This window comes from Amycolatopsis sp. CA-211722, assembly GCF_056828465.1.
This window is the reverse complement of record NZ_CP184752.1, coordinates 3423042-3479286: the sequence shown is the minus strand read 5'-3', so window position 1 is coordinate 3479286 and position 56245 is coordinate 3423042. Positions and strand designations below refer to the sequence as shown.

Sequence of the window (56245 nt, the reverse complement as noted above, 5' to 3'; positions counted from 1 at the left end):
CGCTCGACCAGCACGGCCTGGTCGAGATCCTTGGCGCCGGGCGGATCGATGGTGACGAAGGGCAGACCGGTGGCGTCCTCACGTTCGCCCGCCGACTCGAGCGGGTCGACGACCGCCGCCTCCGCCTCGGCGAGTACGTCGGGCCCGAACGACTCCGGCAGCGAGAACTCGGCCCGAAGGTGACCGAAGTCCCCTCCCGCCGCGTGTGTCCTGATCACGAGTGGAGGCACCACCCAACCCTATCCCGATCCGGCCCCGTTGATCGCCCGTTCGGGTGCGGGCCGGTCGGGTGTACGTTACGGGCCGAAATGAAAACCGATACCCTTTTCACAACGACAGGAAGGGCCGTGGCGTGAAGATCGCGTTCGTCGGGAAGGGCGGCAGCGGCAAGACCACGCTGGCGTCGCTGTTCACCGCGTACCTGGCCGGCGGCGGGAAACCGGTTCTGGCGATCGACGCGGACATCAACCAGCACCTCGCCGTCGCGCTCGGCGCGAGCGAGGAAGAGGCCATCGCGTGGCCGACGCTGGGCGACAACATGGGCCTGATCAAGGAATACCTGCGCGGTGACAACCCGCGGATCGCGGACGCCGCGTCGATGATCAAGACGACGCCGCCGGGGCGCGGCTCGCGGCTGGTCCGGCCGTTCGAGGACAACCCGATCTTCCAGGCCTGTTTCCGCGAGTTCGGCGGGGTGCGGCTCGGCGTCACCGGGCAGTTCGACGAGGACGATCTGGGCGTCGCCTGCTACCACTCGAAGGTCGGAGCGGCGGAGCTGCTGCTGAACCACATGATCGACGACGCGGGCGAGTACGTGGTCATGGACATGACCGCCGGTGCCGACGCGTTCGCGTCCGGGCTGTTCACGCGGTTCGACGTGACGTTCCTGGTCTGTGAGCCCACGGTGCGCAGCGTCGGCGTGTACCGGCAGTACGCCGACTACGCGCGGGACTTCGGTGTGCGGCTGGTCGTCGTGGGGAACAAGGTGACCGAGGACGAGGACATCGAGTTCCTGCGCGAAGAGGTCGGCGACGCCCTGCTGGGCTGGATGGAGAACTCGCGGCACGTCCGCGCCGCCGAACGCGGCCGCGCGCGCCCGATCGGCGAACTCGAGGCGCACAACCTCGCGACGCTGGGCTCGATGCTCGCGACCGTCGACGGCGAACGGCGCGACTGGGCGCGCTACCAGCGTCAGGGCGTCGAGTTCCACCTGCGCAACGCGCGGGCGTGGGGCAGCGGGCGGGCCGGGGAGGACCTCACCGCGCAGGTGGACCCGGAGTTCGTGCTGGGGCCGGCGCTCGCCCGTCAGGACGCCTGAGCCGCGGTGCGGCATGTTGCGAAAGCCACTTTCGCAACGTTGAAGGTTGGGAAAGTGGCTTTCGCAACGTGCGCGAAGGTGGGGCGAGCGGCCGGCACAGGTGCTCGTGAGTGGTGAGGACGGTTCTAACCGTCCTCACCACTCACGAGTGGGTCAGTCGCCGTTCCACTTGGCGTCTTCGGCGTCGGCCTGCCTGGTGCGTTCCTTGGCGATCTCCAGGGCGCGCCTGGCCGTCGCCTCGTCCGGATACGGGCCGAGGAGGTCGACGCCCCGGCCTCGTTCCAGGTGCTCGACCTGGTTCGTCTTGGTGTTGAAGTACCAGCCCTGATCAGGGTTCGGGTCGCTCGACATACGCCAAGCCTGACATCACCGGGACGTCCTGTCATCACTTGCGATAGCGGTAGGGGATCTCCGTGGGATCGCCGGTCGGGCCGAACTCGCCGCCCTCGGGCGGATCGACCTTCGAGCTTTCCGGCACGTTCTCGCCGAGTTCGTCGAACCAGCCCCGGTGCATCGGGACGCCGCGCGGCGGGGTCGCCGGTTCGGGCGCCATGGGGATTCCCGGCGGAGGCGACACCGGCTGCGTCGAAGGCGGACCCGGGGGCATCGCGGACGACGGCGGCGCCACGGGCGGCTCCGGTTCGGCCTGCGACGGCGCGGCGGCGGCCGGGGCTTCCGGGGTGGAAGGCGGCGCGCTCACCGGCGGCGGGGGCGTCTGGTTCACCGGCTGCGTCCGCGTTGGCTGGGGCAGCGGAGGCGGCGCCTGAGGCGTGGACGTCTGCGGAGCGGCGGCCTGAGGCGCAGGTGCTTGAGGCGCAGGTGGCTGGGGCGCGGCGGTTTGCGGCCCGGGCGCGTGAGCCGCGGAAGCCTGCGAAGCCGGTGCTTGAGGCGCGGCGGTTTGCGGGCCAGTCGCCTGCACCGAGGAAGCCTGCGAAGCCGGTGCTTGAGGCGCGGAAGCCTGAGACGCGGGTGGCTGAGGCGCAGGAGCCCCCTGAGTGCCCGGCAACGGCGGCGCGGGCGGCCCCGGAGGCGGCGCGACCGTCCGCCACACCGGCGCGGGACCGATGTTCATCGGCGCAGGGGCGCGCGGCGGCTGCCCGGTCGCGGGCGGCGCGGCCTGCGAAGGCGGCGGAGGCGCCTGACGCTGCGAAGGCTTCGGGATCGGGTCCAGGCACGAGACGAGCACCGTGGTGTTCGCCGGATCCTCGACCTTCCGGCCGCTGCGCTCGCGATAGACCATCTCGCCTTCGGTGTCCATCTCGACCAGGTAGCCGGCCTCCGCCAGCTGTTCCTCGTCGAGATCGACGAGCTTTTCGTAGCGCGACGGGACGACCCGGTAGATCGGCCAGGCGAGCCGGGCGTTCTCCTGGTGGAACTGGGCCAGCAGGGCCGCCATCTGCTGCTGCCAGGGCAGCGACATCCCCTCGGCCAGCGAACGCGGCAGCACGACGTAACCGGGATCGACACCCGGCCAGCCCTGGTTCAGCTGGTCGGCCAGCGGGGTGCTCGACGCCGGCCGCGCCGCCTGCCGCGCCGGCTGGGCGGTGCCGAAGAGATCGCGGGGATCGACCTCCGGGCCGTTCCCCGCCGCGGGCTTGCCTCGCCTTCCGAATTTCCGTGCCACGTTCTTATCCTCTGCCAGTGTGCGGCCGCGTGCCGGTGGACAGGCCGCCACTTCGGGTGAATCCGATGGTCCCGCGATCGCGATACCACGCGCTCACCATGCTAAACGCCAGGACGGACCGCCTGCGCGACCACTTCGGCCTCGTCGAAGGAGAAGTCGCGGATGTGCACCGGCACCCCGGTCTGCTGCGCTTCGACGATCTTGCCGTCGCCCAGGTACATCATCACGTGGTGGATGGTCGCCGGGTTCGACGGCACGGTGGCGAGGAACAGCAGGTCACCCGGCTGCGCCTGCCGCACCGGCAGCATCGCGCCGCCCTTGTACTGGTCACGCGAAACCCGCGGGATGACGATCCCCGCCGACTCGTAGGCCCGCAGCATCAGCCCCGAACAGTCGTAGCTGTTCGGTCCGGTGGCGCCCCAGACGTACGGCTTTCCCTGCTCGGCGAGGGCGAACTTGATGGCCTGCGCGGCCGCCTGGCTCGGCGGCACCACGCTGCCGACGCTCGTGCCGCAGCCGACGACGTCGACGATCTGGCCCTCGTTCTGCACGAGGAGGGCGGCCATCGGTTCCCAGTTGTGGTACCGGTCGGGGAAACCGGAGCGCTCGACCCGCTGCGCGGCGTCGCCGGGCCGCATGTTCTCCCAGTTCGGCACCGCGAGCAGGACGTCGTAGAACTTGTTGACCTGGTACGGCGGGTCGGTGACCTGGGCGACGGTGCCCCAGCCCATCGACGGGCGCATCTGGAAGATGCCGAGCGAATCGCGGTCGCCGTAGGTCAGGTTCCGCAGCTTGGACTCGGTCATCCCGGCCTGGATCGCCACCTGCCACGCGCGCGGGGACAGCGTGCGCTGCTTGCCGATCGAGATGATCAGCGCGACGATGCCCTTCTGTTCCTCGTCCAGCTTGTTGATGTCCGAGGAACCGCGATCGGTCTGCCCCGGCAGGGTCGGCCCGATCGACGCGTCGCAGGAGGTCTTGACGACCCCGCCCGACTGGGCCTCCACATGATCGGTCACCACCTTGGTGACCGTGCTCGTGGTGACCACCGCGGCGAAGACCGCGGCGATCAGCACGCCGACGATGAGCCCGATCTTCATCGGGTCAGCCCGCTTGGGTGAACTTGGTGACCCGCCATCCCGGGTTCGTCTTGACGACGGTGACCCGGACCTTGGGCCCGTCCGTCGGGACGTCGACCTCCATCGACCCGACCACCGAGGACGCGACCTGCGGCTCCCCGGAAACCCTGGTCGCGGTGATGTTGGCGGGATCCACCGTCCGCAGATCCGTGGACCAGAACTCGTCGGTGGTGTACGGCTTCAGGCCGCTCAGCCACTGATCGGTCGTCGTGCCGTCGGGATGGTTCGCCCATGCCGTCACCCACTCCTTGGCGACCCGGACACCGTCCTGGTCAGGTGGCGCGGAAGACGGCGGAGGCTGAGTGGTGAGCCTCGGCGGCAAGGTCGACGTCACGGTCACCGGCGCCGCGACGCCGGAGCGTGAGGTGGCCGTCGCCGACGAACCCGGCCCGCTGGCCGTCTGTCCCGGTTTTCCGATGGCCTTGGGCAGCAGGATGCCCAGGGCGGTGAGCACGACCGCGAGGATCACCAGCGTGCCGACGAGGTGGCGGGGCGAGCGCAACGGCCAGCCCCACAGTCTGCGGTAGACCGCGGTGCGCCCGCGGTTGGTCCGGATCGGCATGGGTCACCGGCCCACTGCGTGGTCTGTGTCCCGGACTTCCTCACGGACCTCCAGCCCGCGCGACGGCCGGTACAGCACGAAGACCGGCTTGCCCGCGACGACCTCGGGGTCGACGCGGCGCGGACGCGGCGTCGATGGCCCCGCCTGCACCGGAACTGCGCCCGAATAGTCCGGGGTGGTGTAGCCGCCGCCGGTGGAGTTCATCCTCGACGGCACCACGACCGGCTCCGGTTCGTCGCTCCAGCGCCGGTCGGCGACCGGCGAGGTGTCGACCCGGCGGCTCGGGACCTGGATCGGGCTCCGGCCGCCGGAGGTGAACATGGAGTCGCCCGGATTGCCCGCGGACGGGTTGTACTGGCCGAACACGGGAACGCTTCCGCCACCACCGGACGGCAGCGCGGGCAGCCCGCCGCCACCGCCGACGGCACCCGGCCACGGCGCTCCCGACCACGCCGCCGCGGGGCGGATCGCGCCGGAACCGTTGTCGAGCCGCTGCGAGCTGGCGAAGATCGTCGCCTCCGGCCGGAACCGCCCGCCGCCGACCGTCGCGCCCACAGGACCGCGGAGGTCGCCGTCGACGACGTCGTCGGTGTCGCGGACGTTCTGCCAGAAGGCGTCTTGCGGGGTCGGCTCGTTGTTCTTCTTGCGGAAGCGGGAGAAGAGCCCGCCGCGCGGCGACGGCATCGCGCCGCCGACCATGCCGACGGACATCTCTACCATCTGCCACAGCCGCCGCACGGGACGGCCGACCATGAACAGCAGGACGGTGATGATGGCGGCCAGCACCATCTTCGTCAGCAGGGACAACGAGTTCCCGGCCGTGAAGATGGCCTCCAGCAGGAGGGTGTGCACGCCGGCCAGCACCGAAAGCACCATCAGGTTGAAGGCGACCGCGCCGACGACCTTCAGGATGCGCTGCATGATCTGCGGCTGGAGCAGCGCGATCAGGCCGATCAGCGGAGCCGTCAGGACGAAGATCCTGATCAGGACCTGCGCGAGCAGCACCGTGGCCTTGGCCAGCAACTGGAACAGCGAGTAGAAGATCCCCTGGCCCAGCGAAAGGAAACCGGCGCCGACGCGGCTGCCGTCCTCACCGGTGAAGTACCCGGTGGCCGGGCCGAGTTTGGTGGAGATGTCCTTGAACGCCGCCTTCTTGGAGTCGACCAGCGCGGTGTCGGCGTCCCCGCCCTGCTGGATCTGGCCCCAGGTGAACGCCCGCGCGTCCAGCAGGGCCGGGCCGTACTGGATCGCCTGCGGCGAGTCCGGGCTGCCGAATTCGCCGCGGAGCCAGTTGTCGTAGACGACCCGGCAATGCAGCTCGGTCGGCACCCGGTCCCACGGCTGGCGCGCGGCCACGGCCTCCGGGGTCGCCTGACACGGCTGCGCGTTGGGCGGCTGAGGCTGGGACGGCGGCGGGGTCTTGGCCTCGTCGATGAACCCGGCCTGGATGTTGGTCGTGGTCTGCACGATCGCGTTGTCGATCGGATCGAGGAATCTCAGCAGCGCCAAGGAGGACGCGGCCAGCCAGACCGCGGCGAGCCCGTAGAGCGCCCGTTTGCTGACCGCGGCGAGATCGCCGCGCCAGATGTTGCGGAACAACATGATCGACATGATCAGCGCGGCCAGGCCGAACAACTGGGCGTAGATGTTGTTGTAGACCTTCTCGGCCCCGGCCTTGACGGCGTTGTACAGCGGGCTGAGCAGGCTGCCCTGCAACACCGTGTAGTGCAGCGAGTTCGTGGCACCGACGATGTTCTTGCCGATGTTGAACAGCTGGTTGCCCGCCCAGGTGTCGATCGTCGAGTTGGGCGAGGTGATGCCCGCGAGCGGGCCGCAGTCGGTTTCGAAGGTGTCCCAGACGTGTCCGGCGTACCCGTAGACGTTGTACGGGCTGCCGCCTTCACCGCGAGCGGTGGCGGGTGGGTCGAGCGCGCCGACCATGCCCGCGCCCGGCCGTTCCGGGTTCGGGGCCTCGCCACAGGCGGCCGCCGAGGCCGCCGGAGCGGTCGCCACGGCCTGCAGGCCCAGGATCACCATGACGACGAACATCGTCGCGCGGCGGCTGGGTCTGGTCTTGCCGGGCCGCGGCCCCTCTTTGAGCCGGCGGCGCAGCGCGTGCCAGCCGGCGGCGAACGCGAGCACGAACGCCAGGGTGATCACCGTGTTCATGCGGCATCCCTGCCGGTGCCACCCTTGCCGGCGCGCGCGTGCTCGCCTTGACCCCCGTTACCGTTGGCACCACTGTGTCCATTTTGGACGGCGCCCTGGACCTCACCCGTCTCCGCGGCGAGCGGATCCGGGGAGCCCAGCATCTGCTCGTCGGTGAGACCGACCTCGAGTTCGGCCGCGAGCTCCAAGTCCTCTTCGAGCTCGAAGTCGTCTTCCGGCGGCGAAGCCACGAACGGCTTCTCCGCCGGGACCGCCAGCTCGTTGCCCGGCCTGGACGGTTTGGCGTCGGGCGAACCCGGCGTGGTGTCCATGACCCGGCGCAGGTGCTCCAGATGCGGGCCGGAGAAGTCGACGCGGATCCGCTCCACGCCGCCGGCGCCGTCACCGAAGATGAACTGCCGCGGCTCGACGTCGCGCTGGAGATCGCGTTGCGAACCGGGACGGCGGCCCAGCGCCGCGACGACCTGCTCGTAGCCCACACCGACCGGGACCTTCAGCAGGCGCAGCGCGTCGGCCTGGGCGTCGTCGTCGTCGAGACGGCCGACGAACACCGAGTCCAGCAGCGCCACGAAACCCTGGATCTTCAGGAAGTCCGCGGGGATCTGCGAGGACAGCAGGACCCGGACGTTCCACTTCCGCGAGTCACGCGCGAAGCGGTTCATCAGCACGCGGCCGGTCGGGACCTCGGAGAGGAAGAACGCCTCGTCGATCCAGACGCCCTTGCGCAGTTCCTTCGGCTTCTCGTACACCGACCGCTGCGTCAGCCACGCGGCGAGGTTCAGCATCTCGACGCCGAGGGATTCCGCGTCCGTCCAGTACTCGCGCGGGACGCCGTCCTTGGGCAGGGTCAGCCCCGCCATGGTCAGCACGGTCATCCGGTCGTCGCGGGTCTCGGAGTACGGGTCCGCGTCGCTCTCCGGGATGAGCAGCGCCATCCGCTCGCGCATCTCGTCGAGGAAGTCCGCGACGACGACGGCGTGCTCGTGGTGCTCGCTGGAGTCCCGGCGCAGTGCGTCGATGACCTGGCCCGGGTCGGCGTCGAACCGGCCGCCGACCGCGCGGACGGCGCGCAGCAGCACGATCCGGGTCTGCGCCATCCGCGAGACCTCGTACGGCAGGACACCGGTGAGGACGTCGAGCACGAGACGTCGGCGGGTCGCGCCGGCGAGGGCCTTCTCCCGCCGCCAGGAGCGCTCGGGGTCGTCCTCGTCCATGAAGTGCTCGATCTGCGGCTCGGCGACCACCCGGTACGGGTTGAGGATGCCGGGCTGCGCGTTGAGCAGGTTGATCGGCCGCGCGTACGGCCGCAGCTCGGGCAGGTCGCACAGCCGCGACAGCGGGCCCGAGGGGTCGAGGATCGTCCAGTGCGCGCCCGCGCGAAGCGTCTTGTAGACGATGCCGCCGCCGAGGAAGGACTTACCACCACCGAGGCCCGCGACCATCGCGGTCAGGCCGGAACCGTCGCGGATCTCCTGCGCCATCCACGGGTCCCACGCCACCGGGCGCCGGGTCGCGGTCACCGTCTCGCCGAGCAGGATGCCGCGGCGGTCGCCCACCTCGGCCGTCGCCGTCGGCACGGACGACGCCGCCCACACGACCGAACCGCGGCGCATGTACGCGGCCGAAGCCAGCGGCTCACCGGGGATGAACTCCCTGGCCAGCGCGTACTGCGCCTCGGGATGCTCTACGGCGATCTTCGGCTTGTAGAGGTCGAGAAGCTGCTGGGCCAGGCGCAGCGCGTCGCGCTCCGTCGGCCCGGACACCGCCAGCCGCCACCACGAACGCACCCGGGTGGCCAGCGCGGTGAAGCCCGACGTCATCTCGTCGTCGATCTCCAGCACCCGGCCCGCCTGGCGCGCCAGCGACTGCGGCGGCTCCAGCTCGTGCTCGTCGGTGTAGTGCTTGACCTGCGAGCGCACCTTGTTCATCTGGCGCTGCAGCTCACCGGCGACCTCTTCGGGGCGCCGGACGTAGATCCGCGCGGACACCTCGACCGCGGCGGGCAGCCGGTCCGCGTGCTGGATCCACGGGTCGTCGACCTCGGGGATCTGGAGGCCGTGCATCTGGCCGACGGTGAGGACCGCGAGATGCCGGGAGACCCCGGCGTTCGACCCCGTGCGGCCGCGGACGGTGACCGTGGGCGCGTACGGCTCGGCGTGGAAATCCGCCGCGTCGGTGAAGCTGGCGAGGTCCTCGGGCTCCCAGGCGGCGCCCGGGACCGCGGGCATGTTGCGCGGCGCGGGCAGGCCCAGCGAGCACGAGCGGTGCATCAGCCAGGACATCTCCTCGGCGTGCACCGGACGGCCTTCGAGCCCGGCGGAGCCGATCACCTGGTCGAGGTGTTCGACCTCGGAGTCGAGCGCGGCCAGCTCGGCGTCGACGGCCTCCGGCAGGATCTTGCGCAGCACCGGGGCGGCGCTCTCGACCGCGCGGTCGATCATCCGCCTGGTCTGCACCTGGACGCCGAGGTAGACCTCTTTCTCGGCCATCGAACGGCCCATCAGCTGCTGCTGCTCGCCGATGAGGTAGTCGTCGAAGGACAGCGCGCCCTGGACGTCCTGAGGACGGCCGACGGCGTTGTGCACGTGGGCCTCGGCCCACATGCGGATCGGGTACGGCCGGTTGGTCACGCGCAGGTGCAGCCAGCGGCCCTGGAGTTCCGCGTACTGGCCCGCGATGGCCGCGATCAGGTCGCGGCGCTGCGAATCCGACCGGAACGACCAGCGCTGCGGCGCGAGCCGGTACCAGGCGTAGACCTCATAACCGGTGCGCAACAGGTGCCCGTCGATGCTTCGCGCCGCGATCGACGGGGTATACGAGGGTATGGCCGCCTCGCCGGGCAGCCGCCTCCCCTTGCCGGCCTTCTTGGGCTGCGCGGAGCGGACCTGCTGGGGCGGGTGCCAGGCCCCTTGCTGCAGATCTCGATCACGTTTTCCTCGGCTTCCGCCGCGACCGAACAACGACTACCTCCCGGCCCGAGCCGCGGGGCGGCTCCGACGCGCTCGTGGTGTTCCCTGAGCTCCGGCGCCGCCGCCGTAGCCGTGGTGCTGGTACTGCCGTCTCCTGCGGTGCTTCGGTAGCGGGCGGTTCGCCCGTACCCGGACGCGGGATGCGCTGGCGGCGCCACCCGTGCCCGTGGTCCGTTCTCTTGGTGTGTTGAGCTCTTTCGCCGCCATCGCGGCCACGGCGCCCAGCGGACGCTCGTGGCTGATCTTGGCCGTGATCAATCTGGTGATCACAATTGTGGCGACGAAGGCCCAGGCGGTCGAGAAGAACCCGAAGCTCCAGCCCGCCCACCGTTCGACGGTGAGCACGAGCAGGAAGACCGGGATACCGACGAGCCACGCGACGTAGCGGGCTCTCCAGGGAAAAGTCGCTTTCGGCGGGCCGAGCCACACGGCGTCGACCCGGTAAACCTCGTCATCGGTCCGGATACGCAACGCGAGCCCTCAGCCTGTGAAGAGGCCGGCGATCCACTGGCCCACGTTGACTCCGGCGCCGCTCACCGCGAGGCCGATGATCGCCAGCGCGATCACGACACCGGCGAGTCGGCGCATGACACCCGCGTTGTCCCCTTTGCCACCGCCCAGCCACAGCAGGAGAAGCGCGACGGCCAGCAGCACCAGGGGGATGATGTTGTCGATCAGCCAGGTGCGGACGTTGCCGGTGCCGAGCTCTCCGCCCTGGGCCAGCGTGTCGAGGGTGGTCAAGGTCATCATCGCATTACTCCCGGTGCGCGGAGAGGGGGATCGCGCGGTTCTGGCTCGGTGGTGCTTCGAACATCATGGCGTCACGAGGCGTAGTGGTCAAAGCGCGCTCTGTAGATGTCGTTTTGTCTACAGTTCACAGAGCGAGGCACAGCACCACGACCATCCTCGGTCTCCATCATCGTTGCAAGGGTCGTCAGGATTAACCCCGGCCACCCGTATTTCGCAGTGTGCTGACGGCCTCACTCGGTTGCGAGGCAACTTGCTCACTGTGAGTACGGGTCGGCCGCGGCGATTTCGGCCTCGACCAGTGTGACATGACTCGTTCGGTGGCTTCTCCCGAGTCCGCTGGGTGAACACGCATTCGACAAAAAACATGAGTGCCGATCAAGCGAAAGTCACGCTTCCGTTACCCAAAGCGAAAACGGAGACCGCATTTTCACTACATAGCGTGATTATCGGCCCGTGGAGAACACATTCGCGGGAAAAGCGCCCGCTTCGACGGCCTGGCGGCTCAAAGGTCCGCACAGCTCGTGAAGCCGCTTCGTCTTCTCCTCACCGAGGTGCTCCCAAGGCCCCGTCGACGCCGCGTTCGTGGCGACTTCGAGCCGTTCGCGAAGATCGTTCCCGGCCTCGGTCAGGCCGCCCTGGTCGTCCAGGATGCCCTGTTCGCGGAGCTTGACCGCCGCGCCGTCCCACTGCTCGTCGCTCCAGCCCCGGGACTGCTTGGCCGCGGCGGGCAGGAACCCCTTGCCGGTGGCGGTGTGCGTGACCAAGGCGGCGAGCCCGTCGAGCCCGTTCGCGACGAGCGCGGCGATGTGGGCGTCGCCGCGGTGCTCACGCAGGAGGGTGATGGCGTGCCAGAGGACGAGATGCGGCTCGCTCGGCCAGCCGAGACCCGCGTGCCCGGCGTAGAGGGGGCGGCCGTCGACCTGGCAACCGCCGGTCGCCTCGCGGGCGAGCTCCGCGGCTTCGGCGACCTCTTCGGAACCGAGCGTCTCCTTGCCGAGCAGCCGGGTCAGCGTCGCGTCGACGGCTTCGAACCGGGCCTCGATGATCTTTTCGGGCGTGGCGAGCGTCCACGCGCGCGGGATGTGGCGGGCGACGAGTTCGGGGTTGAAGTTGTAGAAGGTCGCCGCGACGACGGCAGGTCCCACCGCGCCCATCGGCGCCGCGCGGCCCGCGAAGTACGTCATGCGCCCTGGACGGAGACCCACGCCGGTGAGCGCGGCTTCCGTCTCGGGCGCGAAGTAGGTAAGGGAATGCAGTACATCGAACGTCCCGCGGAACCGTCCCGTGACGCGACTCGCTTCACCCATGAGGGGAGACTACCGACAAGTAGCGACGGGCGCAGCGTCCGAAGGGGCGGCGGTGGGAGCAAGGGACCTTTGCTATCACTTCCGCAGGTCGGGCGCCTGTTTTCGGCTGGGCTGGTGGCCCTCGCGCCCACCGCGGCCGGCCGGCTCACCGCAGCCGAGGCCCATGAAGGCCTCCTTCCCCCCTCCCAGGGTAGGTAAGTAGCCCTTCACGACCCACCGCTCATCCCTCGAGTACATGAAGGCCCCCTTCATTGCGCCAGGCGCAATGAAGGGGGCCTTCATGTACTCGAGCATCGCGCGCCACCGCAGCCGACGTTCCGTGAAGGCCTCCTTGAGGGACTCTGGGTCCCTCAAGGAGGCCTTCACGGAACGTCGGCCCTGAAAGAAGTACGGACGAGCCGGCGTGTAAGCCGGATCCTGTCCCCGCCCCGCCTTGCGGCGAAGCGAGTGGCGGCCATCCATCTAGGCCCGCCGTCGCCGGCGGGCTCGAGCGGCCTACCCGCAGGCTCGGGCGGGCAGCCCTCGATCGCCTGCGCAGGAGCCTCGCGGCTCCCTCTTGGCCTTGCTCCGGGTGGGGTTTACCTAGCCGTCCTGGTCACCCAGGACGCTGGTGGTCTCTTACACCACCGTTTCACCCTTACCCCCGCCCGCGAAGCGAACGGGGGCGGTCTGTTTTCTGTGGCACTGTCCCGCGGGTCGCCCCGGGTTGCCGTTAACAACCACCCTGCCCTGCGGAGTCCGGACTTTCCTCGAACCGGTTTCCCGGCTCGCGGCCGCCCCGCCGACTCGTCCGTCGGCGAATCCTACTGCACGGGTCCGGGCAGGCAGTTCAGGTTGCGCCGCCCGTCCGGCTCGACGACGAACCACAGGTGGTCGGTGCCCTGCCCGGTCCATTCGCCGGGCCGGGCGCCGGCGAACCGGTAGAGCGGCCGGCCCGCCAAGGTCACCTGCTCGGCGCCTTCGGGGCGTTTGATGGTGTCGACGAGCGCCGGGTCGATGCCGGTCACCGAGGGTGTGCCGCTGGTCGTGATGGGTGTCCAGACCACGGCGCAGTCGCCGAGGCAAGCCGACCGGGCCTTGTGCGGGTCGTCGCGGTCGTAGCGGAAGAGGACGGCGCCGGTCTCGTCGAGGACGGCCCGCCCCATCCGGGTCAGGTAGACGGCGGTGAGCCGCGTCCCGGCCGAGGTGCCGGGCGACGGCACCGGCGTTTCGGTGACCGGGGCCCGCGCCGTCCGGGCCGTGGGTTCAGCCGCCTGCCACCACATCGCGGCCCCCACGACGAGCGCCGCGATGACGACGAGCATGGTCAACCGCGATCCGCGCATCAGGCGTCTCCGTTTCTCCCGGGTGGCTGACGGGGTTCTGCTCCGCGATCTCGTTGGTCCAGTGGAGGACGGCGGACGGGCTGTCGAGGCCGACGACACCGACGAGACGCCCCTTGCGGACGAATCCGGTGACCGGCCGTTCACCGCCGACGGGTGAAGCGAGCGCGACGGTGTCGGTGCCGAGCTTCGGGATGCCGCCCGCCTGGATCCGCATGCCGTGCTGCTCGGACCAGAACCGTGGCACCGGCGCGAACGGACGCGCGGCCCGCGGGCCGGCGAGCAGGTTCTCCGCGGCCGCCCGGCCCATTTCGACGGCGTTGAGCCAGTGTTCGACCCGTCGCGGCGTCTCGTCGAACCGCAGGTTCGGCCACTGCGCGACGTCACCGGCGGCGACCATGTTGCCCATCCCGAGCACGTGGCAGGTCGGCGAGCAGACGACGCCGTCGTCGAGCGGCAGCTTCGAGCCGCGCAGCCAGGAGATCGACGGCACGGTCCCCACGGCCACGACGACACACGAGACGTCCAGGATCCAGCCGTCGGACGAGCGCAGCCGCAGGCCGTTCGCCGTGGTCTGCCAGTTGTCGATGGACGCGCCCAGCGCCAGCCGCACTCCGCGCGACCGGTGCAGCGCCGAGAGCTTCTGCCCGATGTGCTTGCCGACGACCTCGCCGAGCAGATGCGCCGACCGGCCGATGATGGTGACCTCGCGGCCGATCTCCCGCAGGCTCGCCGCGACCTCGCAGCCGATGAACCCGCTGCCCAGCACCGCGACGGGCCCGTGGTCGGCGGCGAGGTTGTCGCGCAGCTCCGCGGCGTCGGCCAGGGTCCTCACCACCACCACCCGCGGATGTCCGTGCGGCACACCGGAAAGCCGCCGCGGTTCGACGCCGCTGGCGATGACGAGCCCGTCGTAGGGCAGTTCCTCCGCCCCGGGCAGATGGACGATCTGGCGACCCGGCTGAAGATGGGTCGCCGGGGTGTTGAACCGCCATTCGGCGTCGATCTCGTCGGGCCGGGCGAGCAGCATTTCCGCCGGATGGGTGGCGCCGGTCAGCAGTTGCTTGGACAGCGCCGGCCGGTGGTACGGCAGCTCCGGCTCGTTGCCGACGATCACCAGTTCGCCGTCGAACCTCAGTTCTCGCAACCGTTCCGCGCACCGCAGGCCGGCCAGCCCGCCGCCGACCACGACGATCCGTTCGCTCATCGTTCCGCCCCCTGTAATCGGATAGCCCGCATCGGGCAGGCTCTGGCCGCGGCTTGTGCCAGCGGCACCTGTTTGGCCCCGGGTTTCCGGAGGTAGCGCAGCTGGCCGTCGCGTGTGAGCTGGAAGACCTGCGGCGCTTCGGCCTGACAGATGGCGTAGCGGTGGCATTTCCTGTCGTCGACGGAGATCCGGACCGGTTGTGCCCGGCCGGTGCCGCCTTCGAGGAGCCCCAGCCGCACCAGCGCCCCCGGCGGGAGCACCCGGAGCACGGAGAGCACGACGGCGGGGGTGAGCACGGTGAGCCCGCCGAGCCAGACGGTCGAGAGGTTCCCGTTCGCGGCCGCGCCGAGCCAGGAGTGGATCGCCAGCAGGCCGACCGCGAAGTAGCCGGCCTGATGGAACCGCTGCCCGCCGCGATCGGTCACGCCGCGGCGCACCGCGGCGGTGATCGAGACGGCGACGAACAGTTCCAGCCCGACGACACCCGCCGCGTGCCGCGCGACCCCGCCGCCGGCGAACGGGATCAGCAGCGCGAGCACTCCGAACGAATCGTCGTCGAGGAACAGATAGGACAGTCCGTGGACGAAACCGGTGGCGAGGCTGAACGTCGCCAACACGACGTGACCGCCGCGCAACGCCTCGTGGCCGGTGACGCGCCTGATCCAGCCGGTGGCGGTCAGCACCCCCCACACCAGCGTCAGGCACATCGTCACGTAGGCGAACCGGGCGGACAGGGCGGCGATCTCCCGCACGCCGCTGTCGTGCGGCGACGGTGCCGGGATCACCGCCAGGAGCGAGGCCGTCATGCTCGCCTGCCCGACGCGCCGAGAAACCGAACGAGCCCGAAGGTCGCCCCTCCGGCGATGCCCACCACGAGCAGGCCGAGCGCGACGTCGCCGCCGTCGAGGTCGCCGCCCGCGGGTACGACCATCAGCGAGGTGGTCTCGGCGATACCGGTGCTTTCGAGCAGGGTCATATGCCGCATGACCGTGTCGACGGCGGCCTGGGCGAACGACCGCATCGCGTCGTCGCGGGTGGCGGCCCGGACGTGGGAGGCGAGACCGAAGACGCTCCCGTGCGCGGCGCGGGCGCGGTTGACGTAGAGCCGGTCGAAGTCGGCACCGGCGGCGCCGGTGATCTCGTCGGTCCACGAGCGCTGTTCTTCGGTGGGCTCGACAGGCAGTTCGACGCGGAGCTTCGAAGCGAGCGCGCGGACCTGGGCGTCGAGGCGGTCGTGGTCGTCGGCGAGTTCGCGGCCGGCCTCCCGGACCCGCCGGTCGCTCCCGCGCTGTTCCGCTTGACGGCTCACCGGGCCTTCCCACAAACCGGCTTCGCGTACCCGGACGAGCAGCTCCCGATCATGGGAGTCGATTTCCGCGAAGGCATGGGCCGGCGTTCCCAGCCATATCACCATGCAACCGATCACCACTCCGAGAAGTCGATAGATCATTTCACCCGTCCCCGTCCGCGATATGCCTCACTGGGAGTACGGCGAACCGGAGCGGCCGGTTCGATCTTTGCGGTCGCACTCAGTGTGATGTGCATCACACGACACATTTAGAACCGTTTCCGGCCGACATACGTACCGGACGATTAATGGTAAATAGAGCACTACTGCACATGGCTCACGGCGATAGTCTGCGCTACGGTGTACGAACCTGTGAAATCCTCCACCGCTGGGGAGGTCTCGAACTTCATGGAAGCAGTGGGCAAAGAATGCCGGCTCGGCGGCGACGCTCGGTCGAGCGCGCTTTCCGACGAGCTGATTGCGTTGCTGTACAAGGATTTCCGGGAAACCCTGTTCAGCCAGGTGATGTACCTGACCGGCCATGATCAACAATGGACGGAGGACGTAGTCCAGGAGACTCTGATTCGCGCCTGGCAGCATTCCGACACGTTGAACCGTGAGCCGGGAATGCTGCGCGGCTGGCTGCTCACGGTCGCCAAGCGGATCGTGATCGACGGCTGGCGAAACCGGCGCGCGCGTCCGCAGGAGGTGGAGCTGGACAGTTCGGAAAGCGCCGAAATAGCGGATCGGACCGAGCAGTCGCTGTCCGCGCTCGTCATTTCCGAAGCGCTACGCTATCTGGACGGCAAATATCAGGCCGTCATCTACGAGACCTATCTGACCGGACATACGGTCCGGGAGGCGGCGGTGATATTGGGAATACCGGAGGGAACGGTCAAATCACGGCTGTACGCGGCTATGAGGACATTGCGACGGTCGTTAGGAGAGCTGGGTTCGCGATGACGAAGCGAAAGGTGAAACACACCGACGTGGCGGCGTACGCGCTCGGTGTGCTCGACCGAGCCGAGGCGCATGCCTTCGAAACACATCTGAAGGGCTGCGCGCGCTGCGGCCGCCAAGTCGCGGAATTCGCTTCGGTGGAAGACGCGTTGTCCAGGGCCGATCTGCGCTACCTGTCCCCCGTCGCTTCGCGGCGTTGCGGACGGCTGTCACTGATCGCGGCCAACCTCGTGGTGGTCTTCCTGGCGTGCGTCGTCGCCGCCCTGATGTCGTCGCAACGGTCGTCCCGCCGGCTTCGGCGGACCTCGTCGGATGCGCGCATCTCGACCCGTGCTCCCCTCGATGACCAGCGATTACTCCCGATACCGCTTACGTTCGAGTAGTCTGCCGCAACCCGACACGAAGGTCTCTACGGTGCATACCGAAGTAAATCCCGAGAGCCCCTTCGGCGGGCCTTCGGTACCGAAGCGCCGCGCCGCAGGGCTGCTGGGCCGCGAGAGCGAACTCGGCACGATCACCGGGCTGTTCCGGGCCGCCTTGGCCGGCCGGGCCGTCAGCGCGGTGGTGGTCGGCGAGTTCGGCATGGGCAAGTCGTCGATGCTCACCGCGGCCGGTGAGCTCGCGGAAGCGGCCGGGTTCACCGTCGCGATCGCCACCGCGTCCCGGTTGGAGACGCATCTCAGCGGCGGTGTCGGCCGCCAGCTGATCGACGGGCTCACCCACGCGCCCGCCGTCCCCGGATCACCGAGGCCGCGTGCCCCGCACGCCACCGAATCGCTGCCGGACCGCCGCCCCCGGACCGAACAGGAACAGACGGAGGCGCTCGACGCCTTCTTCCACGCCGTCCGGCACGCCGCCGAACAGGGCCCGGTCTTCCTCGGCATCGACAACATCCACCTCGCCGACCCGTGGTCGATGCGCTGTCTCGCCTACATCCGCCATCGCGTCGAGCAGCTGCCGGTGCTGGTCGTGCTGACCTCGCTGGTCGGCCACACGCAGACCGGCGAGGTCGCGCTGCTGGAGATGTCCGGCTGCACTCCGGCGACGATCCTGTTGCGCGGCCTCGGCGCCCGGCACGTCGCCGAGTTCCTTCGTGTCTCCCCCGGGCCGTTCGCCGAGGAGTGCCGCGAGATCACCGGCGGCAACCCGTTCCTGCTCGGTGCGCTGGGCCGCCGTCTGGTCCCCGGGATGGACCTGGGCACCGCGGGTTCGGCGATGATCGGCGAGGTGCTGCGCGTCCGCATGCACGAGTACACCGCCGCGCCGAAAATCCTCGAAGCCGTCGCGATCCTCGGCGAGGACGCGAGCTTCGATCTGCTGGCCCAGCTGGCCGGCGTCGACGAGAGCACCGCGCTGGAAGCCATCGACACGATGGTGCGCGTGCATCTGCTGAGCAACAGCCATCGCCCGGCGCTGACCTACCGGTTCGTCCGCAACTCGGTGCTCGCCGACATGCCGCTCACCACCAGGGCGGTCACCCAGGCCCGGGCGGCGCGGCTCCTGCAGGACGCGGGTGCCGCGCCGGAGCGGGTCGGCACGCATCTGCTGGAGGCGACCGCGATCAGGATCCCGTGGGCGGTCGACGTCCTCCGGCTCGCCGCACGGCATTCCGTGGTCGAGGGAGACCCGGAGCTGTCCGTCCGGTTCCTGTCGCGGGCGCTGGAGGAACGGCTCAGCGAACGCAAGCGGATGGCGATCCTGCTGCAGCTCGCGCACGCGGAATTCCACTGCGACCCGGATTCGGCACCGGCCAGGGTGCGCGAGGCCATCGATCACATCGACGACCGCGAAACCGCGGCCTTCGTCGCGACGGCCATGATCCTTTCGCTGTGCTGCGGGCCGGACGCGCGGCTGGCGATCAACTCCGCCGGCCAGTTCGCCGCGCGGCTCGACGCGGGCGGGCCCGACGCCGTCTGGCCGCTGCTGTGCATGACCTATCTCGCCGAGGCGGGCAGCAGGCTCGGTCCGCCGCCGGACTTCCGCGATTTCGAGCGGCAGTGGGCGCCGCTGAACGATCCCGCCGCGCAGCAGAGCCGTTCGGGGTTGCTCGCGCTCGACGCGGTGCGCAGCGGGAAGTCCGCGGCGAACGCCGTCCGCCATTTCGGGGAGGCGTTGTCCGGCGAGCAGCCGGAACTGTTCGAGCAGCCGTACTTCTTCACCCTCGCGACGGCCGCGCTCGCCGACGAGCCGGCGCTCACCGACAAGCTCTGCCAAGTGCTCGACACGAAGCGCCTGCCTTGGGATTTCCACGTGCCCAAAGGGGCCCTGGCCACCCTCGCCCGCGGGATCGCCCTGCAGGCGGGCGGCGACCTGGTGCGCGCGAGCGTCCACTTCGAATCGCTGGTGCGGCAGTTCGACGAACGCGGGGTCACCGGCCGGTGCCCGATCGCGGTGCTGTGCGCGGCGCGGTTGATCGAGGTCTCGGTCGACCTAGGCCGCCACGACGTCGCGACCGCGGTGCTGGGCAAGATCGATTTCGCGGCCACACAAGCACTTTTCACGCACAACTACCTGCTCTACGCGCGCGGCAGGCTCCGCGCGGCCACCGGTGAGCCCGAGCTCGGCTACGAAGACCTGCTCGGCTGCGGCCGCCGTCTCGAACACCACGGCATGCGCTTCCCCGGCTTCGCCCCCTGGCGCGCGCACGCCGCCCGCACCGCACTGGCGCTCGGGCGCACCGACGCGGCGGCCCGCCTCGCCGAGGAGGATCTCGACGCCGCTGGACGCTGGGGATCGCCGAGGATCCTCGGCGGCGCGCTCACCACCGCCGGTCTCGTCCGCGACAACGGTCTCGGCGAAGAAGGCGAACGCCTGCTCACCAAGGCCGTCGACGTCCTCGGCGGGTCGACCGCGAAACTGGCGCTGGCCGAGGCCCTGACCGAACTCGGCCTGCTCCAGGCCCGGCACGGGCAGGCCGAGAAGGCGATCGGCACGCTGCGGACGGCCACGCAGTCGAGCAAGCACTGCGGGGCGCGGCCGCTCGCGAGACGGGCAGCCGAGGCGTTGCGGGACGCGCGCGCCAGCCTCACGACGGCGAAGGACAACGAACACGGCCTCACCAAACAGGAGTACCGCGTCGCGCTGATGGCGTCACAAGGTCTCACCAACCGGGAGATCGCCGAAGCGCTGCACCTGACCCGCCGCACCGTCGAACTGCATTTGTCCGGGGCCTACCGGAAACTGGGGATCACCGGCCGCACCGAATTGGGTTCCGCGCTCGGCCGGTCCCAGCGCGTGGACGCCGATTGACGGTTTCGCCCGCGCGGCGGTTCACTCCGCGACATGCCGGGAATCGAATCCGAACCACTCAAATTCGCCTATTGGGTCCCCAATGTGAGCGGCGGTCTGGTCACCAGCGACATCGAGCAGCGCACCGACTGGGGATACGAGTACAACCGGGAACTCGCCGTCCTCGCGGAGAACAGCGGGTTCGAGTACGCGCTGAGCCAGGTCCGCTACACGGCCAGCTACGGCGCCGCCTACCAGCACGAATCGACCGGATTCAGCCTCGCGCTGCTGCTCGCGACGCAGCGGCTGAAGGTGATCGCGGCGGTCCATCCCGGACTGTGGCATCCCGGCGTGCTCGCGAAGTTCATCGCCAGCGCGGACGTGATCTCCGGCGGCCGCGCGGCGGTCAACGTGGTCAGCGGATGGTTCAAGGACGAATTCACGAACCTCGGCGAGCCGTGGCTCGAACACGACGAACGGTACCGTCGATCGGAAGAGTTCATCCGGGTGCTGAAGGAGCTCTGGACCAGCGACCACGCCGAATTCGCCGGTGATTTCTATCGGATCCACGATTTCGACATCAAACCCAAACCGGTCGGACGGCCGCATCCGGAGATCTTCCAGGGCGGCAACTCCACCGCCGCGCGGAAGCTCGCGGGCCGGGTCTCCGACTGGTACTTCAGCAACGGCAAGGACTACGACGGCTTCAGCGAGCAGGTCGCGGAAGTCCGCGGCTACGCGGCCAAGAACGACCACGCCGTCCGCTTCGGGCTCAACGGCTTCGTGATCGCGCGGGAGACCGAGAGCGAGGCGAAGGCCGTGCTGCGCGAGATCGTCGAGAAGGCGAACGCCGAGGCCGTCGAAGGCTTCCGCAGCGCGGTCAAGCAGGCGGGAAGCTCCACATCGGACAAGAAGGGGATGTGGGCCGACTCGGAGTTCCAGGATCTGGTGCAGTACAACGACGGTTTCCGCACCGGGCTGATCGGCACGCCGGAGCAGATCGCGGACCGGGCCATCGAGTACAAGAAGCGCGGGGCGAACCTGCTGCTGCTCGGTTTCCTGCACTACCTGGAGGACGTCGAGTACTTCGGGAAGCACGTGCTTCCGGTGATCCGGGAGAAGGAGGCCGCCCTCGACCGCGTTTAGTCCTCTAGTTGCGGTCGTTGCACGCGCAACGACCGCAACTAGAGGACTAAATGCGGTCGGTTACGGGAGGTAGACGGTCTGGCCGGGGTGCATGGTCGGGCCGCAGTCCTTGAGCGGGCCGCCGAAGCGCTCCTTCTCGACCTCCGGCATGGTCTTCGCGGCGTAGTCCTGGACGGCCTTCAGCTTCTCCGGGCTGGAGACGGCGTCCTTGCGCACGAAGTCGCCGTTCCGGAGGCCGCTGCCCGGGTACACGAAGATCGGCTCGTAGTCGCGGTCGATCCGCGGGTCGACGGTGATGCCGTTGCCCGCGGCCCACGGGCCCCACGAGTGGATGAAGGTCGGCTTGACCTTGTCGAACACGTAGTCGCGCAGCCCGGGCATGTCGCCGTTCTTGACGTAGTCCGCGACGTCCGCCTCGACCAGCCCGGCCATGTCGACCAGGTGCAGGCGGCTGGTCATCGACGAGCCGCCGAGGTCGGGCAGCAGCAGCGACGCCTGCTGGAGACCGAGGATGTCGGCCATGGTGTTGAAGCCGCGGCCGAAGCGGTCGGCGATGAGGCACGCGGGGACCGTCGGGACCTCTTGGAACTTCTTCGATGCCGACGCGAAGCCCATCCCCGAGGGGATCGCGGCCGCGACCAGCACGAGCACCACGACGGCGCGCAGCACCGCCCGCGAGCGGCGCATCAGTTCGCCGGCGGCCAGCGTTCCCGCCAGCACGCCGAGGATCCAGATCGGGGTCGCGAACCGGTGCTGCCCCATCCAGTCCGGGACCATCACGCCGTACGCGATGATTCCCAGCGCCAGCGGCACCAGCAACGCGATCAGGGCACGCCGCCATTCCGCGCGGACCAGCGCGTAACCGACGGTCAGCGCCAGCAGGATCGTCCCGGCTACACCGGCGTAACCGACCAGTTCGAACGGCTGCTTCAGCGCCGAAAGCCCGGGAAGGCCCTGCCCCTTGGCGATGGACGGGTTCGCCAGCAGCCTGCCGAACTCCGCGATCCGCCAGGCGAGGTACGCCCCGAACGGGATCGCGAACGCGACCACGGACACCACGACGAGTTTGACGCTCTGGCCCAGGAGCGGTTTCCGCAGCTGGAACAGGACGACGAGCGGGTACGCGCCGCCGTAGATCAGGCCTTCTGGCCGGGTCAGCGCGGCGAACGCGACCAGGACCCCGGACCAGATGGCGACCTTCGCGGTGAGAACGGTGTCCTTGCGCACGGCCACGAACAGCAGGGCGGCGAGCCAGGCGACGGCCATCCCGAACAGGGAGTTCTCCAGGCCGGAGATCGTCCAGATGACGAACGACGGGATCGCGGCCAGCGTCAGCCCGACGACCAGCGTCGCCAGCCAGGCGAAGCGCTCGAAGATCTGCTTCGCCATGAGGTGGCACGCGGCCAGCGTCCCGGCGGTGAACAGGAGCCCCAGCAGCTTCGGGAACAGGACGTAGTCGGGAAGGCCGAACAGCATGCCGCTGTCGAAGACGCCGACGAGCTTGCCGAGCACCAGCGCCACCAGCCACGTCGAGTTCGACCAGCCCTCGACCGACGGCTGCCCCTGCTGCAGCACCGGGCCGAGGCCGTCGGCGAAGCTGCGCGCATAGGAGAAGGTGATGGCCGCGTCGTCGACGATCCAGTGGCCGTAGAGGGTGGCGTGCCAGGCCAGCGCCGCCACCCCGGCGAGAATCGCCAGGTACGGCGCGACACGGGCGGCCAGGCCGCGACGGGCCGGCGTCCGGGCCGGGTCGGGCACGTCTTTTTCGGAAGCCTCGCTGAGTGCGCTCGCCGTCATGTCCCCGTCTTTGCCTTTTCGCTCACGTGCCGTCGCCCGAAACTGTAGCCAATACCCCATCGGCCGCTTCCGACGCGTCATATCCAGGCGTGATCCGCGCCACACCTTCCTGATCAGGAAAGATGCGAGATGTCGTTCACCAGCCGCACCGACGCGTTGCCGTCCGGATAGAACTCGACGATCGACAGCGACGCCAGATCCAGATGCAGGCGGAACAGCAGCGACGGCCCGGCGTCCAGGCCCATCCGCAGCAGCGCCTTGATCGGCGTGACATGGCTGACCAGCACGAGCGTCCGGCCGCCGTACTTCGCGATCAGTTCGTCACGGGCCTTGCGGACCCGGCGGTGCACGCCGTCGAAGCTCTCGCCGCCCGGCGCCGCGATCGAGGTGTCGGAAAGCCAGCTGGTCTGGAATTCGGGGTCGCGGTCCATCGCCTCTTTGAAGGTGAGGCCTTCCCAGTCGCCGAAATCGGTCTCGATCAGCCCGGGGTGCGTCTCGACCCGGCCGCCGAGCGCGTCCGCGATCGCCTGCGCGGTCTGCTGGGTGCGGATCAGCGGTGAGGCGATGATCGGCGCGGCCTCGCCGTCGACGACCAGGCCCTCCATCGCGCCGAGGCGTTTCGCGGCGGCGGCCGCCTGCTGCTTGCCGTGCTCGGTGAGGGGTACGTCGCCCCGGCCGGAGTACCGCTTCTCGACCGACATCGCTGTCTGGCCGTGGCGCACGAGGAGGAGCTTGGTCGGCGTCCCGGTCGCGCCGGTCCAGCCGACCGGGCTCACCCTGTCCTGCTTCACGGTCTTCTTCGGCGCTTCCGCCTGCTTCCCGGCGTCCATCGCTTCGTTCGCGAGGCCGTCCGCGTGGGAGTTCTCCGCGCGCGGGATCCACTCGTAGCGCACGCGCGAGAACCGCGCCGCCAGCTCCTTGGCCTCGGCGTTCAGCGGCTGCATCGACGGATGCTTGACCTTCCAGCGCCCGGACATCTGCTCCACCACGAGCTTCGAGTCCATCCGGACGTCCACTGTGGACGCTCCGAGCTCCGCGGCCGCGGCGAGCCCGGCGATCAGGCCGGAGTACTCGGCGACGTTGTTGGTCACGATGCCGACGTAGGCCTTGCGCTCGGCGAGCACCTCGCCGGTGGCCGCGTCCTTGACGACCGCGCCGTATCCGGCGGGGCCGGGGTTGCCCCGCGAACCGCCGTCGGCCTCGACGAGCACGTGGTCGGTCACAGGCCGGACTCCAGCGTGCGCACCAGGATGGCGCCGCAGTTCTCGCACTGGACGACGTTGTCCTCAGGGGCCGCCTTGATCTCGGCGATCTCGCGGCGGTCGATGTCGAGCTGGCACGCGCCGCAGCGTCGGGCCCGCAGCAGCGCCGCGCCGATGCCCTTCTGCGCGCGGACCCGCTCGTACAGCTTCAGCAGGCCTTCCGGGAAACGCGGCAGGAGCTTGGCGCGGTCTTCGTCGCGGCGTGCCTTCGTGGTGTCGAGGTCGGTGAAGTGCTCGTCGCGGCGGCTGACGGCTTCGGCGACCTCGTTCTCGGCCTTCGCGACCTCGGCGCTGGTGCGCTGGGCGTCGAGTTCGAGCGCCTCGCGGCGTTCCATCAGTTCGAGTAGGTCGTCTTCCAGCGCGGACTGGCGCCGGTTGAGGCTGTTCAGCTCGTGCTCGATGTCGGTCATCTGCTTGGCCGCGACGGACCCGGATTCGAGGAGCTTGCGGTCGCGGTCGCCGCGGGCGCGCACCGACTCGATCTCCTTCTCCTGGCGCGCGATCTCGCGGTCGAGGTCGGACGCCGCGGTCTGGACCGAGACCAGCGCGTCACGTCGCTCGCGCACCGTCTTCTCGCCCGCGTCGATCTCGGCGATCTCCGGCAGGGTGCGGCGACGGTGGGCGGTACGCGAAAGTTCCGCGTCCACCTTCGCGAGTTCGAGCAGCTGGCGCTGGACGGCGGGATCGGCCTTCACGGTGCTCCTTGGATTGTCAGTGCTCGGTTCGGGTGGCCCGTAGCGTCCACGGGTCGGTGCACCTCGTGGAGACGTGAACGTCGACGTTACCCGCAAACGCGGCGCGGACGACGGCCGAGGCTTGCTCGCACCACGGCCATTCGCTCGCCCAGTGCGTGACGCCGACCAGGGCGGGGACTTCGGTGATCTCGGCGAGATGCTCGCCGGCGGGATGATGCCGGAGATCGGCCGTGACATACGCGTCGACACCGGCGGCGGTGGCCCGCTTGAGATAGCTGTCGCCGGAACCGCCGGAGACGGCGACCCGGTGGATCGGACGGCCGGGATCGCCCGCGCCGTAGACGCCGGGCTCCGTGCGCGGCAAAGCGTTCGCGACGCGTTCGACGAACGCGGAGAACGGCTCGGGCTCGGGCAGCTCGCCGATACGCCCGATACCGGTGACGCCGTCTTCGCGGGGGTCGAGCGGACCGAGGACGGTCAGTCCGATGGCTTCGGCGAGCGCGTCGGAGACGCCGGGCGACGCGGAATCGGCGTTGGTGTGCGCGCAGTAGAGGGCGACGCCGGCGCGGATGAGGCGGTGCACGAGGCGGCCCTTGGTGCTGTCGGCCGGGACACCGTGGACGCCGCGCAACAACAGCGGGTGGTGCGCGACGATCAGCTGCGCGCCCCCGGCGATCGCCTCGTCGACGGTCTCGTCGACCGGGTCGACGCAGAACAGGACCTTGTCCACCTGCTCGGCCGGGTCGCCGCAGACGAGCCCGACGGCGTCCCACGATTCGGCGAGTTCGGGCGGGTACGCCTGTTCCAGGGCGGCGATGACTTCGGCTAGCACGGGCACCGGGGGATTTTCGCATGTAGCGTTTCCGGGCATGCGACTTCGGGTGCTGTGTGCCGCTTCGCTGCTCTTCGTGACGTTCCCCGCGCCGGCGTCGGCGTCTCCGGGCTTCTGGGAACTGACCGACCTTTCCGCTCAGCGCGTGCAGATCGCCGACAAGGTCGCGGCCGCGAAGTTCGGCACGCCGTCGCCGATCGACGATCCGGTGCGCGAACAGCAGATCCTCGACTCGGTGGCCGGTCTCGGTCCCGACTCGTCCGTCGCGGTGCGGTTCTTTCGCGACCAGATCGAGGCGAACAAGGTCGTCCAGCGCGGCCTGTACGCGAGGTGGACCGAGCATCCCGGCACGCGGCCGCCCGGACGGCCGGATCTGGGGACCGAGGTGCGACCGGTGATCGACCGGCTGAACGCGGGCCTGCTCACCGAACTCGCGTCGACGCGGGACGCGCGGGCGCGGCGTTCGTGCGACGCGCGGCTCGCGGTCACGGTGCGGCTGGTCGCCACGCGGCGGGGGCTGGACCGGCTGCACTCGGGGGCGCTTTCGGAGTCGGTGCGGTCTGCCTGTGTGCGGCGCTGACCTGCGGAAAGGGAGCAAGGGACCTTTGCTACCGCGTGGGCTCCCGTGTGTTGCGAAAGCCACTTTCGCAACGTTGAAGGTTGCGAAAGTGGCTTTCGCAACGTCCAGGGCGGACCTCACGCGGGCGGGTGTGTGGATTCAGGGACGTTGAGTGTCCCTATTTCCACACACCACCTACTGCGCGTAGTGATTGTGTGGATTTTGGTGCGCTGAGTGACCCGAAATCCACACAGTGCCCGCCGGAGGGGAGCAAGGGACCTTTGCTACCGCTCCGCGGCTCAGTCCAGCGCCTTCGCGTCCTTGCTGATCGCCCAGCGGCCGGCGGCGCGCACGACGCGGCCCGTCCACAGCATCGCCCGATAGGCCTTCGTCGCCTGATCGGGCACGTCGGGCCGGATGACCTCGTAGGGCGCGACGGACGCGCTCGACCGGAGGTGCAAGGGCATCCTGGTCATCGCCTCTTTCGGCGATCTCGCCTGGACGAAGTGGTGCTCCGACAGGATCCGCCCGACCTCGTAGGGGTGCGGAAGCTTGACGGTGATGCGGTACCAGCGGAGCCCGGTTGCCGGCGACTCGACGCTGGGTGTTGGTGCGCTCATACGCGACCTTCCTGCGTGTTTCTCTCCAGGAGGTCTACTCCCGCTTCGTCCCGGCTTTCCAGTTCGGCGCGCCCGGTAGCCGTTCGGAGCCGGTGAGCGGTCGATCTCCGGCGGCCATCACACTGATCAGGTGCTGCACATCGTCTTCGTCTGTTCCGGCAACATCTGCCGTTCCCCGATGGCCGAGCTCGTCTTCCGCGCCAAGGCCGAGGAAGCGGGTCTCGATCACCTCGTCCAGGTGTCCAGTGCCGGAACCGGCGGCTGGCACGTGGGCGAGGCCGCCGACAAGCGGGCCCGCGCGAAGCTGGCCGAACACGGTTACCCGACCGGTCACGTCGCGGCCGAGGTCGACCGCGGGCATCTGGCCGCCGACCTGGTGCTCGCGGCGGACGAGAGTCACCTGTCGTTCCTCCGGCGCAAGGTGGCGGACCCGGCGAAGGTCCGCCTGCTGCGGGAATTCGATCCGTCCGCGCCCGAGGGCGCCGAGGTCCCGGACCCGTACTACGGCGAGGACGACGGTTTCGAGGACGTCCTCGGCATGATCGAGCGGGCCGTTCCCGGCCTGCTCGACTGGGTGCGCGCACACGCCTGAGGCCGACCGCTTACCGTGGTGGGGTGCGGTTGAAGTTCCTGCTGAAGCCCGGGTGGCTGGCGTTGACGTTGGTGGTGTTCACCTTCGCCATCACTTGCTTCACCCTGCTGGCGCCGTGGCAGTTCTCCCGCAACACCGAACGCGAACACCAGAACGCGGCGCTGCGGGAGTCGTTCACCGGCCAGCCGCGGTCGCTGGACCAGCTGCTTCCCAACGGGGCCGCCCCTGATCAGCGCACCGAATGGCATCTGGTCGCGATGAAGGGGACGTACCTTCCCGAGGGCGAGGTCGTGGCCCGTCTGCGCTCCGTACAGGGCGAAGCGGCCTACGAGGTCCTGACGCCGTTCCGGACCGTCGAGGGCACGGTCGTCCTGGTGGACCGCGGATACGTCCGGCTCGACGACAAGTCGCGCGCGCTCCCCTTCGCCCCGCCTCCCGCCGGAACGGTCGACATCGTCACGCGGGCCCGTCACGACGAGAAGGACGGGAAGAACCGCGACGCCTTCGCCGACGAGTCGACCGGCGGGAAGCTTCAGAGCTACGTCGTCGACTCCCAGGTCGTCGCGCGGGCGGCGAAGCTGGACATCCGTCCGGGCTACTTCCAGCTCGACGTGAACCAGCCCGGCGTGCTGGGCGCGCTGCCGCTGCCGCAGACCGACGCCGGGCCGTTCTTCTCCTACGCGCTCCAGTGGATCGCGTTCGGGGCGATGGCGTTGATGGGCTGGCTGTATTTCACCGTCCGCGAGCTGAAGCCGGGCGGTGCGCTGGCCACGGAACGGCCTCAGCGGCGCAAGAGTGTCGCGGAGATGCTGGCCGAGGACGAACGCTCCGAAGTGGCCACCTGAACTGGCTCGAAAATGGCCCTTTCGTAGGTCCAGTCTGGCGTGTTCCTCTTCGCTCATGTTGATTCACCCGTGGGACGCCGCCCACGACGACGCCGAGTGGCAGGCGTGGCTCTCCGCACACGACTTCGGCCAGCTGATCGCCGGGGGCACCGGCCGCGACCTGCCGATAGTCAATCCGGTGCCTTTCGCGTACGACGGCGACCGAACGGTCTGGCTGCACCTCGCGCGCCCCAACCCGGTCTGGCCGTTGCTGGAGGAACACCCCCGCGCCCTGCTGTCGGTGATCGACGATCACACCTACATCCGGTCGGATTGGAACACGCCGGCCGACCCGCCGCACGGGGTGCCGACGTCGTACTACGCGTCGGTCCAGCTCGAGTGCGACGTCCGGCTGATCGACGACGCCGCGGAGAAGGCCGCGCTCCTCGACCGGCAGCTCGCGCACTTCGAGCCTGGCTCGGGCCGCTTGGGGGTGAGCGCCACCGAGGCGCCGGACAAGCGGATTCTTCCCGGTATCCGCGGCGTCGAGCTGACCGTGACCGGGGTGCGGGCGAAGTTCAAGTTCGGCGGGAACAAGCAGCCGGCCGACCGGTCACGGATCGACGCGGAGCTCGCGCGGCGCGACGGCCCGATGGACGCTCGGGCGCGGGCGCAGCTGGCTCGGCGGGAGCGGTAGCAAAGGTCCCTTGCTCCCCCTCGAACGGTCGCCGTGGGGTTTTCGGTCACCCAGCGCACCGAAATCCATCCAGGCACTACGCGGAGTAAGGGGTGTGCGGGAATGGGGACGCTCAACGTCCCTATTTCCACACACCCCCCACGCGGCGGTAGCAAAGGTCCCTTGGTCCCTGTGGGCGGGCACTGTGTGGATTTCGGGTCACCCAACGCACCAAATCCCACACACCCCCACGCGGTAGCAAAGGTCCCCTGCTCTCTTTCCGCAGGTCAGCGCCGCCGTCGCCAAAACCCGACGACACCAGCCAGCACCACCGAACTGAGCGCGCCCAGCCACCCGACCACCCGCGAGAGTTCCACGGCCCGCGTCACGTGCCCGGCGTCCGGGTTGCGGCCGATGCCGAGCACCGGCAGTTCCTCGACCCCGTGCGGGTACACCGTCCGCCCGCCGACCCGGATCTCCAGTGCCCCGGCGAACGCGGCCTCGACGCGACCGGCGTTCGGGCTCGGGTGCGCGGTGGTGTCGCGCCGCCACGCCCGCCACGCACCGCCCGCCGAGCCGCCGACGACGGGGGCCGCGAGCACGGTCAGCCCGGCCGCGATTCGCGTCGGCACCAGATGGACGACCTCGTCCAGCCGGGCGACGAACCACCGGTACCGCTCGGAGCGACCGCGCCCGAGGCCGCGCAGCAGGCTGATCGCGCGCGAGCCGAGCAGGCCGGGGACACCGGCCAGCGCTCCCCACACCAGCGGCGCGATGACGACGTCGGCGGTGTTCTCGGCGAGCGTCTCCACCGAAGCGCGCGAGAGGCCGATGACGCCGAGTTCGTCGGCGACGCGGGGGTCCAGTGTGGACAGTGTGCCGCGGGCGGTCTCGAGTTCGCCTTCTTCGAGGTCCCTGGCCAGTGACGTGCCGTGCGCGGCCAGCCCGGCGGCACCGAGGACGGCCCAGGTGGTCACCGCGGTCGTGGTCGCCTGAAGGACGGGACTCCGCCGTCCGGCGCGTTCGGCGAGCACACCCGCCAGCACGGCGGAACCCGCGAGTCCGCCGGTCCACAGGACTCCGGCCACCGGATGCTTCGACCGTACCTTCGCGTCCACCGCCGAAGCCGCCCTGGCGAACGCCGTCACCGGACGCCGTGACCGGGGGTCCCCGATCGCCCCGTCCGCGGCCACCCCCAACACCAAGCCGATCGCGCGCGCCGCGCTCACCGTCGCCCCCCGCATGCAGTATCCCTCGAAGACCTGCAGAGATTACTCGAAGATCATCCGTCCAGGAGGACGGCCATCTCGTCACGCGCCTGGATGACGATGTCGCGCATCGCGCGTTCGGCCCGGTCGGCGTCACCGGCGTCGACGGCCGCCGCGACCTCGACGTGCAGGGCGACGGCTTCGGGTTGCGGCTCCTCCGGCATCAGCCCGTGCCCGGTGCGCCCGGCGAGCACTTCGGCGACGACCGCCGAAAGCTGCGCGAACATCGGATTCCGCGACGCGGACAGCAGCAGATCGTGGAACGCGACGTCGTGTCCCAGGAAGATTTCGAGGTCCCGCCGGCGCGCCGTCTCCTCCAGCCTCTTCGCCAAGGCTCGCAGACGGCCGCCTTCCTCCGGTGTCGCCCGCAGCGCGGCATACCGGGCGGCGCACGGTTCGACGCCGGAACGCAGTTCGGTCAGGGTTCGCAGCGCGGTCTTCCGCTCGGCGCCGTCGAGTTGCCAGCGGAGCAGTCTCGGGTCGTAATGGTTCCAGTCACGCGGCTCGCGCACGATCACCCCGACCCGGCGCTTGCTGCTGGTCAGGCACATCGTTTCGAGTACGCGCACCACCTCGCGCGCCACCGTGCGGGACGCGCCGAACCGTTCTTGGAGCTCCTCCGAGCGCAGGACGGAGCCCGGCGGGAGCTCCCCGTTCGCGATCGCGGAGCCGAGCGCGTCGAGCATTTCGGCATGCCTGTCGTTGCCCACCAGGCGACTCTAACCTTCTGACTCGATTAAGTAGTACTTGATGTTGCTTAAGTAGTACTTTTGAGCTGTACTCGTCCCGGCTACAACGACGTGGGAGGTACGGATGACCGTCATCGTGGTGATGGGCGTTTCCGGCTCGGGCAAGACGACCGTGGGCACGGCACTCGCCGAACGCCTCGGCGTCGACTACGCCGAAGCGGACACGTTCCATCCGAAGGCGAACATCGACAAGATGAGCTCCGGCCACCCGCTGAACGACGAGGACCGGCAGCCCTGGCTCCAGGCCATCGCCACCTGGATCTCCGACCACCAGTCCTCCGGCGGCGTCGTGACGTCCTCCGCGCTCAAGTACCGCTACCGCGACATCCTGCGCGGCGGCGGCGACGTCTGGTTCCTGCACCTGCACGGTGACCGCGACCTGCTCACCGACCGGATGAAGACCCGCTCCGGCCATTTCATGCCGGTGTCCCTTTTGGACTCCCAGCTCGCCGACCTCGAACCGTTGCAGCCGGACGAATTCGGCCTCGTCGCCGACATCGCGAAGAAGCCGGAAGAAATCGTCGCCACCGCCCTTTCCGCTTTCAAGGACCGCCGATGACCACCACCCTCGCCGCCGCCTGGACCGGACACGACACCCGCCTCATCGGCGCGACGGTGCTCGCCATCGCCGTGATCGTCGTCCTGATCACCAAGGCGAAGCAGCATCCGTTCCTGGCCCTGATCCTCGGCTCCGGCGTGCTCGGGCTCGTCGGCGGTATGCCGGTGGACAAGCTGATCAAAAGCTTCAGCTCCGGCGTCGGCTCCACCGTCGCCTCGGTCGGCGTGCTGATCGCGCTCGGCGCGATGCTCGGCAAACTGCTCGCCGACTCCGGCGGCGCGGACCAGATCGTCGACACCATCCTGCGCCGCGCGGGCGACCGCGCCCTGCCGTGGGCGATGGCACTGGTCGCCGCGCTGATCGGGTTGCCGATGTTCTTCGAGATCGGCCTGGTCATGCTGATCCCGGTGATCCTGCTGGTCGCCAAGCGCACCGGGAAGCCGCTGCTGATGCTGGGAATCCCCGCGCTCGCCGGGCTTTCGGTGCTGCACGGTCTCGTCCCGCCGCACCCCGGCCCGCTCGCCGCCGCGGGCGCGCTGAACGCGAACGTCGGCCTCACGCTGGCCTTCGGCCTGCTCGTCGCGATCCCGACGGTGATCATCGCCGGGCCGCTGTTCGGCAAGCTGGCCGCGAAGATGGTCCCCGACGCCGTCGCGCCGGAGCGCCTCATCCCGGAATCGTCCTCTTCGGACGGTCGGCGGCCCGGCTTCTTCGCGACGCTGTCCACCGTGCTGCTGCCCGTCGTGCTGATGATGGGCAAGGCGCTCGCCGACATCCTGCTGGAGAAGGAGAACCACGTCCGCCGCGTGCTCGACTTCATCGGCGACCCGCTGGTGGCGCTGCTCGCCGCGGTCCTGCTCGGCATGCTCACTCTGGGCAAGTCCGCGGGCTTCACGCGGGACAAGCTGTCGTCCACGCTGGCGGACTCGCTGCCACCGATCGCCGGCATCCTGCTCATCGTCGGCGCGGGCGGCGGGTTCAAGCAGACCCTGGTCGACGCCGGAGTCGGCAACGTCATCACCAGCCTCGCCACCGGCGCGAACCTGTCGCCGCTGCTGCTCGGCTGGCTGGTCGCGGTCGCGATCCGGCTCGCCACCGGCTCGGCGACGGTCGCGACCGTGTCCGCCGCCGGCATCGTGGCCCCGCTCGCCGCGACCATGGATCCGTCGCACAGCGCGCTGCTGGTGCTGGCGATCGGCGCCGGTTCACTGTTCTTCTCGCACGTCAACGACGCCGGGTTCTGGCTGGTCAAGGAGTACTTCGGGCTTTCGGTCGGGCAGACACTGAAGAGCTGGTCGATCATGGAGACGGTGATCTCGGTGGTCGCGATCGCGCTGATCCTGCCGCTCGGCGCCTTGTTGTAGCCGAAGTACGTGAAGGCCCCCTTCATTGCGCCTGGCGCAATGAAGGGGGCCTTCACGTACTTCAGGGGTTGTCATGTGACCTTTTGGTCACATATTCTGGGGGCGTGCCCGACGACGACCTGGTTTTCAAGGCCCTGGCGGATCCGACCCGCCGGTTCCTGCTCGACCGACTGTTCGCGCGTGACGGCCTCACGCTGACCGAACTCGAGTCCGGTGTGGACATGAGCCGGTTCGGCGTGATGAAGCATCTGAAGCTGCTCGAAGAAGCCGGACTCGTCGTCTCACGCAAGGAAGGCCGGGAGAAGAAGCATTTCCTCAACCCGGTGCCGATCCGCCAGATCCACGACCGATGGATCGACAAGTTCACCGAGCGCAACGTCACCGCGTTGCTCGACCTCAAAGCCGAACTCGAAAGCAAGGAACCGTCATGACCGACACCGTCACCCAGGTCTACCGCGTCTACATCAAGGCCACCCCGGAAAAGATCTGGGACGCGATCACGAAGCCGGAGTGGTCGCGGAAATACGGCTACTCCGGCCTCGTCGACTTCGACCTGCGCCCGGGCGGCAAGCACACGACGCATCCGACACCCGACTTCGTCCAGGCCGGGTTCACCGACGACCTCGCCGACGGCGAGGTCCTGGAAGTCGACCCACCGCGCAGACTGGTCATCACCTGGAAGCTGCTGATGGACCCGGCCTTCGTCAAGGAGCCGTACACCAAGCTCACCTACGAGATCGTAGAGACGAAGACCGCGGGCACCCGGCTGACCGTCACCCACGACCTCACCGGCGCGCCGACGACGGCCTCCCTGGTCGACGGCTCGCAGGAGAACATCGACGGCGGACCGAACGAGAACCCCGGCGGCGGCTGGGCGTGGATCCTGTCGGACCTCAAGTCGCTGCTGGAGACGGACAAGCCGCTCGTCCCCGCCGCCTCCTGACCGGGTGTAGCGCGTGAAGGCCCCCTTCCCTCGGCTGAGCCGAGGGAAGGGGGCCTTCACGCGCGATCTAGACCCGTTTGGTCGCGGCCTTGAGGGAGGCTTTCGCGGCGGCAGAAGCATCGATCGTGTCCAGCGCGAACAACGCCGCACCGACCACCGGGGCCACGTCGACCACCTGGATCGAGGCCTGCGGTGCCACCTTCAGGCACCGCCGCTCGATCTCCGCGATCACCTGCGCGCCGACCCCGGTCAGCACTCCCCCGCCGAGGATGACTTCGGGCGCCTCCTCGGTGAGTTCCAGCCGCCGCAGGATGACCGAGACCAGCAGGGCGACCTCTTCGACGAACCGGTCGACCACGTCCTGCGCCACCTCGTCGCCACCCGCCGCGACGGCGAACAACAGCGGGCACAGGCCGTGGATCGAATCGGAGTGCAGCTCCCCGAAGTGCAGGCGCTCCACCACTTCCAGCACCGAGGACGTCTTGAAGTGCGCGGTGACGGCGGTGAGCAACGCCGTGCCGGGGCCCCGGCCGTCCTCGGCACGGACGGCCCACCACAGCGCCTCCTCGCCGAGCCGGTAGCCGCCGCCCCAGTCGCCGGAGATCTTGCCCAGCGCGGGAAACCGGTGCTCACGACCGTCGACGCTGACACCGGCGCCGTTGATCCCGGCGCCGCACACCACCGCCACACCCGTCCCGTCGGTACTGCCCGCGCGCAGCAGCGCGAGCGTGTCGTTGCCGACGATCAGCGTGTCGCTCCAGCCGCGCGCGGCCAGCGCGGCGTGCAGGATCGCTTCCTCCTGCGGGAAATCCAGCCCCGCGAGGTAGGCCGACGTATGTGTCGCGAAAGGACGTTCGACGGGAAGCCCTGCCCCGCGAAGGGCTTCCAGGACCAGCTTCTCCAGCGCCTGGACGCAGCCGTCGACCCCGATGTTCTGCGGGGACGCGCCCGGCCCTCGCGACTGTCCGAGCACCCGCCCGTCCCGGGAGACGATCAGGACGTCGGTCTTGCTGTTGCCGCCGTCGATCGCGACGACGACGTCCTGTGAGCCGGCCGTCATGCCCCCGCCCACGGCAGGAACTCGCGGTTGATCTTCACCAGCGAGTCGGCGAGCCGATCGGCCTTGGTGTACTGGCCGACCAGCGGATGCGCGAGCAGCGCGTCGGCAACCCGGTCGCGGCCGCCCTTGATCGCGGCCTCCAGCGCGAGGTGCTCGTACGCGGTCACGCCGGCGATAAGCCCGGCGAACCGCTGTTCCACCGGCGGCTGCGGGATCGGGCGCGGCCCAGCACCGTCCACAAGGGACGGAACCTCGATGACGGCGTCGTCCGGCAGGAAGTCGAAAGTGCCTTCGTTGCGGACGTTGACGACATGCTCCTCGGCCGGGCCCCCCGAGGTGAGCGCGTGCACGAGCTGCACCGCGGCCTCGGAATAGTAGGCACCGCCCCGCTTTTCCAGCTGTTCCGGTTTGGTCACCACCTCCGGGTCGAGGTAGACCTTCAGCAGTTCCTCCTCGACGTCGCTGACGACGTCCGCGCGCGGCCGCTCGGTGCGCTGCTTCGCCACCTGCTCGTCGTGCCCGTAGTAGTACTTCAGGTAGTACGACGGCACGACGTTCATCCGCCGCATCCACTCGACCGGCGCGGTGACGTGCTCACCGAGGAATTCCGCGTGCTCCGCCAGCAGTTCCGGCAGCCGGTCCTCGCCGTCGACGAGCACCTTTCGTTCCCAGCTCAGGTGGTTGAGCCCGGTGTGGACGAGTTTGACGTCGTCGACACCGGCACCGAGCAGGTGCGCGAACGTCCGCTGGAGGTGGATCGCGACGTTGCAGAGGCCGACGGCGCGGTGGCCCTCGTTCAGCAGCGCCCGGGTGACGATGCCGACGGGGTTGGTGAAGTTGACGATCCACGTGTCGTCACCCGCGATCTTCCGGACCCGGTCGGCGATGTCGAGCACCACCGGAACGGTCCGCAGCGCCTTCGCGAGGCCGCCCGCGCCCGTCGTCTCCTGCCCGACACAGCCACAGGCGTGCGGGAACGTCTCGTCCCCGCGCCGCGCGCGCTGTCCGCCGACCCGCAGCTGGATCAGCACCGCCGACGCCCCGTCGACGCCTTCTTCGAGGCTCGACGTTGTGCGGACCCGCGCCGGATGCCCGGCGTGGCTCAGCAATCGATTGCTGAAGTCCCCGACCGCCTCCACCCGGTACGCGTCCGGATCGATCAGCACGATCTCGTCGACGTCCAAAGTGGACCGACGCCCGGCGATCCCGTCGATCAGTTCGGGCGTGTAGGTGGATCCCCCACCGACGACTGCCAGTTTCATCCCTTGACCCCTGTGAATGTGATGCCCTTGACGAAGGACTTCTGCGCGAACACGAACAACACGATCACCGGCAGCATGATCAGCGCGGTGGCCGCCATGGTGAGGTTCCATTCCACGTGGTGCATGCCGCGGAACGACGCGATCGCCAGCGAAAGCGGCCAGCTGTCGCGGGTCTCACCCGTGTAGAGCAGCGGACCGAAGTAGTCGTTCCAGGTGAACAGGAAGCAGAACATCGCGGTGGCCGCGATCCCCGGCTTCGCCATCGGGATCAGGACCTTGACCATCGCCTTGAACTCGGTGCAGCCGTCGATCTTCGCCGCTTCGAGGTAGTCCTTCGGAATGGTGAGGAAGAACTGCCGCAGCAGGAAGATCGAGAACGCGTCGAAGAAGAAGTACGGCGCGATCAACGGGATCAGCGTCCCGGTGAACCCGAGCCGCACCCACAGGTCGTACAAGGGCACGACGGTGACCTGCGGGGGCAGCATCATCGCGGCCACGGTCAGCATGAAGAACAGGTTCTGCCCGCGGAACTTCAGCTTCGAAAGCGCGTATGCGGCCGGGATCGCCGAGACGAGCGCGCCGACGGTGGCCAGCGTCGAATACAGCATGCTGTTACCGAAGTACTGCAGCAACGGCGCCTTTTCGAATACCTCGATGAAGTTCTCGAAATGCCATTCCGTCGGCCAGAAGTTCGACGAAAGCGCCTGGTCGCTGGACATCACCGCGGTGAGGAACACGAACAGGATGGGCAGCATGAAGATCACGCCCATCGCGATGCCCACGCTGTGCGTCGCGATCCAGTAGAGCTTCTTGTCCCACTGGCGCCGCATCCGAACCTTCGGCGGTTCGGAAGCCGGGGCGGCGTGCCTGGGCTCGGCAAGAGTGGTCATCCGCCCTCCTCCTGGTGCTGAGACTTACGAAGCTGCCGGACCAGAATCCAGGTGAACCCGGCCGAGACGACGAACAGCAGGACCGCCATCGCCGCCGCGTAACCCATGTTGAAGTACCGGAAACCCTGGACGTACAGCCAAACCGGATATGTCAGCGTCGAGTTCTGTGGTGCGCCGATGAACTTCGTGTTGCCCGCGACGTCGGCCGCGCCCGCCGCCGCCGATCCCGCGACGATCGCCTGCGTGAAGAACTGCAACGCGAAGATGATCGAGTTGACGATGCCGAACAGCAGCACCGGCGAGATCGACGGGAGCGTGACGTGCCAGAACCGGCGGATCGGTCCGGCGCCGTCGAGTTCCGCGGCCTCGTACTGCTCCTGCGGCACGTCGAGCAACGCCGCCAGGATGATGATCATCAGCTCGCCCGAGCCCCACATCACCAGCAGGGTCAGCGCCGGCTTCGACATCGCCGGATCGTTGAACCACAGGCCGCCGTCGATGCCGACGAAGTCCAGGAACGCGTTGACCGGGCCGTATTCCGGGTTGAACAGGAACACGAAGGCCAAGGTCGCCGCGGCGGGCGGGGCCAGCGAAGGCAGGTAGCACAGCGTCCGGACCAGGCCGACGCCCGACTTCAGCCGGGAGATCACCGAGGCCACGCCGAGCGCGAACACCACCCGGCAGACGGTCAGCACGATCACCAGCCACAACGTGTTGTACGCGGCGGTGCCGACCAGCGGCTCGCTGGTGAACATCCGGACGTAGTTGTCGAAACCGATGAACTCCGGCGCGTTGATCAGGTCGTACCGGGTGAACGAGTAGTACACCGTGGCGATCAGCGGGTAGCCGAAGAAGATCAGGAAGCCCAGCATCGCCGGGGCGATGAAGTAGAAGACGGTGCGACGGCGGCGCGCCGCGTTCCCCTTCCGCGTCCGGGTGGACGCGGAAGGGGAGGCGACCGCCCTGGAATCCAGGGTCGAAGTCATGCGATCAGCCGCCGGCGCGTTTCTGGGCCAGCTCGTCGTTGATCTGAGCGTCGACCTGCTTCAGACCAGCGACCATGTCCGGCACGTTGCCCGCCTGCCACTTCTCGGCGAAGTCGTTGACCGCCTTGAGGTGCGCGTCGCCGATCGGGGTCGACGGGTTCGGCGTCAGCTTGCCGCCGTTGTACAGGTCGAGGAACGTCTTGAACTCCGGCGTGACCTCGAGCTTCGGGTCGGTCAGCGCGGCCTTGGTGCTCGGGACGTTCTTCAGGCCGTTCGACAGCTCGACCAGCGTGGCCGTGTCGAGGGTGACCTGCTTGATCAGTTCCCAGGCCGCGCCGGGGTTCTTGGCGCCCTTGGGGATCGCGATGATCGTGCCCGTGGTGAACGCGCCGCCGTAGCGGTCGGGCTTGCTGTCGAGCACCGGCGGGGCCGCCGTGCCGAACTTGAGCTCCGGCGCCTGGTCCTTGATGAACGCGGTGCGGTACTCGCCGTCGATCATCATCGCGAGCTTGCCGCGCTGGAAACCGTGGTCCGCCGAGTACTCCTCGCCGAGACCGGCCTTGAACTGCTCGACCTTGGCGTGGCCGCCGTAGAAGTCCACGAGCTGCTTCTGGAAGTCGAACATCGCCTTCCACTCGGGGCTGTCGGCGAGGTGCGACTGGCCGTCGGGGCCGATGTAGGTGGCGCCGAAGTTCGGGGCCCAGTACTGCGCCATGTTGGCGTAGAACGGCATCGACGGCAGGAAACCGGCGACCTTGATGGAGCCGTCCGGGTTGAACTCGGTCAGCTTCTTGGTGGCCTCGAACAGTTCCGAGGTCGTCTTCGGCGGCGACGTGATGCCCTTCGCCGCGAACATGTCCTTGTTGTAGTAGAAGCCGTAGACGTCGGCGAGCAGCGGCATGGCGCAGCGCTTGCCCTGGAATTCGGTGTAGCTGCGCACCGCGTCCGGGATCTGCGAAAGGTCGATCTTGTCGCGGTCGATGTAGGGCTTGAGATCCTGGAAGCTGCCCGTCGAGCACCACGCGCCGAGGTTGTCGGTGAAGAACGAGATCGCCACGTCCGGCGGGTTGCCACCGCGGATCGACTGGGTGATCTTGTCGTCGTCCTGCTGGCCTTCGTGCTTGATCTCGATGTTCGGGAACTTCGCCTTGAGCTTGTTGAGCCCGGCGGTGACCACGTTGTACTCGCGGTCGGTGAACTTGCTGTAGACGGTCAGCGTGAGCTTCGCGTCCGCGGCCGGGGCGGCCGCCGCGTCGCCCGACCCGCCGTTCGGGCCGCTTGCGGCGCCCGAACAGGCGGACACCAGCGCGGCGACGGTGACCGCGCCGAGCACTATCGAGCCGCGCCAACGGCGGCCGCTTCTCCGAACCTGGGTCGTGGAACTCATGACCCTCCTCCTAGTTGGTTGGGGCGGGAGACGGTGGTTCTGTTCGTGAATCCGGGATCGCCACGATCGGATTTGGCTCTCCCGCCCCGGACCGCCCGGGCCCGAGGAGCGAAGGGGTGTTGACGCCGAAGACGTCCCGGCGGACGGTGGCGAGCGCCGATTGCAGCGCGCCCGCGCGAACCGCGTTGCCCTGCACCGAAGCGACCCCGACGGGGGTGCGGGGCAGGACCAGTTCGTGCAGCCTTTTCGCGACCAGCGCGGCGAATTCGTCGCCCCCGGCCCGGCTGGTGTCACCGGAAAGGAGCACGAGTTCGGGGTCGACGACCGCGATCAGGCCAGCCGCTCCGCCCGCCACACGGCGGGCGAGGTCGTCGAGGAAGGCTTCGTTCTTTCGCTCGCGGGCCTTGAAGACGGCGTCCGCGCCGGTTTCGGCCTCGATGCCATGCGCGGCGGCCAGCTCGACGACGGCCGGAGAGGCGACGAGATCACCGAAGCGATCCCCCGCGCGCGGCTTTTCCTTCGGCGTGGCAACGGAAACCGGATCGGGAACGCGCATCCAGTCGATCTCGCCGCCACCGCCGGTCGCGCCGCGCAGCAGCCTGCGGCCGACCACCACCGCGCCGCCGACGCCGTCGCTGAGCCAGATCATCACGAAGTCGTCGAGCCCGACGGCCTGGCCGACCGTCATCTCCACGATCGCGACGAGGTTGACGTCGTTCTCGATGGTGACCTCGACGCCGAGTTCCCGGCTCAGCCTGCGTGGCACGTCGAAACCGAGCCAGCCGGGGATGTGGGGCGCCGAGGAGAGCAAGCCGGTGCGGGGGTCGAAGGCGCCTTGCGCGCCGATGACGACGTGGCGGAGATCGGTGGCGGCGAGCCCGGCGCTGTTCGCGACGCTGGTGAGCGCCGCGCCGAACGTGCCGACGACGTCCGCGCCCTCGTGGACCGGCAGCGGGACCTGGTACTCGGCGAGCACCGCGCCCGTGACGTCGGCGACCACGAAATCGGCCTGCTGCGGCGTCAGGTCCACGGCCGCGACGTAGGCGACGCCGCCGTTGACCTGCCAGAGCTGAGCCCTCGGGCCGCGACCGCCGCCGCGGACGCCCGCCTTGATGACGACGTCGTCCTGCTCGAGGCGGGTGAGCAGCTGCGCCGTCGCGGGCTTCGACAGGCCGATGGCGACCTCGAGCTCGGAGCGCGTCAGCGGGCCGTCCCTGAGGAGGACCTCGATGGCCGCGCGATCGTTGATCTCGCGCAGCATTCGCGGACTGCCGGCTCGCACTTGGGCTCGCTCCCGACTTCGTTAGGAAACTTTACAGACGGTTTCCGGGGACTGTAGTGAGCCGAGCCACAGCCGTCAACGGGGTCGGGAAACGGGGAGGTAACGCTTGCCGTGTTCCACACAGCGGGTATACGTACCGGCGCGGAGGGTGGCCGTTCGGGCGGACCTGCCTGGCGAGTGGTCCTGGCCGAACGACGAAGGGCCGCTCAGGAGGTTCGAAGCCTCCCGGGCGGCCCTTCGGTGACGCGGCGGTGGATCAGAAGTTGGGCTGCACGTACAGGTCGTACACCCAGGGGAACGTGGGCGAGGGGTAGCACATCCACCCGTCCCAGTCCCCGGCGATCTGGCCGTGGTGGCCGGTGATCCCGCAGTCCTCCTGGCTGTACGAACCGAAGTACTCGTAGTCCGAGGCCTGCGCCGCACCCGCGGTCACGGCGCTGATCGAGGCGAAGGCCGCCACGGCGGCTCCGGCGACGGCGAACCGCCGCAAGGTGTTCTTCATGTTTTCCCCAGTGTCCTACTCGATGGTCCTGGAAACGGACAGCAGGAGGATAGCGGGCACGACACCGCCTTGAGGGCGAATCACCAACCTTCGCCGGGAGTTCTTGACCGGTCATTCTTGAATGACTATTCTCAAACCCATGGCCCGACCACGCCAGTTCGACGAGACGACAGCGATCGAAGCCGCGGCGGCGGTCTTCCGGCAGCGGGGATACCACGCGACGTCGGTCGATCACCTCGTCGAGGCGACGGGTGTCCACCGGGGGAGCCTGTACGGCGCGTTCGGCAGCAAGCACGGGTTGTTCGCCCGGGTGCTGGAGCACGTCGGCGCCGACCGCGACGAGCAGCTCGACATCCTGCTGATCGCGCTGCTCGAACTGGCCCCCACCGACGAGCGGCTACGCACGCGGGCCGGGGCCGTCATCCAGGACCTCGGGACGACCCCCGCCCAGCTGGGGCGACGGCTGCTGGCCCGCGCCCTCGTGCCGGGCAACGACGACGAAGGAGAAAAGGCATGAGCAACAACCGGGTCACCATCAACGGCGACCGGCTCGTGGTCGAACCCGTGGGGATAGACAAGGTCTGGTCGTTCAAGCGGCGGCTGGAATTCCCGCTCGCCCACGTACGCGGCGCGACCCACGACCCGGGCATGCGCGACGAGCCGAAGGGCTGGCGCGGGCCGGGTCTCCGGATCCCCGGCAAACTCTCCGGCACCTTTCACGCCGACGGCGACCGGCAGTTCTGGAACGTCTCCGGGTTCGAGCGCACGGTCGTCATCACCCTCGACGAGGCCGAGGACTTCAACCGGCTCGTGCTCACGGTCGACGATCCCGCCGAGATCGTCACCGCCGTCAACAACGCGATCGCGTGAGTACATGAAGGCCCCCTTCCTTGCGTCTAGCGCAAGGAAGGGGGCCTTCATGTACTCGGCAAGGTGTGAAGGTCGAGTTTCCTCGGCTGAGCCGAGGGAAGGGGGCCTTCACGCGCAACCGTTGTGACTGCTGGTGCAGTTGCGACTATCGAGTCCGTGAAGTGGTAGCAAAGGTCCCTTGCTACCCGCCGGCCGGTCAGACCCCGGCCCAGGCCGCCAGCATCACGCGCGCGATCGACGAGTTGCCCGGCAGCACCAGCTGCCGCGTCCCGCCCGCGATCGGCGTCGGCACGGCGCCCGCGTTCCGCAGCTGACTGTTCGCGAAGGCGGCCCGCACCTCCTCGCGCGAAACCCAGAACGCCTCTTCGATCTCGCCCTCGGCGGGCACCAGCTGAGCGGTGATGTCCGCCCGCGCGGTGAAGCCGAGCATGATCGACCGCGGGAACGGCCACGGCTGGCTGCCGAGATAACGTACGTCGCGCACCTCGACGCCGACCTCTTCGCGGATCTCCCGCTCGACACAGCCTTCGAGCGACTCCCCCGCCTCGACGAAACCGGCGAGGATCGAGTACCGGTCCGGCGGCCAGATCGGCTGCCGCGCCAGCAGGACATGCTCACCGTTGACGCCGGCGTCGTCGTGCACGAGACAGATCACGGCCGGGTCGGTGCGCGGGTACTCCTCCCGGCCGCAGCCGGTGCACTTGCTCGCCCAGCCCAGCTGGATCAGCTCGGTCGCACTACCGCAGCGCGTGCAGAACTTAGCCTGCCGCCGCCACGCCTGCAGCGCCTGCGCCGTGGTGAAGAGCCCGGCCGACGTGTCGTCGAGCAGGTCGCCGTAGCCGCGCAGGTCGACCCAGATCTCGCCGTCATGCCGGGCCACCTGTTCCACGACACCCCAGCTGCCCGCCATTTCGACGGTCTCGGTCTCCCCGGCGGGGCGGCCGGGCATCGACCAGTAGTCGGTGCCCTGCCACTCCCCCAGGAAGACCGCCTCGGCGGGCGGCTCGGTGCCGAAGTCCTGCGACTTGCGGGTGGCCAGCCTGCCGGAACCCTCCACCACCGGGGTGCGCGCGTGCTCGTCGAGCAGCACGACCCGGGCGTTCGGCCAGCGCTCGGCGAGCCTGTCCGGGTTGGTGCGCAAGGATTCCTGACGGTCCGCCGTGGAGCGCGAAAGCGTCGGGAGCGCCCCCAACCCGAACGGCGTCTCCATCAGGCTGTTCCTTCCGCGAGTGTGCGCGCCACCGCGATCGCGTCGCCAGGGCGCGGCATACGACGAGCACTCACGCCTCGGCAAGAGGCGCCCTGCCGCCACGATCGCGGGGTCTCACGACCGGAGCGCGCTCTTTGGCTCGTTCGGGTGCCGCGAGTCAGGACCACGAACGGCCTCCTTCGTACCTCATTCGGCCGGCTCCCCGACGGTCACGTCGCCCAGCGCCGTCAGCTTCGGCGCGAGGACATCGGCGTCGCCGACGACGACACCGGTGAACCGCTTGGGCGCGAAGAACTCCAGCGCGGCGTTCGCGACGTCTTCGGCGGTGACCGCGGCGAGGCGCTCCGGATGTCCGGCGAGCCATTCGACGCCCAGCCCGGTCGCGGCGAGCGCGGACAGCTGCGCGGCCAGGCCGCCTTGCGACGACGCCGCCGTGACCAGCGAACCGATCGCGTACTGGCGCACCGACTCGACCTCTTCCGCGGTCGGCGGCACGAGACCGAGCCTGGCCAGCTCGTACCGCGTCTCCAGCAGCGCGGCGGCGGTCGCGTCGGTCGCGGTGTCCGCGTCGACGTTCACCACGGCGGTCTGGTCGGTGAACTCGAACCCGGAGTGCGCGCTGTAGGTGTACCCCTTGTCCTCGCGGATGTTCTCGACCAGCCGCGAGGAGAAGTACCCGCCGTAGACGAGGTTCGCCAGCTGCAGCGCCGGATACCGCGGGTCCGTGCGCGACACGGTCTGCGCGGACAGCCGGATCTGCGACTGCACGGCACCGGCCCGCGGCACCAGCAGGACATTGCCGCCGGTGAGCTCGGGCAGCACGGGCAGGCGGACGGCGGAGCGATCCGAAGCCCAGCCGCCGAACGCCTTCTCCAGGTCACCGATGACGCTCTCGGGGTCGATGTCGCCGACGATCACCAGCACGGATCCCCGCGGCAGCACCGAAGCCCGGTGCAGCGCGCGAACCTGTTCCGGCGTCACGACCGCAACATCTTCGGCCTGCGGGACCTCGCGCACGGCCGGGTGGTCGCCGTAGCGGTGCTTCTGCAGTGCCTCGCGGGCGATGGTCCTCGGCTGCGTGCGGGCGACGGCGATCCGCTCGATGAGCCGCTCGCGTTCCCGCTCGACCTCGGCGTCCGCGTACGACGCGCCGGTGAGCGCGTCGGCGAGGACGTCGAGCATCGTCGGCAGGCCGTCGGCCAGCGAGGTGCCGGTGATGATCAGGCGCTCCGGGTCGACGCCGGACGCGAGGTCGCCACCGATCAGCGCCAGGTCGGCGTCGATCTCGATGCGGTCGCGGCGGGCGGTCCCGGTCAGCAGGGTTTCGGCCAGCACCTCGGCGGTGGCCGGGTGCAGCTTGTCCTCCCCGGCGAACGGGATCCAGACGCGCAGCTCGACCAGCGGCACGGTGGGCTTGCGGACGGCGAGCACCCGCAGCCCGTTGCTCAGCGTGGTGTCCACATGGGACAGATCGGCGGCGGCGCGCTGTGTCCCCAGCGAAGGGACCGGACGCGGCCCGGCAGCCGTGCGGCCGATCTCCTCGGCGGTGCGGTGCGGTGCGCTCACTGCTCGGTACCTTCCTGGTCTGAAGATCCACTACCCGGGCGGACGACGAGCACGGCGCGCGAATCCGGCCGCAGCGCCTTCGCCGCCGCCGAAACGGCTTCCGCGGTGACCGCCGACATCTTCTCGGCGAGCCGGTACACCAGCGACGCGTCGCCGTACAGCAGCTCGAACGAGCCGAGGGCCAGCGTGCGGGACACCAGCTTGTCGTGCTCGGAGTGCAGGCTCGCGGCCCAGCGCGCGGTGACCTTCTTGAGCTCTTGGTCCTCCGGCGGCGTGGCCGCCAGCTTCTCCAGCTCCTCGTCCAGCGCGGTGAGGACCTGATCGGTGCTCACCTCGTGCGGGTGGATCGCGGTGATGGTGAACGTGTCCGGGTCGCGGGCCTCGAACGGGCCGAACAGCCCGGCGCCCGCGCCGATGTCGACCACCAGCGGCTCACGGTGCACCAGACGCTGCTGCAGCCGGGAGCCGTCGCCGTCGGTCAGCACGCCGGCGAGCACGAGGTTCGCCAGGTAGCCGTCGAGGTCGTTGATCGGGTCCGGCATGCGGTAGCCGACGCCGACCGCGGGCAGCGGGGCATGCGGGTCCACGTGCTCGCCGCGCAGCTCGCCCTCGGGGGCGGGCTCGGCGAACGACGGACGCTGCGGCGCGGGCCGGTGCGGCACGTCGCCGAAGTGCTTCTCGATCAGCTCGCGGGCCTCCTCGACGGTGAAGTCACCGGCGACGGTCAGCACCGCGTTCGCGGGCGAGTAGTAGGTGTCGAAGAAGGCCGCGCAGTCGTCCAGGGTGGCCTGTTCGAGATCCTCGAAACCGCCGTAACCGTTGTGCGCGTTGGGGAACGTGGAGTACAGCACCGGCGGGAGCAGGATCCACGGGAACCCGCCGTACGGCCGGTTCAGCACGTTGAGGCGGATCTCCTCCTTGACCACGTCGATCTGGTTGGCCAGGTTCTCCTGCGTCAGCTTCGGCGCCCGCATCCTGTCCGCTTCGAGGAACAGGGCGCGCTCGAGAGCCGCGGCGGGGAGGACCTCGAAGTAGTCCGTGTAGTCCGGATGGGTGGAGCCGTTGAAGCTGCCACCACTCGACTGGACGTACCGGAAGTGCGCGAGCTTCTCCAGGCTCTCGCTCCCCTGGAACATCAAATGCTCGAAGAGGTGCGCGAAACCGGTGCGCCCTTCGGGCTCGGAACGGAAGCCCACGTCGTAGTGGACGCTGACACCCACCACCGGAGCGGTCGCGTCGGGTGCGAGCACCACGCGCAGACCGTTGTCGAGGGTGAATCGGACAAGCTCGGGATCGGCCATGCGCACCACCCTACGGGCTACTCAGGCCTCCAGGCGACGACCCTGGCGGGTCGCGGCGAAGGTTCCCACTAGCGCGGCGGTGAAGTCGCCCACCCGCTCGATCGGGACCTCGTCGCCATCTTCCTTGCCATACCAGTAGATCTTGGGCGGACCCTTGAGCTCGGCGAATCCGGCGACCCAGGGTTCTTGTTCGCCGAAAGCGAGCGCGTACGGCAGTGCCCGGGAAAGAAGCACCTCGCGTTCGAGCTTCGGGACGTCCGTCGCCTTGGTCGCCAGCAGCGCCTCGCGAACGCCGAGCAGCCGCCGGTGCAGCTCGACACCGGCGCCGGTGCGCACCGGCAGCCACCGGGCGGCGACGGCGAGTACCGCGCCCGCGGCGATGACGATCAGGCCGAACTGGGCGTAGCCGACGGTCAAGGCCAGCAGAACGGTGAGGAACAGACCGTAGAAGCAGATCCGCAGGCCGGCGCGGGACAGCCTGCCGGGCAGCAGCGAGTACCAGCGGCGTTCGACGACGCTGTCGTCCAGCGCGGCTCGCACCGTTTCGATGCCGATCCGCGCCGACTGGATCTCCGGCAGCGGCACGGACTCGCGCTCGCCGGGCAGCAGCGCGTCGAAGACCGCGCGTTCGTAGGCGGTCAGCTGGTCGTCGGGCGGGTTGCGGCGGACGAGCCGCCAGGTGGCCAGGTCGCCGGGCTCCTCGCTCACCCAGAGGTAGTTCCGGACGGCGAGGTCGACGACCGTCGCGGCCAGGTCGACGGCGTCGGCGCGCCCCGTGAGAACGGTCCCGACCTGGCCGGGCAGCACACCGTCGGGTGACGAGAACGCGTTCCCGGTGAGCAGGCGGACTGGGAGCGCTTCGCCCGGGTGCTCGTCCCGCCTCCGCAGCAGTACCACCACCGCGGCGGCCACGACCAGCGCGAACGCGAAGCCGAACCAGGCCCAGCCGACCGGAGCGGTGAGCACGAACGCACCGGCGAAGGTCTTCGACGGCTCCAGGCGCGCGTTCTCCGGGACGGTCCCGCCGGGCAGCTCGACCGAGATCTCCATCCGCTGCCCGGCCGCGAGGTTCTGCTGGCTGAACCTGGTCAGCCCGGAATGCGCGATCTGGGCGGTACCGCAGCGCGCGCGAGCCCCCTCGGGCCCGGCGTGACAGGCGACCGCGTTCGGGACGGACGGCGCGGCGAAACTCGCCCGCACGAGTTCGAGCCGGGTGTCCCAGCCGCCCGCGAGCTGCCAGCTCACCCGCGTCAGGCCCTCCGCTTCGGAAACCACACCGTCCACTGTGTACCGGACGATCGAGGTGCCGCCCTTGAGCTTGACGGTGAACTCGTCTTCGGTCAGCTCGGCGTTGCCCGCGCCCTCGATGACGACGTCGCGGATGCCGATGATCCGGTCCCGGTTGTGCGGAGCGGCCGTGCGGAGCGGGATCCGGCGGGTCATCGTGCCCTCGCTCGGCACGGACACCGCCTCGACGACCGAGAACGCGCCGTCGCGTTCCACCTTGAGCGAGATCTCCGCGCTGTTCGGCAGCGAGGGCAGCTGCGGTTCGTCCTGCGCCCCCGCCGGTGCCGCGCCCAGCACCAGCAGGAGAAGCACCGGCAACAGCACGCATTTCGTCCTCTGGACGCGGTACTTGCGTGTGCAAGTATTCACGTCAGGCGGGGACCGGTTCGGGGCGGAGCGAGCGCAGGTGCCCGGATTCGGCGAGCAGACCGTCCAAAGCGGACAGGAACGACGGGAGGTGCGCGGCGAACCGGCGCAGGTCCCGGTCGCCTTCGAGACCGCCGAACCAGTACAGCCCGGCCGAGCCGTCCGCCGACGGGTCGAGCCCCTCGAACGTCCGGAGCCAGCGCTCGACGTCACCGAGCACGATGGCGTACGGCAGCGACCGGGAGAACACCATTTCCCGGTCCCCCACCGGAATGTCGGCGACCTTGACGGTGTGCAGGTATTCGAGCAGCCCGCGCACCTGCCCGACCAGTCGCCTGCCGCGCGAGGTCCGCGGCGGCACCCACGAAGCGCCCAGCAACGCGGCGACCCCGGCGAGCACGGCCGCGACACCGAGCAGCGCGTGCCCGACGGTGAACGTCAGGACGGCGGTGCTCACGAGGCCGAGCGCGATCAGGCCGATTCCCGCCCAGGTGAGTTTGCCCTTGCCCTTGTCCGGACGGCGCGAGAACCAGCCCTTGCGCACCACGTCGGCGTACATCGCCTCGCCCGCGACCCGGAGATCGACGGTGCCGCGGCCGCGGAGTTCCGACAGCAGCGCGGAATCGGTGCCCTCGGGCAGGATCGCGGTGTAGATCTCGCGTTCGAAGGCGGCGAGGTGCTCGTCCGGCGCGTTGCGGCGCGCGATCCGCCAGTCGACCGTGCCCGCCCCGCGGACCTCGGCGATCCACAGGTAGTTGCGGACCGCGAGGTCGACCACCGTGCCGCTGACGTCCACGACGTCGACCGTCTCGTCGACGACGGTGCCGACCTGTCCCGGCAGGACACCGTCGGGCGAGGCGAACGAGACCCGATCGCCTTCGCGCATGAGGACGTCGACCGGACCGGTGCCCGCGGTGAGCGCGCCCCTGTCCAGGCGGCGCAGCGACCAGATGGCGAGCGCGCCGAGAATCAGGATCAGTGCCAGCGCGCCGAAACCGAGGCCGGCGAGGGTGGTGAGGGCGAACGCGCCGCCGACCGTGGCGATCTGCTCGAACCGCGCGTTCGCGGGCACCGTGCCGGCCGGGAGCTGGACGGCGATGTCGACCCGTTCGCCCGCCGGGAGTTTGTCCTGCTCGACGCGGACGACGCCGCTGTGATCGGTCTCCGCGAGCGAGCACTGCCTGTCCGAACCGAGCGGCCCGGCGAAACAGTCCACTGTGGGCATCTCACGCGTCGGCGCGCTGAACGAAGCGGACACCCGGGACAGCTCGCCGTCCCAGCCGCTCGCGACCTGCCAGCGGACCTGCTGCGCGCCGTCGACGTCCGCGACCGCTCCGTCCACTTTGTACTTGAGCGTGGCCGCCCCGCCGTCGAAGGTGGCGACCAGCTGTTCGCCGTTCGGCTCCGCCCTGCCCGTGCCCTCGACCGAGACGTCACGGACGACGTACACACGGTCCTGCTCCTCGCCGGCGGGAACCTTCAAGGGAATCCGGCGCACGAGATGCTGTCCGCCCGGGACGGTCACCTGCTCGGTGATCGACAGCGAACCGTCGCGTTCCACCTTCACCGCGACGTTCGCGGCCGCGCCGCTCGGCGGCTGGAGCAGCCCGAGCTGACCGCGCGCGCCGATCGGCGGCGGCTTCGGCAACTGCGGCGCGTTCGTCAGCGAAGGGCCCGCCGCGGGCGCCTCCGGAACGTTCGTATCCGACGGCGGGGCCATCAAGGCCGTGCTCGCCGCGACGGCCACGACCGCCGTCCCCCATTTCGTCAACACAGCCACACACTCTAGGCCAGCCGATCTATGCTGACCGCCGAAACGCCGAATCCGCCACCTGGGCGAACGGCGTTGCCGAACGCATGGGGGATCCACTCGATGAACCAGCAGCCGCCCGGCCCGCCCGATCCGCGGCGCCGGCCGACTCCGCCGCCACGACCGCCGCAAGGTGGCCGTCCGCTTCCGCCGCCGGGAGCGCGTCCGCTGCCGCCGCGCGGTGGCCCGCCGATGCCTCCGCCGAACCGGCCGGGTCCGGTCCCGCCCGGTCGCCCCCGGCCGCCGGTTTCGCAGCCGCCGCCCTTCCGGCCTGGCCCGCCGAGCGGTGGCCTGCCGCTGCCCCCGCCGGGCGCGGCTCCCTTGCCGCCGCCACGGATCGGCGCGCCGGTCCCGTTCCAGCCCGGCGCCGTCGCGCCTCCGCGGCTTCCGTACGGTCCGCGGTTCGCGCAGCCCGCGTTCACGCCTTACGGGGGATACCAAGCCAAGAAGTCGAACGGCGGGGTGATCGCGGCGATCGCGATCGTGGCCGTGATGGCGGTGATGGGCGGCCTGCTCATGGTGGTCACCATCGCCAACGGCGGGTCGCGCCACGTCGCGGACGTCGGATACTCGAGCTATCCGACGACGTCGGCTTCCTCTTCGGACTACACGACGACCACCTCCAGCGACACGTCGACCACGAGCACCCGATCGCGCGATTCGACCACCGCACGCGAGACTTCGGCGGGTTCGACGCGTGAGACGTCGGCCAGCCGCGCGCCGTCCGGCCCGCGGCCGCATCTCAAACTGGCGGACAACCCGCTGTGGCTCGATTCCCGGGTCGGCCTGCCGAACCAGCCGTGCAACCTCGCGCGCTGGGCGAACAACCCGGACGCGGCAGCGGCCTTCTTCGAGAGCGCGCGGCCCTGTCTGGACAGCGTCTGGCGGCAGGTCATGGACTACACGAAGCTGCCGTTCCGGGTCCCGACCGTGAAGTACCCGTCCGGCAAGAACTGGTCGAGCCCCTGCGGCGACGCCAGCAATGGTTCCGTGGCGGCGTTCTACTGCTCGCAGAACGAGACGCTTTACATGCCGTACGAAGGCCTTCAGGTCCCCCAGTACGGCAACCGGCCAGGGGTTTATCTGGCCCTCTACGCCCATGAGTACGCGCACCACATCCAAGCGCTTTCCGGTATTTCGGAGGCTTATTGGACCGCGCGGTACGAAGCGGGCACCGATTCGGCGGCGGGCCTGGAGATGTCGCGGCGCAACGAGCTTTCGGCGCAGTGTCTTTCCGGGACGTTCCTGGGATCGACGGTGGGGCGCGGCGGCTCGGTCGACCAGGCGATGTATCGCGACGCCTGGCAGACCCAGGACCGCGGCGACCACAACGGCGGCCCGCGCGACCACGGCTCCGACGCGCACGCGGTCTCGTGGTGGCAGCACGGCGCGCAGAAGAACCGGATGTTCGAGTGCAACACCTGGGCGGCGAAGTCGGCCGACGTTTCCTGACCGGTCCGTGAAGGCCTCCTTCCCTATTTTGAGGGTCGATGCCAGGAACTCAAGGTCGGCGGGGCGGTTGGGTTTCTGGCGTATTTCCCCTGGTCGGGTCGCGATCCAGGGACGGCGGGGTGACTCTGGCTGTGGCATCCGCGGGAAGTGGTCGTGGTCTCGCGTCGTTCGGTTGGTCGGAGTACGTGAAGGCCCCCTTCATTGCGCTAGGCGCAATGAAGGGGGCCTTCACGTACTGCACAACTCGACCAACCAGGTACTAATAAGACAATTCGCCGTGGCAGCCGTCCTTTGTGGACAGCGGTAAGCATGGGGTATCGCCAGCTTAAGTTCCTGGCATTGCCTTTGAGTGTAGGAAAGGAGGCCTTCGCGGACTTTGGGGCAGGTCAGCCCGGCGGCGTGAAGGGGTTCTCCGGAGCCGGCGGAGGCGCGGGAGCGGGAGCGGGAGCGGGAGCGGTCGGCTGTGGATAGGCCTGCGGCCCCGGCGCGGCGGGCATGGGCTGTCCGTACTGGACCGGCGGTTGCAGCTTCGCCTGGTCTCGCCGCCGTCGCTCCGCCAGCACAGCCGACAGGTACGCCCACGACGGCACGTCCGGCGGCACCGGCGCCCCGATCGCCTCCGCGACCTGGTGCGCCAGCCCGTACCCGAGCGCTTCGACCGCTTCGGGGCGAAGCTCGCTCGTCCGGCTCAGGTACTGCCGGACGGCCAGCGCGAGATCGTTCGAAAGCCGGGTCAGGTCCAGCTGTGAGGCCCAGTACGCCAGCTGCGGCGGCATCCCGACGTACGGCGTCCTGGCGGCGGGCATGCGTTCCCGGATCACCAGCGTGCCCGCGAGGTAGTCGCCGACGCGGCGGCCGTTGGGCGAAAGCAGCGACGTGACCACCGCCACGACGCCGAGCATCCCGAGCGCCCAGAAGTCGATGAAGAACCCGGCGAGCCCGCGCACCAGCGCGTGCCGGAACCGCACCGGGCCACCGTCGGTGCGGACCACCCGCAGGCCGAGCGCCATCTTCCCGAGGGTGCGGCCGCGGCTCAGAGTCTCGGAAAGCACCGGGTAGCCGACCATGATCAGCACGACGGTCACCAGGAACAGGGTCAGCGCCAGCGCTTCGTCACCGAACGCGGCGACCTGGCTCAGCACCAGCATCGCGATGATCAGCGCGATGAGCTGGAGCGCGACGTCGAGCATCATGGCGAGCCCGCGGCTGGCCAGTTTCGCCGCGCGGACGTCCAGGACGACGGCCTCGCCGGTGACGAGTTCGGACTCTTGTTCCACCGAGCAAGCGTAGTGACGAATAGGCTGGGCGACCAAGGACGATCGCCGGGAGGGCTCCGAGTTGGACGTGGACGTGTTCGTCGCCGCGCATCAGGCCGAATGGAACCGGCTGCGCGAGCTCGTCGGCCGCGCCGGGAAGCTCAGCGGCCCGGACGCCGACGAGCTGGTGACGCTGTACCAGCGCGTCGCGACACATCTGTCGATCATCCGCTCGGTCGCGCCCGATCCCGTGCTCGTCGCGCAGCTGTCCGGTCTGGTCGCGAAGGCCCGCTCGGCCGTCACCGGTTCGCACAGCCCGGCGTGGCGCGAGTTCGGCCTCTTCTTCACCCAGCGGTTCCCGGCGGCGCTGTACCTGAGCCGGCGCTGGTGGCTCGCGTCGGCGGCGGCGTCGATCGCGGTGATGGCGATCGCGGCGGTGTGGATCGCCGGTGACCCGCAGGTGCTCGCGTCGCTGGCCTCGCCGGAGGAGTTCAAGGACCTGACGGCGCCGGGCGGGAAATACGAGACGTACTACTCGTCCGATCCCGCGGGGTCCTTCGCCGCGCGCGTCTGGACCAACAACGCGTGGGTGGCCGCGACCTGCCTGTTCCTCGGCGTGGTGCTGGGGGTCCCGGTGATCTACGCGCTCTGGGCGAACTCCCTGAACCTCGCGATCGGCGCGGCGCTGATGTCGTCGGCCGGACGGCTCGACGTGTTCTTCGGCCTGATCCTGCCGCACGGTCTGCTGGAGCTGACCGCGGTGTTCGTCGCCGCCGGGACGGGGCTGAAGCTCGGCTGGACGGTCATCGACCCGGGACGCCGTTCCCGGACGGCGGCGCTCGGCGAGCAGGGCCGGTCGGTCGTGGTGATGGCGCTGGGGCTGACCGTGGTGCTGCTGATCTCCGGCGTGATCGAGGGTTTCGTGACCCCGTCGGGCCTGCCGACCTGGGCGCGGATCGGGATCGGGGTGGTCGCGGAGGTCGCCTTCTTGCTCTACGTCTTCGTCGTCGGGCGCCGGGCCGCGAAGGCGGGCGAAGTGGGCGACGTCGACTGGCGTTACGCCGGAGACGCGCGGCCGGAAGCCGGCTGACCTGGGGAAAGAGAGCAAGGGACCTTTGCTACCACTTGCGCCGCGGCCCCGTGTCGCGAAAGCCACTTTCGCGACGTCTGACGTCCCGAAAGTGGCTTTCGCGACGTCCCCGGCAGCCCCGCCGAGGCCCTGACCTGCGGAAAGAAAGCAAGGGACCTTTGCTACCACTTGCTCAGCAGGTGCAGCTGCCCTCGAAGGTGATGCTGTTCCCGTCCTCCAGGCTCGCGCTGCCCGTGAACCGGATCTCGAACTCGCCGGGTTCGGTCAGCACGATCTTCGGGCTCGCCGCCGAACCGTCGGCCCCGGTCTTCGCGGTCGCCGTCTCGGCACCGCCTTCGAAGACCAGCACGTTCTTCGGCCGCGCCGCGCGGACGAAGAAGTTCACCGGCACGTCGGCCGCGGGCTGGCCGTTCTCCCCGACCACGCGCACCACGAACGGCTGACCGGGCGTCTTCGTCGACAGCCGTTGCCCGTTCCCCGACAGGATCGCGAGTGTCCGCACGCCGGCCGCCCAGGTGTTGGAGAGTCCGGACAGCGAACACACCTCCTGGTAGAGCCGGGCCCCGGCGACCGGCGCCTCCGCGGTCAGGCACCGGGCCGTCGCCACGTTCGCCAGCAGCACCAGCCCGGGCAGCCCGGCGTTGCGACGCCATTGCTGGTGCCGGTCCTTGCCGTCACACGCCACGAGCTTGACGCCGACACCGTCGACCGGGCTGATCGCCGAAAGGCACTGTCCACTCGCGACATGCTGGTACGAAAGCGCGGTCTTGTCGTACACCCACTGCGCGCCCGCGTCCTTCGCGTCGGCGAGGGCGAGCTTGCCGTCGGCCGCGGCCAAGGAGAGGGTGCCGCCCCCGTCGGCGAGGTGGACCGGTGTCCCGGCCGGCTGCGCGGAAGCGGGCACCCCGGACAGCATCACCGAAACCACCGCGAAGAACAGCACGAACCTGCGCAAGCCTGAGCCCCAATCGTGTCGGTCCGGATCTCCTTCCGAGCTAACCGCCCACGACCGCCTCCGCCAACCGTCACCACTCCATCGGGTTCAGCCCGCCATCAAAGCCGCCCGGCCGCCTTCAACGCGAGATACCGGTCCGCCAGCCGCGGCGGCAGATCCTCGGGCACGGCGTCGACGACCTCGACCCCGTGCCGCGCCAGCCGCGCGGTGACCTGGCGCCGTTCGGCCAGCACACGCTCGGCCGCGGCCGCGTCGTAGACGGCTTCCGCGTCGCCACGGCCCGCCGCCATCTCGGCGACCCGGGGGTCGGCGACCGAGGCGATCATCAGCTGGTGCCGCGAAGTCAGCTTCGACAGCACCGGGAACAGGCCTTCTTCCAGCGGCGCCGCGTCGAGCCCGGTCAGCAGGACGACCAGCGCGCGCCGCCGGGTCCGCCGCAGCACCTCCGCGACCATCCCCCACGCGTCGGTCTCGACCAGCGACGATTCGAGCGGGGCCATGGCGTTCACCAAGGCGGGCAACAGCTCCGACGATCCCTGGACCGCGGCGTGGACCTGCCGGTCGTAGGCGAGGAGGTCGACGCGGTCACCCGCCCGCGCGGCGAGCACGGCCAAAAGCAGTGCGGCGTCCATCGCCGCGTCGAGCCGGGGAGCGTCGCCGACGCGGCCGGCGGAAACGCGGCCCGTGTCGAGCACCAGCACCACCCGCCGGTCGCGTTCCGGGCGCCAGGTCCGCACCATGACGTCGGACGCGCGCGCCGAAGCCCGCCAGTCGATCGACCGGACGTCGTCCCCGATCACGTACTCGCGAAGGGAGTCGAATTCCGTGCCCTGGCCCCGGATCAGCACCGCGTTGCGGCCGTCGAGCTGCTGCAGCCGCGCGAGCCGCGAAGGCAGATGCTTGCGGCTGTGGAACGGCGGCAGCACCCGCACGGTCCACGGCACGTCGTGCGAACCCTGCCGCGCGGCGAGCCCCAGCGGCCCGGTCGACCGCACGGTCACCCTCGCCGCGATCCGGTCACCGCGGCGGGTCGGCAGGAGCCGCGTGGTCACGACCCGGCGTTCGCCCGGGGGCAACGTCAGCCGGTGCCGGTCGTCCGCGCCGGCGCTGGGCGGCCACGCGTCCCGCAGCCACGCGCGCACGGGACGGCCGCCGGGATTGGCCACGGTGAGCGTGACCTCGCACGCCTCCCCCAGCCGCACCGACGTCGCGCCGGAGCGCGCGAATTCCAGCCGCCGCACACTTCCGGCGAGCAGGAGATCCAGTACCACCAACAGCAGCAGCACCGCCGCGGCCAGCCCGATCCCGGCCCACGAGGGCAGCAGGAAACCGACCACCGGCGCCACGAGGAGCGCCAGCAGCCCGAGCCGCCCGGTGACGGCCATCAGCGCGGAACGGGCACGGACGCGAGGACCCGGTCCAGCACGCCGTCGGCGGTCGCGCCTTCGAGTTCGGCCTCGGGCCGCAGGTCGAGCCGGTGCCGCAAAGCCGGGCGGGCCAAGGCTTTGACGTCGTCCGGGGTGGCGTAGTCGCGTCCGGCGAGCCACGCCCACGCCCGGGTCGCGGCGAGCAACGCGGTCGCGCCACGCGGGGAGACGCCGAGCCGCACGGACGGCAGCGAGCGCGTCGCCCGGCAGACGTCGACGATGTAGGCGAGCACCTCGGGGCGCACGGTGACCCCGGCGACGGCGCGCCGCGCGGCGTCGAGCTGGGCGGCCCCGGCGACCGGCGTGACCCCGGCGGCGCCGAGGTCACGCGGGTCGAAACCCTGCGCGTGCCGGGAAAGAATGCCGAACTCGTCCTCGCGGGACGGCATCGGCATGGTCAGCTTCAGCAGGAACCGGTCCAGCTGCGCCTCGGGCAGCGGGTACGTGCCCTCGTATTCGACCGGGTTCTGCGTCGCGATGACGATGAACGGGTCGGGCAACGGCCGCGTCTTGCCGTCGCTGGAGACCTGGCGCTCCTCCATCGCCTCCAGCAGTGA

General features: G+C 69.7%; 54 protein-coding genes and 1 other RNA gene (2 of these 55 only partly in view). 17 read left to right on the top strand and 38 right to left on the bottom strand.

The features are described from left to right. Positions 1-218, bottom strand: partial view of an RNB domain-containing ribonuclease gene (locus ACOCEP_RS17210; RefSeq protein ID WP_482339747.1) — the start only. The gene continues 1192 nt to the left of window position 1, outside the view; only the first 218 of its 1410 coding nucleotides appear in the window; its start codon is at positions 216-218; its stop codon lies off the left edge, out of view. Between the two features lie 134 nt (positions 219-352). Here ACOCEP_RS17210 and ACOCEP_RS17205 point away from each other — a divergent pair, with 134 nt between their 5' ends. Beyond that, positions 353-1318 (top strand): ATP-binding protein, encoded by a 966-nt coding sequence (locus ACOCEP_RS17205; RefSeq protein ID WP_126736528.1) that lies wholly within the window; start codon positions 353-355, stop codon positions 1316-1318. Between the two features lie 153 nt (positions 1319-1471). Here the strand turns inward: ACOCEP_RS17205 and ACOCEP_RS17200 are convergent, their stop codons facing one another. The 14 genes from ACOCEP_RS17200 to ACOCEP_RS17135 all read right to left on the bottom strand — a co-directional run bounded on the left by ACOCEP_RS17200 (position 1472) and on the right by ACOCEP_RS17135 (position 15817). Continuing rightward, positions 1472-1669, bottom strand: a complete 198-nt coding sequence (locus ACOCEP_RS17200) for a hypothetical protein (RefSeq protein WP_482338380.1) — start codon at positions 1667-1669, stop codon at positions 1472-1474. A gap of 34 nt (positions 1670-1703) precedes the next feature. Next, entirely contained in the window at positions 1704-2942 is a 1239-nt protein-coding gene (locus tag ACOCEP_RS17195) for a hypothetical protein (RefSeq protein WP_482338378.1), read from the bottom strand. Positions 2943-3043: 101 nt separating this feature from the next. Continuing rightward, positions 3044-4042, bottom strand: a complete 999-nt coding sequence (locus ACOCEP_RS17190; protein WP_482338376.1) for a C40 family peptidase — start codon at positions 4040-4042, stop codon at positions 3044-3046. A 4-nt stretch (positions 4043-4046) separates the two neighbouring features. Then, a complete protein-coding gene (locus ACOCEP_RS17185; protein WP_482338374.1) occupies positions 4047-4643 on the bottom strand; it encodes a hypothetical protein in 597 nt (198 codons plus the stop codon). A gap of 3 nt (positions 4644-4646) precedes the next feature. Continuing rightward, entirely contained in the window at positions 4647-6812 is a 2166-nt protein-coding gene (locus tag ACOCEP_RS17180; RefSeq protein WP_482338372.1) for a magnesium transporter, read from the bottom strand. Next, entirely contained in the window at positions 6809-9772 is a 2964-nt protein-coding gene (locus tag ACOCEP_RS17175) for an ATP-binding protein (RefSeq protein ID WP_482338370.1), read from the bottom strand. The genes ACOCEP_RS17180 and ACOCEP_RS17175 overlap by 4 nt, the downstream gene beginning before the upstream one ends. A 3-nt stretch (positions 9773-9775) precedes the next feature. Then, a complete protein-coding gene (locus tag ACOCEP_RS17170; RefSeq protein ID WP_076153445.1) occupies positions 9776-10252 on the bottom strand; it encodes a hypothetical protein in 477 nt (158 codons plus the stop codon). A gap of 9 nt (positions 10253-10261) precedes the next feature. After that, entirely contained in the window at positions 10262-10531 is a 270-nt protein-coding gene (locus tag ACOCEP_RS17165; RefSeq protein ID WP_125695577.1) for a hypothetical protein, read from the bottom strand. A 443-nt stretch (positions 10532-10974) separates the two neighbouring features. Further along, positions 10975-11838 carry an SCO6745 family protein gene (locus tag ACOCEP_RS17160; RefSeq protein ID WP_482338368.1) on the bottom strand — a complete coding sequence of 288 codons (864 nt, stop codon included), beginning with the start codon at positions 11836-11838 and terminating at the stop codon, positions 10975-10977. A gap of 390 nt (positions 11839-12228) precedes the next feature. Continuing rightward, positions 12229-12627: RNase P RNA component class A (gene rnpB / locus ACOCEP_RS17155), an RNA gene on the bottom strand. Between the two features lie 14 nt (positions 12628-12641). Continuing rightward, entirely contained in the window at positions 12642-13163 is a 522-nt protein-coding gene (locus ACOCEP_RS17150; protein WP_482338366.1) for a COG4315 family predicted lipoprotein, read from the bottom strand. Beyond that, positions 13084-14367 (bottom strand): NAD(P)/FAD-dependent oxidoreductase, encoded by a 1284-nt coding sequence (locus ACOCEP_RS17145; protein ID WP_482338364.1) that lies wholly within the window; start codon positions 14365-14367, stop codon positions 13084-13086. Before ACOCEP_RS17145 ends, ACOCEP_RS17150 begins: the two co-directional genes overlap by 80 nt. Beyond that, entirely contained in the window at positions 14364-15173 is an 810-nt protein-coding gene (locus tag ACOCEP_RS17140; RefSeq protein WP_482338363.1) for a ferredoxin, read from the bottom strand. The genes ACOCEP_RS17145 and ACOCEP_RS17140 overlap by 4 nt, the downstream gene beginning before the upstream one ends. Beyond that, complete coding sequence (locus tag ACOCEP_RS17135) at positions 15170-15817, bottom strand: DUF4142 domain-containing protein (RefSeq protein WP_482338362.1); 648 nt, start codon at positions 15815-15817, stop codon at positions 15170-15172. The genes ACOCEP_RS17140 and ACOCEP_RS17135 overlap by 4 nt, the downstream gene beginning before the upstream one ends. A 246-nt stretch (positions 15818-16063) precedes the next feature. Between ACOCEP_RS17135 and ACOCEP_RS17130 the strand changes: the two genes are divergently transcribed. The 4 genes from ACOCEP_RS17130 to sfnG are packed head-to-tail and all read left to right on the top strand — an operon-like array spanning position 16064 to position 20989. Next, complete coding sequence (locus ACOCEP_RS17130) at positions 16064-16618, top strand: sigma-70 family RNA polymerase sigma factor (protein ID WP_482339746.1); 555 nt, start codon at positions 16064-16066, stop codon at positions 16616-16618. Next, complete coding sequence (locus ACOCEP_RS17125) at positions 16615-16998, top strand: zf-HC2 domain-containing protein (RefSeq protein ID WP_482338360.1); 384 nt, start codon at positions 16615-16617, stop codon at positions 16996-16998. The genes ACOCEP_RS17130 and ACOCEP_RS17125 overlap by 4 nt, the downstream gene beginning before the upstream one ends. Positions 16999-17029: 31 nt before the next feature. Then, a complete protein-coding gene (locus tag ACOCEP_RS17120) occupies positions 17030-19864 on the top strand; it encodes a helix-turn-helix transcriptional regulator (RefSeq protein WP_482338358.1) in 2835 nt (944 codons plus the stop codon). 33 nt (positions 19865-19897) lie between these two features. After that, entirely contained in the window at positions 19898-20989 is a 1092-nt protein-coding gene (sfnG, locus tag ACOCEP_RS17115) for a dimethylsulfone monooxygenase SfnG (protein ID WP_482338356.1), read from the top strand. Between the two features lie 60 nt (positions 20990-21049). Here sfnG and ACOCEP_RS17110 read toward each other — a convergent pair whose 3' ends face one another. The 4 genes from ACOCEP_RS17110 to ACOCEP_RS17095 form a co-directional block, all read right to left on the bottom strand. Next, a complete protein-coding gene (locus ACOCEP_RS17110) occupies positions 21050-22786 on the bottom strand; it encodes a hypothetical protein (protein WP_482338354.1) in 1737 nt (578 codons plus the stop codon). Positions 22787-22899: 113 nt separating this feature from the next. Beyond that, positions 22900-24009, bottom strand: a complete 1110-nt coding sequence (locus tag ACOCEP_RS17105; protein WP_482338352.1) for a bifunctional RNase H/acid phosphatase — start codon at positions 24007-24009, stop codon at positions 22900-22902. Then, entirely contained in the window at positions 24006-24743 is a 738-nt protein-coding gene (locus ACOCEP_RS17100) for a zinc ribbon domain-containing protein (protein WP_482338350.1), read from the bottom strand. Before ACOCEP_RS17100 ends, ACOCEP_RS17105 begins: the two co-directional genes overlap by 4 nt. Before the next feature lie 16 nt (positions 24744-24759). Next, positions 24760-25581: a Nif3-like dinuclear metal center hexameric protein gene (locus ACOCEP_RS17095; protein WP_482338348.1), complete on the bottom strand. Its 822-nt coding sequence runs from the start codon at positions 25579-25581 to the stop codon at positions 24760-24762. Positions 25582-25612: 31 nt separating this feature from the next. On the opposite strand from ACOCEP_RS17095, the gene aroQ reads away from it, so the two are divergent. Continuing rightward, positions 25613-26155, top strand: coding sequence for a gamma subclass chorismate mutase AroQ (gene aroQ, locus ACOCEP_RS17090; protein WP_482338346.1), 543 nt, complete (start codon positions 25613-25615; stop codon positions 26153-26155). Between the two features lie 278 nt (positions 26156-26433). Here aroQ and ACOCEP_RS17085 read toward each other — a convergent pair whose 3' ends face one another. Continuing rightward, positions 26434-26754: a hypothetical protein gene (locus ACOCEP_RS17085; RefSeq protein ID WP_482338344.1), complete on the bottom strand. Its 321-nt coding sequence runs from the start codon at positions 26752-26754 to the stop codon at positions 26434-26436. A 130-nt stretch (positions 26755-26884) separates the two neighbouring features. Here ACOCEP_RS17085 and ACOCEP_RS17080 point away from each other — a divergent pair, with 130 nt between their 5' ends. Genes ACOCEP_RS17080 through ACOCEP_RS17070 form a run of 3 tightly spaced genes read left to right on the top strand, consistent with a single transcriptional unit; the run spans position 26885 to position 28867 of the window. Next, positions 26885-27346: a low molecular weight protein-tyrosine-phosphatase gene (locus tag ACOCEP_RS17080; RefSeq protein ID WP_482338342.1), complete on the top strand. Its 462-nt coding sequence runs from the start codon at positions 26885-26887 to the stop codon at positions 27344-27346. A gap of 23 nt (positions 27347-27369) precedes the next feature. Beyond that, entirely contained in the window at positions 27370-28191 is an 822-nt protein-coding gene (locus ACOCEP_RS17075) for an SURF1 family cytochrome oxidase biogenesis protein (protein WP_482338340.1), read from the top strand. Between the two features lie 55 nt (positions 28192-28246). Then, positions 28247-28867 (top strand): FMN-binding negative transcriptional regulator, encoded by a 621-nt coding sequence (locus ACOCEP_RS17070; protein ID WP_482338339.1) that lies wholly within the window; start codon positions 28247-28249, stop codon positions 28865-28867. A gap of 266 nt (positions 28868-29133) precedes the next feature. On the opposite strand, the gene ACOCEP_RS17065 is transcribed toward ACOCEP_RS17070, so the two are convergent. Beyond that, the gene (locus ACOCEP_RS17065; protein ID WP_482338337.1) at positions 29134-30090 is read right to left on the bottom strand and encodes a cobalamin biosynthesis protein CobD/CbiB; all 957 of its coding nucleotides are present in this window, start codon (positions 30088-30090) and stop codon (positions 29134-29136) included. 38 nt (positions 30091-30128) lie between these two features. Next, a complete protein-coding gene (locus tag ACOCEP_RS17060) occupies positions 30129-30800 on the bottom strand; it encodes a FadR/GntR family transcriptional regulator (protein WP_482339745.1) in 672 nt (223 codons plus the stop codon). Positions 30801-30927: 127 nt separating this feature from the next. Between ACOCEP_RS17060 and ACOCEP_RS17055 the strand changes: the two genes are divergently transcribed. From ACOCEP_RS17055 to ACOCEP_RS17040, 4 genes are all read left to right on the top strand, one after another. Continuing rightward, a complete protein-coding gene (locus tag ACOCEP_RS17055) occupies positions 30928-31422 on the top strand; it encodes a gluconokinase (protein ID WP_482338335.1) in 495 nt (164 codons plus the stop codon). Continuing rightward, positions 31419-32786: a GntT/GntP/DsdX family permease gene (locus ACOCEP_RS17050; RefSeq protein ID WP_126736553.1), complete on the top strand. Its 1368-nt coding sequence runs from the start codon at positions 31419-31421 to the stop codon at positions 32784-32786. Before ACOCEP_RS17055 ends, ACOCEP_RS17050 begins: the two co-directional genes overlap by 4 nt. 104 nt (positions 32787-32890) lie before the next feature. Beyond that, positions 32891-33217 (top strand): ArsR/SmtB family transcription factor, encoded by a 327-nt coding sequence (locus ACOCEP_RS17045; protein WP_482338333.1) that lies wholly within the window; start codon positions 32891-32893, stop codon positions 33215-33217. Continuing rightward, a complete protein-coding gene (locus ACOCEP_RS17040; protein WP_482338332.1) occupies positions 33214-33729 on the top strand; it encodes an SRPBCC domain-containing protein in 516 nt (171 codons plus the stop codon). The genes ACOCEP_RS17045 and ACOCEP_RS17040 overlap by 4 nt, the downstream gene beginning before the upstream one ends. Before the next feature lie 67 nt (positions 33730-33796). Here the strand turns inward: ACOCEP_RS17040 and ACOCEP_RS17035 are convergent, their stop codons facing one another. The 7 genes from ACOCEP_RS17035 to ACOCEP_RS17005 form a co-directional block, all read right to left on the bottom strand. Further along, a complete protein-coding gene (locus tag ACOCEP_RS17035) occupies positions 33797-34801 on the bottom strand; it encodes an N-acetylglucosamine kinase (RefSeq protein ID WP_482338330.1) in 1005 nt (334 codons plus the stop codon). Beyond that, the gene (locus tag ACOCEP_RS17030) at positions 34786-36051 is read right to left on the bottom strand and encodes a 6-phospho-beta-glucosidase (protein WP_482338328.1); all 1266 of its coding nucleotides are present in this window, start codon (positions 36049-36051) and stop codon (positions 34786-34788) included. Before ACOCEP_RS17030 ends, ACOCEP_RS17035 begins: the two co-directional genes overlap by 16 nt. Next, positions 36048-36941 (bottom strand): carbohydrate ABC transporter permease, encoded by an 894-nt coding sequence (locus tag ACOCEP_RS17025; RefSeq protein ID WP_482338327.1) that lies wholly within the window; start codon positions 36939-36941, stop codon positions 36048-36050. The genes ACOCEP_RS17030 and ACOCEP_RS17025 overlap by 4 nt, the downstream gene beginning before the upstream one ends. Further along, positions 36938-37927 (bottom strand): carbohydrate ABC transporter permease, encoded by a 990-nt coding sequence (locus tag ACOCEP_RS17020; RefSeq protein WP_482338325.1) that lies wholly within the window; start codon positions 37925-37927, stop codon positions 36938-36940. The genes ACOCEP_RS17025 and ACOCEP_RS17020 overlap by 4 nt, the downstream gene beginning before the upstream one ends. A 4-nt stretch (positions 37928-37931) precedes the next feature. Then, complete coding sequence (locus tag ACOCEP_RS17015; RefSeq protein WP_482338323.1) at positions 37932-39314, bottom strand: extracellular solute-binding protein; 1383 nt, start codon at positions 39312-39314, stop codon at positions 37932-37934. Positions 39315-39324: 10 nt separating this feature from the next. Next, complete coding sequence (locus tag ACOCEP_RS17010; RefSeq protein WP_482339744.1) at positions 39325-40575, bottom strand: ROK family transcriptional regulator; 1251 nt, start codon at positions 40573-40575, stop codon at positions 39325-39327. A gap of 277 nt (positions 40576-40852) precedes the next feature. Further along, on the bottom strand, positions 40853-41098 hold the full coding sequence (locus tag ACOCEP_RS17005) for a hypothetical protein (RefSeq protein WP_482338321.1): 246 nt from the start codon (positions 41096-41098) through the stop codon (positions 40853-40855). A 139-nt stretch (positions 41099-41237) separates the two neighbouring features. On the opposite strand from ACOCEP_RS17005, the gene ACOCEP_RS17000 reads away from it, so the two are divergent. Then, positions 41238-41615 carry a TetR/AcrR family transcriptional regulator gene (locus ACOCEP_RS17000; RefSeq protein WP_482338320.1) on the top strand — a complete coding sequence of 126 codons (378 nt, stop codon included), beginning with the start codon at positions 41238-41240 and terminating at the stop codon, positions 41613-41615. Beyond that, complete coding sequence (locus ACOCEP_RS16995; protein ID WP_482338318.1) at positions 41612-41968, top strand: hypothetical protein; 357 nt, start codon at positions 41612-41614, stop codon at positions 41966-41968. Before ACOCEP_RS17000 ends, ACOCEP_RS16995 begins: the two co-directional genes overlap by 4 nt. Positions 41969-42164: 196 nt before the next feature. On the opposite strand, the gene nudC is transcribed toward ACOCEP_RS16995, so the two are convergent. From nudC to ACOCEP_RS16970, 5 genes are all read right to left on the bottom strand, one after another. Then, positions 42165-43178 carry an NAD(+) diphosphatase gene (nudC, locus tag ACOCEP_RS16990; protein ID WP_482338316.1) on the bottom strand — a complete coding sequence of 338 codons (1014 nt, stop codon included), beginning with the start codon at positions 43176-43178 and terminating at the stop codon, positions 42165-42167. 186 nt (positions 43179-43364) lie between these two features. Continuing rightward, positions 43365-44744: a M16 family metallopeptidase gene (locus tag ACOCEP_RS16985; RefSeq protein WP_482338315.1), complete on the bottom strand. Its 1380-nt coding sequence runs from the start codon at positions 44742-44744 to the stop codon at positions 43365-43367. Next, positions 44741-46045 carry a M16 family metallopeptidase gene (locus tag ACOCEP_RS16980; RefSeq protein WP_482338313.1) on the bottom strand — a complete coding sequence of 435 codons (1305 nt, stop codon included), beginning with the start codon at positions 46043-46045 and terminating at the stop codon, positions 44741-44743. Before ACOCEP_RS16980 ends, ACOCEP_RS16985 begins: the two co-directional genes overlap by 4 nt. Positions 46046-46066: 21 nt before the next feature. Then, positions 46067-47656, bottom strand: coding sequence for a DUF2207 family protein (locus tag ACOCEP_RS16975; RefSeq protein WP_482338311.1), 1590 nt, complete (start codon positions 47654-47656; stop codon positions 46067-46069). 46 nt (positions 47657-47702) lie between these two features. Next, positions 47703-49472: a DUF2207 family protein gene (locus ACOCEP_RS16970; RefSeq protein ID WP_482338309.1), complete on the bottom strand. Its 1770-nt coding sequence runs from the start codon at positions 49470-49472 to the stop codon at positions 47703-47705. A gap of 228 nt (positions 49473-49700) precedes the next feature. Between ACOCEP_RS16970 and ACOCEP_RS16965 the strand changes: the two genes are divergently transcribed. Further along, positions 49701-50960, top strand: coding sequence for a neutral zinc metallopeptidase (locus ACOCEP_RS16965; RefSeq protein ID WP_482339743.1), 1260 nt, complete (start codon positions 49701-49703; stop codon positions 50958-50960). A 386-nt stretch (positions 50961-51346) separates the two neighbouring features. Here the strand turns inward: ACOCEP_RS16965 and ACOCEP_RS16960 are convergent, their stop codons facing one another. Then, positions 51347-52237: an RDD family protein gene (locus ACOCEP_RS16960; protein WP_482338308.1), complete on the bottom strand. Its 891-nt coding sequence runs from the start codon at positions 52235-52237 to the stop codon at positions 51347-51349. Between the two features lie 61 nt (positions 52238-52298). Between ACOCEP_RS16960 and ACOCEP_RS16955 the strand changes: the two genes are divergently transcribed. Further along, positions 52299-53306: a stage II sporulation protein M gene (locus tag ACOCEP_RS16955; RefSeq protein WP_482338306.1), complete on the top strand. Its 1008-nt coding sequence runs from the start codon at positions 52299-52301 to the stop codon at positions 53304-53306. 172 nt (positions 53307-53478) lie between these two features. On the opposite strand, the gene ACOCEP_RS16950 is transcribed toward ACOCEP_RS16955, so the two are convergent. From ACOCEP_RS16950 to ACOCEP_RS16940, 3 genes are all read right to left on the bottom strand, one after another. Then, complete coding sequence (locus tag ACOCEP_RS16950; protein ID WP_482338305.1) at positions 53479-54261, bottom strand: hypothetical protein; 783 nt, start codon at positions 54259-54261, stop codon at positions 53479-53481. 98 nt (positions 54262-54359) lie between these two features. Continuing rightward, positions 54360-55646, bottom strand: coding sequence for a DUF58 domain-containing protein (locus ACOCEP_RS16945; RefSeq protein WP_482338303.1), 1287 nt, complete (start codon positions 55644-55646; stop codon positions 54360-54362). After that, positions 55646-56245: the 3' portion of an AAA family ATPase gene (locus ACOCEP_RS16940; RefSeq protein WP_482339742.1), read on the bottom strand. It continues 360 nt past the right edge of the window; only the last 600 of its 960 coding nucleotides appear in the window; its start codon lies beyond the right edge, outside the window; its stop codon occupies positions 55646-55648. Before ACOCEP_RS16940 ends, ACOCEP_RS16945 begins: the two co-directional genes overlap by 1 nt.

What these genes read in the sequence shown, in the direction of transcription:
- ACOCEP_RS17200 (WP_482338380.1), bottom strand. Translation starts at nt 1,669, where the DNA reads ATGTCGAGCGACCCGAACCCTGATCAGGGCTGGTACTTCAACACCAAG.
- ACOCEP_RS17190 (WP_482338376.1), bottom strand. Translation starts at nt 4,042, where the DNA reads ATGAAGATCGGGCTCATCGTCGGCGTGCTGATCGCCGCGGTCTTCGCC.
- ACOCEP_RS17185 (WP_482338374.1), bottom strand. Translation starts at nt 4,643, where the DNA reads ATGCCGATCCGGACCAACCGCGGGCGCACCGCGGTCTACCGCAGACTG.
- ACOCEP_RS17180 (WP_482338372.1), bottom strand. Translation starts at nt 6,812, where the DNA reads ATGAACACGGTGATCACCCTGGCGTTCGTGCTCGCGTTCGCCGCCGGC.
- ACOCEP_RS17165 (WP_125695577.1), bottom strand. Translation starts at nt 10,531, where the DNA reads ATGATGACCTTGACCACCCTCGACACGCTGGCCCAGGGCGGAGAGCTC.
- ACOCEP_RS17160 (WP_482338368.1), bottom strand. Translation starts at nt 11,838, where the DNA reads ATGGGTGAAGCGAGTCGCGTCACGGGACGGTTCCGCGGGACGTTCGAT.
- ACOCEP_RS17150 (WP_482338366.1), bottom strand. Translation starts at nt 13,163, where the DNA reads ATGCGCGGATCGCGGTTGACCATGCTCGTCGTCATCGCGGCGCTCGTC.
- ACOCEP_RS17145 (WP_482338364.1), bottom strand. Translation starts at nt 14,367, where the DNA reads ATGAGCGAACGGATCGTCGTGGTCGGCGGCGGGCTGGCCGGCCTGCGG.
- ACOCEP_RS17140 (WP_482338363.1), bottom strand. Translation starts at nt 15,173, where the DNA reads ATGACGGCCTCGCTCCTGGCGGTGATCCCGGCACCGTCGCCGCACGAC.
- ACOCEP_RS17135 (WP_482338362.1), bottom strand. Translation starts at nt 15,817, where the DNA reads ATGATCTATCGACTTCTCGGAGTGGTGATCGGTTGCATGGTGATATGG.
- ACOCEP_RS17130 (WP_482339746.1), top strand. Translation starts at nt 16,064, where the DNA reads ATGGAAGCAGTGGGCAAAGAATGCCGGCTCGGCGGCGACGCTCGGTCG.
- ACOCEP_RS17125 (WP_482338360.1), top strand. Translation starts at nt 16,615, where the DNA reads ATGACGAAGCGAAAGGTGAAACACACCGACGTGGCGGCGTACGCGCTC.
- sfnG (WP_482338356.1), top strand. Translation starts at nt 19,898, where the DNA reads ATGCCGGGAATCGAATCCGAACCACTCAAATTCGCCTATTGGGTCCCC.
- ACOCEP_RS17110 (WP_482338354.1), bottom strand. Translation starts at nt 22,786, where the DNA reads ATGACGGCGAGCGCACTCAGCGAGGCTTCCGAAAAAGACGTGCCCGAC.
- aroQ (WP_482338346.1), top strand. Translation starts at nt 25,613, where the DNA reads ATGCGACTTCGGGTGCTGTGTGCCGCTTCGCTGCTCTTCGTGACGTTC.
- ACOCEP_RS17085 (WP_482338344.1), bottom strand. Translation starts at nt 26,754, where the DNA reads ATGAGCGCACCAACACCCAGCGTCGAGTCGCCGGCAACCGGGCTCCGC.
- ACOCEP_RS17070 (WP_482338339.1), top strand. Translation starts at nt 28,247, where the DNA reads ATGTTGATTCACCCGTGGGACGCCGCCCACGACGACGCCGAGTGGCAG.
- ACOCEP_RS17065 (WP_482338337.1), bottom strand. Translation starts at nt 30,090, where the DNA reads ATGCGGGGGGCGACGGTGAGCGCGGCGCGCGCGATCGGCTTGGTGTTG.
- ACOCEP_RS17060 (WP_482339745.1), bottom strand. Translation starts at nt 30,800, where the DNA reads ATGCTCGACGCGCTCGGCTCCGCGATCGCGAACGGGGAGCTCCCGCCG.
- ACOCEP_RS17055 (WP_482338335.1), top strand. Translation starts at nt 30,928, where the DNA reads ATGACCGTCATCGTGGTGATGGGCGTTTCCGGCTCGGGCAAGACGACC.
- ACOCEP_RS17050 (WP_126736553.1), top strand. Translation starts at nt 31,419, where the DNA reads ATGACCACCACCCTCGCCGCCGCCTGGACCGGACACGACACCCGCCTC.
- ACOCEP_RS17040 (WP_482338332.1), top strand. Translation starts at nt 33,214, where the DNA reads ATGACCGACACCGTCACCCAGGTCTACCGCGTCTACATCAAGGCCACC.
- ACOCEP_RS17030 (WP_482338328.1), bottom strand. Translation starts at nt 36,051, where the DNA reads ATGAAACTGGCAGTCGTCGGTGGGGGATCCACCTACACGCCCGAACTG.
- ACOCEP_RS17025 (WP_482338327.1), bottom strand. Translation starts at nt 36,941, where the DNA reads ATGACCACTCTTGCCGAGCCCAGGCACGCCGCCCCGGCTTCCGAACCG.
- ACOCEP_RS17020 (WP_482338325.1), bottom strand. Translation starts at nt 37,927, where the DNA reads ATGACTTCGACCCTGGATTCCAGGGCGGTCGCCTCCCCTTCCGCGTCC.
- ACOCEP_RS17015 (WP_482338323.1), bottom strand. Translation starts at nt 39,314, where the DNA reads ATGAGTTCCACGACCCAGGTTCGGAGAAGCGGCCGCCGTTGGCGCGGC.
- ACOCEP_RS17010 (WP_482339744.1), bottom strand. Translation starts at nt 40,575, where the DNA reads ATGCTGCGCGAGATCAACGATCGCGCGGCCATCGAGGTCCTCCTCAGG.
- ACOCEP_RS17005 (WP_482338321.1), bottom strand. Translation starts at nt 41,098, where the DNA reads ATGAAGAACACCTTGCGGCGGTTCGCCGTCGCCGGAGCCGCCGTGGCG.
- ACOCEP_RS17000 (WP_482338320.1), top strand. Translation starts at nt 41,238, where the DNA reads ATGGCCCGACCACGCCAGTTCGACGAGACGACAGCGATCGAAGCCGCG.
- ACOCEP_RS16995 (WP_482338318.1), top strand. Translation starts at nt 41,612, where the DNA reads ATGAGCAACAACCGGGTCACCATCAACGGCGACCGGCTCGTGGTCGAA.
- nudC (WP_482338316.1), bottom strand. Translation starts at nt 43,178, where the DNA reads ATGGAGACGCCGTTCGGGTTGGGGGCGCTCCCGACGCTTTCGCGCTCC.
- ACOCEP_RS16980 (WP_482338313.1), bottom strand. Translation starts at nt 46,045, where the DNA reads ATGGCCGATCCCGAGCTTGTCCGATTCACCCTCGACAACGGTCTGCGC.
- ACOCEP_RS16965 (WP_482339743.1), top strand. Translation starts at nt 49,701, where the DNA reads ATGCCTCCGCCGAACCGGCCGGGTCCGGTCCCGCCCGGTCGCCCCCGG.
- ACOCEP_RS16945 (WP_482338303.1), bottom strand. Translation starts at nt 55,646, where the DNA reads ATGGCCGTCACCGGGCGGCTCGGGCTGCTGGCGCTCCTCGTGGCGCCG.